The sequence below is a fragment of the Pontibaca methylaminivorans genome (genome assembly GCF_900156525.1).
GTDB classification, from domain to species: Bacteria; Pseudomonadota; Alphaproteobacteria; order Rhodobacterales; family Rhodobacteraceae; genus Pontibaca; species Pontibaca methylaminivorans.
The window spans coordinates 2,287,736-2,339,020 of record NZ_FTPS01000001.1; the positions used below are offsets into that span (position 1 = coordinate 2,287,736).

Below are 51,285 nucleotides of genomic sequence, written 5' to 3' on the forward strand. Positions count from 1 at the left end.
CAGCGCCCCTAGCGGCTGCGGCTTTCTACCGCCCCGCCGGCTTGGGATAGCCATGAAGGCGCAGGAAGTGGCTTTCCTCATCGTCGTGGCGGTAGAAAGGCACGTCGGCCGGCGGGCCGGGATCATGGAGGCGCGCGGCGATTTCCGCCAGCACCACCTCGGTGATGAAGGGCAGGTCGAAATCGCGCGCATCAGCGAGCGGCACCCATTGCAGATGCGACAGCTCGTCGCCCGCGCGGCTGAAATCGTCGGGGTCGCCGGTGATCCGCTCGGCCTCGGCCAGAAAGAAACGCGCGTCGAAGCGGCGGGGCCGCCCGGGCGGGGTGATCGCGCGGAACACGAATTGCAGCGCCTCGGCCGAGGGCACATGGCCGGTCGCGGCGAATCCGCGCCAGTCCTGCGGCGGGGTGCCCGGCCAGTCGCCGCGCCGCCCGAGCACGAAGCCGGTCTCTTCCCAGAGTTCGCGGATCGCCGCCGCGGCCAGCGCATGGTCGAGCATCGGCGGGCAGCCCTCGGCAAGCCGGGCGCGGCAGAGCGCCCCCATCGGCGCGGCCAGCGGCACCAGGGCATCGGTCCCGTCCACGGCCCCGCCCGGGAACACGAACTTGCGCGGCATGAAGGCCGCAGCCGCCCCGCGCTGGCCCATGAGGATCGAGGGGTTCCCGGCGCGGTTGCGCAGGATGATCACGGTCGCCGCATCGCGCAGCACTGTCTTGTCGATGGTCATGGTTTTTGTCGCCGGCCGGTTCCGGCATCGCCGGCTCAGCGCTTGCGGCCGAATCCGTGCATGTGACGGGCCCACTGGAACCCGACCATGGCCCCCTTCAGACGGGGCAGCAGGTAAAGCGACAATCCCGTGGCCGAGACCGCAAAGGCGGAAAACAGCGCCAGCGGATCGGGACGCCAGACGACATAGCTGACGAACATCGCCGGCATCAGCAGATGCCCGACGATCAGGATCGTGAGGTATGCCGGCCCGTCATCGGCGCGGTGGTGGTGCAGTTCCTCGCGGCAGACGGTGCAGTTGTCGTTGACGCGCAGGTAGCCGCACAGCAGCGGCCCGTTCCCGCAATGCGGACAACGGCGGCGCCAGCCGTTGCGGATCGCACCCCAGACCGCGCGCTCGGCCCCGTCGCGGGGCGGCATGTTCCGGATCGGCCTCGTATGGCCGGGCGGTGTCGCAGGATCAGGAGGGACGACCGCTGTCGCGGTGGCAGGATGCAGGGTGTCTTTCATATTCGCCTTTCCTCTCGGCGCAGGATGACGACAAATGTGGGGCGATTAAAGGGGTTTCTCAATCCTTGCGGCGTGATGTCGCGAAAGCGGCAGAAAAATGCGACAATGAGCGACGGAATCCCCGCGCTGCTGCGTTGATGTTCGTGGACGGCCCGGAAAACGGTGCGTCCGGCAGGTAGACAGCTCTTATACAGCAATTATCAGGAGTAGACGACATGACGCGCAAGACAATTCTCGGCAGCCTGCTCGTTGCGGCGACCGCGCTCGGCGCGGGGAGCCTTGCGGCACAGGACGCGGAGGCGGACAAACCCTCCGGCCAGTCGTGGATGAGCTTCGAATCGCTTGATGCGGATGGCGATGGAACGGTCACGCTCGAGGAGTTCCAGCAGCGCCGCAACGCCATGTTCGAGAGCATGGACAGCGACGGCGATGGCAAGCTTTCGGTCGAGGAGATCGAGGCCGAGGCCGTGAAACGTGCCCGCGAGCGCGCCGAAGCCATGGTCGAGCGGTTCGATAAGGACGGTGACGGTTTCCTCGGCGCCGAGGAAATGCCCGGTCCCCGCGATGGCGGCGAGCGCATGTTCAAATGGCTCGACCAGGACGGCGACGGCGTGATCACCGAAGAGGAGTTCAACCAGGCGCGTGAAAAGATGCGCGAGCGGATGGACAAGCGCGGCAGTGACCGCAAGGACGGTGGCAAGATGCACAAGCACTGGAAGTCGGACCGGCAGAAGGATGCCGGCGCCAAGGCGACTGACGGCGCGGCTGACAGCGGCGCGGAGGCAGACAACGGTTCGGATCAACCCACCGAAGACGGGCAGGCCGATCAGAACTGAATTGTGCCGGGCCCGTGTCCTTTTCCCGTGGCCGGCCGTTGATGGCCGAGGCCGTCGCACAAAGCGATGCCGCCCTTCTGGCGCGCTATGCGCAGGGCGACGGCCGCGCGGCGCAGGAGCTCGTGGCGCGTCTTGCGCCGCGGGCCCATGCGGTGGCGCGCCGGGTGCTGGGCGATGCGGCCGAGGCCGAGGACGTCACCCAGGAGGCGATGCTGCGTCTCTGGCGCATCGCCCCCGACTGGGAACATGGGCAGGCGCAGGTCTCGACCTGGGTCTATCACGTGACGATGAACCTGTGCCGCGACCTTCTGCGCCGGCGCCGCGGCGGAAATGCCGCGCTCGACGAGATTCCCGAACCGGCGGATCCGGCGCCGGACATGGCGCAGCGGTTGCAGCAGGCGGCGCGGGAGGATGCGCTTCAGGCGGCGCTCATGACCCTGCCCGAACGGCAGCGCCAGGCGGTGGTGCTGCGCCATCTGGAGGAACTGTCCAACCCCGAAATCGCCGAGATCATGGAGATCGGGGTGGCCGCGGTCGAAAGTCTGACCGCAAGAGGAAAACGCGCCCTTGCCCGGTCGCTGGCCGGGCGGCGCGCCGCATTGGGGTACAAGGATCATGGCTGACATGGATCGCGAGATGACCGAGCTCGACGCGCTGCTGCGGGCGGCGCGACAGGCCCCGGCGGACCTGCCCGAGGCGCTCGAATCGCGAATTCTGCGCGATGCGGCGCGGGTGCAGGCCGGCCGGCGGTCGCCGGTCGCTGTCATCGGGCGCCCGCGCCGGCAGCCGGAGCGCCGTGAGGGTCTGTGGTCGCGGCTGCACGGCGCGCTCGGTGGCTGGCCGGCGCTTGGCGGGCTTGCGGCGGCGTCGGTGGCCGGGCTCTGGATCGGGCTCGCGCCGCCATCCGGCCTGCCGGACCCGGTTTGGCTGCTTGGCGAGTCCGCACAGGAGGCCCTTGTTCTCTTTGCCGGTGACGACCTTGCGCTGGCGATGCTGGAGGATCAGCCATGACCCCGCCCGAATCCCCTTCGCAGCCCCGCCCGGAGCCCCGCCCCGAGCGTCGCCGCGCACCCCGCTGGATGCGGGTCATGCTCGGGGTTTCGCTGGCGCTCAACCTCGCAGTGGTCGGGCTTTTTGCCGGCATGATGCTGCGCCATGACCGGCCCGGGCGGATGGAGGCCATGCACCGCCCGCCGGTCGGGGTGGCGCTTTACCGCGCACTGTCCAAGGACGAGCGCCAGACCCTGCGCGAAAGCCTGCGCCGCAAGGCGGCGGGGCAGCGCTCCGCGGACGCGGCGAGCGGCGACACCGGCGCGGCATCGGTGGTCGCGGCGTTGCGGGCGCGCCCGTTCGATCGCGACCGGCTCGCGGCGGCGCTCGCGGATGAATCGTCGCGGCGCCAGCGCTGGCAGGACCTCATGCAGGCGGCCTGGCTCGAGCAGGTGACGGCGATGGACGACGCGGCGCGGGCGGAGTTCGCGGACCGGGTGGAGCGCCTCACCGGGCACGGCCATCGCCCGGACCGCAGCCGGACCGCGCCCCGCGACTGAATTCCGCGGCTGAAGGCGCGGTTCAGGCGGCAGGTTCGAGCAGGGAAATCCGGTTGCGCCCGCCGTTCTTGGCCAGATACAGCGCACGATCGGCCTGGTCGATCAGCGCCGCGGCCGAACCCTGGGCGGCGCGGTCCCGTTCCGGCCCGCAGAGCACCGCGCCGATGCTGATGGTGAGCGAGATCGGCCGCGCGATCCCCTCGACCAGAAACGGGCTGCCGTTGATCCGCTCGCAAAGCTGTGCCGCCATGGTCGAGGCCCGGGCCTGATCCGCATCGGGCAGGACGATCATGAATTCCTCTCCGCCCATGCGCGCGATCAGGTCGTCGGGCCCGAGGCATTGCTCCAGCCGGCGTGCGGTCTCGACCAGCACCGCATCGCCCGCCGGGTGGCCGTGACGGTCGTTGATCTGCTTGAAGTGATCGAGATCGGCCAGCATCAGCGCGAATCCGCTCTGGTCGCGCCGCGCGTTGCGCGCGATTTCATCAAGGCGGGGCAGGGCATAGCGGCGGTTATGCAGCCCGGTCATGGGGTCGCGAACCGCGGCGCGCAGCCCGTCGCGCAGCGAATCGAGCAGCCGGTCGGTGCTTGCCTTGTGCTGCAACTGCGTGCGCAGCCGCAGCGCCAGTTCCTCGGCGCAGAAACCCGCGGGCATCACGTCATGGGCGCCCCGGTCCAGCGCATCGGCGGCCAGCCCCGCATCGCCGTTGCCGACCACGGCGATGATCGCGATCTGGCGCGTTGCGGCGCGTGCCCGCAGATCCGCCAGCAGCCGCAGCCCGGCGTCCTGCGCCGCCCCGGTCAGTTCGACGATCACCGCATCGGGAATCGGATCGGCCATGACGCGATGGGCGTCGCGCAGCGGGTAGGTGCCGAGCCGGTGATGCGGCAGATGCGGTCGGAGCCGGGCCCGCCAGAGCGCGGCGGCGGTCGCGCTTTGCGTCAGGAGCGCGATTCGCGCCACCGGCAGGAACCGGCCCTGCGCCTCGGCGAATTCCGGGCCGGCTCCGAGCCCGGCCGGCGCCTCGGGCAGGCCGAGTTCGGCGGCGCTGCTCCGGGCCCGCATCAGGCTGCGGATGCGGGCCTGCAGCAGCAGGTCGTCAACCGGGTGGCTCAGCACATCGTCGATGCCGGCGCCAAGCGCCCGCAGCCGCGCCCCGTGGTCGTTCTGCGCCGCGAGCGCGATGACCGGAATGGCTGCGAGCGCCGGATCTCCGGCCAGCATGGCCTTCAGCATCGTGACATTGCCGTCGGGAAGCGACATGGCGCTGACGATGAGATCGGGCCGGGCGCGCCGGGCCAGCGCCTGCACCCCCTCGAGCCGGTCCGACTGCACGACATGATAATATGCCGACGAAAGCTGGACCTTGAGCATGATCCGGTTGGTCGCCGCACCATCGAGAATCAGGATCGTTCCCTGCATCTCCAGCCTTTCACCGCTTGAATTAACGTTACGTCAAAGTCTTTATTGACACAGGTTAACAAACCCTTTCCGTATTATGACGAGTTGTATCCATATGCAGTATTCCGCCGATGCCGCCGAAACCTTCGCGCTGCGGGTTCTTGCCTGGCTGCTGGAGGACGAGGACCTGCTCGGGGTCTTTCTGAATTCCTCGGGGATGGATGCCGCGGATCTGCGCCGGCGCGCCGGCGAGGGCGAAGTGCTTGCGTCCGTGCTCGATTTCGTCATGCTTGATGATCGCTGGGTGATTGCCTGCTGCGATGCGCAGGGGATCGCGCCCGAACATGTGATGCAGGCCCGGGCGGCGCTGCCCGGCGGGGCGGCGGTCAACTGGACCTGAGGGAGGCAAGAGCGCGATGCCGGTCGGGGCGATTCTGTTCGACAAGGATGGAACACTTTTCGATTTCCGCGCGACCTGGGCGGGATGGGCCGAAAAATTCCTTCTGGGCGTGACCCGGCAGGACCGCGCGCGCGCGACCGAGATCGGCCATCACATCGGTTTCGATCTGCCAACCGGCCGGTTCCGTCCCGACAGCATCGTGATCGCGGCCACGCCGGCGGAAATCGCCGAGGAACTCGCGCCGCATCTGCCGGAGATTCCCCTGCATGACCTGCTCGAACGCATCAATGACGAGGCCGGGCAGGCGCCGCAGAGACCGGTTCTGCGCCTTGACCGGCTGCTTGACCAACTGCGCGGACTGGGGCTGGTGCTGGGCGTCGCGACCAACGACGCCGAAGCCCCCGCGCGCGCGCATCTGGCCGGGGCCGGCGTGCTGGACAAATTCGACTTCATCGCCGGTTTCGACAGCGGCCACGGGGCCAAGCCGGCGCCGGGGCAGATGCTGGCCTTTGCCGCCGCGGCGGGGCTGCCGCCCGGGCGCATCGCCATGGTCGGCGACAGCCTTCACGATCTGGTCGCGGGCCGGGCCGCCGGAATGCGCACCATCGGCGTTCTGACCGGGATCGCCGGAGCGCCGGAGCTTGAAACCCACGCCGATGCCATCCTGCCCGACATCGGCCATCTGCCCGGCTGGCTTGCCGCACACAAGGACCGCCCCGCGCAGGAGCCGGCGCCGCTCTGATCCGCGCCGCTTCCGAATCCCGACATTTTTACGCAGATGCCGGTGCCCTCGTGCCCGGGCGTTGGGGCTTTCTTAACGCGGCGCCCGCAGTCTGACCCGGAACTGCAATTTCGGGGCCGCGATGCACGGGCTGATTTTCACGGCGATACAGTCCTTTTTCACCAGCACCTACGGGTGGGCGCGGTGGAAAACCGTCATGTCCCGGCTCGGAACCGGAACGAACGGGTTCGAGGCGATGCTGCCCTATCCGCCTGACCTGTTCGAGGCATTGCTTGCAACGGTCGGAGACGAACTCGGGCGGTCCCGTGCCGGGCTGCTGGAGGATGTCGGCACCTATCTCGTCTCCCACCCCGAGACCGAGGCACTGCGCCGCCTGTTGCGCTTCGGCGGCGAGAGCTATGTGGATTTCCTGCATTCGCTTGACGAACTTCCGGGGCGTGCGCGGCTGGCGGTGGATGACCTGGACCTGCCGCCGCTCGAACTGCGCGAGGAGGCCGGCAATCGCTTTACCCTTCTCTGCGGCGAGGGCCTGCCCGGATTCCCGGACGTTCTTGCCGGAGTGGTGCGGGCCATGGCGGACGACTACGGCGCGCTCGTGCTGCTTGAGCGCCGCGAGGCGACCGCGCGCGGGGGCGGGCTGATCGTCATCACCCTGGTGGAGCCGTCCTTTTCCCGCGGCCGCGAATTCCGCCTCGGGGCGGCGGGCCCATGACAGGGGAGATCTCGCTTCCCCGGGGGGCGCTGGACCTGCTCTGCCCCATGCACGCCCTGCTGGACGGGGAGGGACGCTTTCGCCATGCGGGCCCGGCGCTCCTGCGGCTCGGCGGCGGCGGCCTGGTCGGGCAGCGGTTCCTCGATGTCTTTGCCGTGACACGCCCGCGCGGGGTCGATCACCATGCCCTCCTGCGCGCGCCCATGCGGCTGCAGCTCGAGCTGCGCGACCACCCGGACACGACCCTTCGGGGCATCGCCATGCCGGTTGCGGATGGTGCGGTCGTCAATCTCGGCTTCGGCATTTCGGTGCGCGACGCGGTGCGGGTTCACGGGCTTGGCGGTTCCGATTTCGCCCCGACCGACCCGACGGTCGAGATGCTCTATCTGCTCGAGGCGAAATCCGCGGCAATGGGGGCGGCAAAGCGTCTTGCCCTGCGGCTGGAGGATGCCCGCGCCGAGGCCGAGGAACGTGCGCTGTCCGATCCGCTCACCGGACTTGCGAACCGCCGGGCGCTCGATCTGGCGCTTGCCCGGATGGGCGCGGCGGGTGAGGGGGTCTCGGTGATGCAGCTCGACCTTGATCGTTTCAAGACCGTGAACGACACCATGGGCCATGCGGCGGGGGATGAAGTGCTGCGGCAGACGGCGCAGATCATGGCCAATGCGATTCGCGGCGACGACATGGTCGCGCGCCTGGGCGGCGATGAATTCGTCCTTGTATTCAAGGAGATCACAGCACCTTCGCGGCTCGCCGCCATAGCGCGCCGCCTGATCAGTGCATTGGAGCGGCCGATTCCGCTGGCCGGCGGCGAGATTCGGATTTCGGCGAGCATCGGCATCGCCCGGGCCGCGGCAGCCGAACCATGGCTGCCCGCGCGGTTGCTCGGGATGGCCGATCATGCGCTTTACCGGGCAAAGCGCGCCGGGCGGGGGCGGTATTTCCTGCACGGGCCGATAACCGGGACCGGCGGCGGCACGGGCGGGACCGACACCCTGCAGGTGCGGGAATGAGCCGGCCAGCGGGCCGCGCGCGTCCGCGGGAACGGCCATGCCCGCGCCTGCGCGCGTTGCTGTTTGTGCCGCTTCTTGCGGCTCTCGCGCTCTGGTCCGGCGCCCCGGCCGGGCTCCGGGCCGAGGAGGAACCGGCGATCCGCCAGCCGGTGCCGCGCACGCCCGGGCGGACGCGGGCGGCATCCTCGGCGAATGTTGCCGAAACAATGCCGCGCGGCGATGCCATGCCGGCACCCGCGAGGGGCGGCGCGGCGGCGTGGCATGACCTGCCGCTTTCGCATGCGGCGCCGGCCGTGCTGTCGCACCAGGCAAGGTGCCGGCAAACGTTGCACAACGGCGCCGCGTCGCGCGGGGCGGAGGAGGTGGCCTCCGCTTCCGTTCAGCTTCTGGAAAAGCAGTACTGCCTGATGCAGGCGCAGGCGATCCGCGAGGCGCGCGAGGTCAGGATAGGGCTGCCCGCGCTGTCCGAACGGGACATCGCCCGGCGCTGCGATGACCTGACCCGGGCGCTTATGCCGCAGATCGAAACCCTTGCCGGGCAAGCGCCGGATAGCGTGATTGCAGATCTGGCCGCGTCGCTGCACGGCTCCGCCCGCCCGTTCGACCAGGTGCATGCGATCGGCCGGAGCTGCCTCGGCTTGGGCTATGAGCGGGGTGATTCGCGGATGGCGCTCGCGGCCGCGCTGATTATGGTCGGCGCCGGGCAGGCGGGCTATGGCGAGGTGCCGTCTCATCACCTGCGCATGGGCCTCGGCACCCCGGCGGGAGCGGCCGCCGCCGCGGCCTGGATGAACATGGCGCTTGCGGCTCTGGAGCGTGGCAACCCGCCGGTTCTCGGTCAGGAGACGCGGATCGCGGCGCTGCGCGCAGCGACGAACGAATGGCCGGGGGCAGCACCGGGCCGGCAGCGCGCCCCGCCGGATCCGGGACGGCGCTGACCACGCCGGCCGACCGCAAGGGCGCGGCTCGGGCAGGGTAATCGGGCAGGGCAGCGCCCTGCGCCGCCCGCGTCCGCCCCGGCCGGAGACGCGGACCTTTCCGGGCGGCTCCGGCCCTTGCTGGCGGGTCCGATGCCGCTTTGGCGGTTGGAAGGTTCTTTCCGGCGACGGCATCATAGGGCCCGTTGGGTTGGTCGATATCGTGCTGTCCGGCGTCGCGCTCCGGGCTTTCGGCGCCACCTTACCAGTGGCCGGTATTTTCCATGCTGGCCCAGGGCTCTTGCGGGGAGAGCGGCTTTCCCTTCTGCAGAAGCTCGACCGAGATGTTGTCCGGGCTGCGCACAAAGGCCATGTGTCCGTCGCGGGGCGGGCGGTTGATGGTCACGCCGTTGTCCATAAGATGCTGACAAAGCGCATATATATCATCCACCTCATAGGCCAGGTGCCCGAAATGGCGGCTGTCGCTCGGCAGGCCCTCGTCGCCGTCCCAGTTGTGGGTGAGTTCGACCGCGCAGTCCTCCTGCCCCGGTGCCGCCATGAAGATGAGCGAAAAGCGCCCCTGTTCGTTGTCCATCCGGTTGATTTCGCGCAGGCCGAGCAGTTCGAAGAAACGCATGGTCTTTTCCAGATCCTTGACCCGGACCATGGTGTGCAGATAGCGCAGGGACATCGACATTCTCCTGTTGGATTTCGTGTGCGGCTCGGTGCCTGAGACTAGCGTTCCGGCGGGCAATGGCCAGCGCCGGCTTGCAGCCGGGGCGCGCTTCGGCAATAGGATAGGGTCGGAATGATCTGGAGTCCCTGCCATGCCGCTTTCGCCCGACCAGCAGTCCGAGATCGACGAAGCGCGCGCAAAACCGCGCGAAACCCTGCGCTGCGTGGCGCCGGGGCTCGAGGCCGCGCTTTACACGGCCCACCCGGTGCTCGACCACGGTTTCGTGCGGGTGATCGACTATATGGGCGACGACAGCGCCATCTGTCAGGCCGCGCGCGTTTCCTACGGCAGGGGAACCAAGTCGGTCAGCAATGATGAGGGGCTGATCCGCTACCTGATGCGGCACTGGCACTCGACCCCTTTCGAGATGTGCGAGATCAAGCTCCATGTCAAACTGCCGATCTTCGTCGCGCGCCAGTGGATCCGCCACCGCACCGCCAATGTGAACGAATATTCCGCGCGCTATTCGATTCTGGACCGCGAATTCTACATTCCCGCCCCCGAACATCTGGCCGCGCAGTCGGACATCAACCGGCAGGGGCGCGGCACGACGCTCGAAGGCGAAACCGCCGCGCGGGTGCTCGAGATCCTCAAGGCCGACAGTGCGCGCGCCTATGACAATTACCTCACGATGATTTCGGACGAGGGCCAGCAGGGGCTTGCGCGCGAGCTGGCGCGGATGAACCTTCCGGCCAATATCTATACCCAGTGGTACTGGAAGACGGATCTGCACAATCTGTTTCATTTCCTGCGCCTGCGGGCCGATGCTCATGCGCAGTATGAAATCCGCGCCTACGCCGATGTGATCGGGCAGATCGTTGCGCAATGGGTGCCGATCGCCTGGCGGGCCTTTTCGGATTATCGCCTGGGCGGCGCCCAACTGAGCGCGCCGGAACTTGCGGTGCTGCGGCGCATGCTGAAGGGTGAATCCGTCAGCGAAGAGGGCTCCGGCCTTTCGGCGCGCGAATGGCGCGAATTCCACGCCCTGTTCGACTGACGCCGCTGGGGGGCATGGTCGCGCGATCCTTACCCCGCGTTCCACGAGGTTGCGAACCATCCCGGGCCGGACGGTTCCCTCTTTGGCTGCGGCCATGTCCTGGCTGGAAACGATGGCGCGGGCCCCGGCACCTGTGAGCCGGTCCGGGGCCCGCTGTGACGGGAGTCAGACAAGTCGCAGGTTCGTCGCCAGCTGCCGGCCATCACGGCCGCTGTCGAGTTCGAATTCGACCTTCTGATTGTCGGGCAACCCGGTCAGGCCCGATCGTTCGACGGCCGAGATGTGAACGAACACATCCTTGCCGCCGTCGTCAGGCGCGATGAAACCATAACCCTTGGTGGTATTGAACCATTTCACGGTGCCGGTCGGCATGTCCCGTGTCTCCTTCCAGTTTGGGCCCGGGCCGTGATATGTCCGGGCTGTAAGCCGCGCGGCAAGGCACCGGCGCCGCGGGCGGCGCTTTGACCTTTGCTGCGCCCGGTCAGGATTGCACGGGTTGATGAAAAAGCAAGAAGAAGCGGCGGAACGCCGGACAGTGGGGGATGAAATACGCGATGACCCGGCCGGAAATGACCCTTTACGGGCTGAAAAACTGTGACAGCTGCCGCCGCGCCCGCCGGGAGCTTCCGGATTCGGAGCTCATCGACCTGCGCGAGCACCCGCTGCCCGAGCCACTGCTGCAGGCGGCTTACGCGCAATTCGGCGAGGCGCTGCTCAACCGGCGCTCCACGACCTGGCGTTCCCTTGATTCGGATGAACGCGGGCGCCCGGTGCTCGACCTGCTGCGCGCCCATCCGACATTGATGAAGCGCCCGCTGATCCGCCGCGGGGAAGATCTCTGTCTCGGCTGGGATGCGGCGGCCCGGGCGGCGCTCGGCATCGACTGAGGGTCCGGGCGCGCGCCCGGTGGCCTGACCGTACCCGCGCGCGGCTCCCCGCGTTCGGACATATCCCGCGCGGACAGCGGTGCAGGGCGGCGGAATATGGGCCGGGCACCTGCCGGCATACCAATGCCGGGTCGGATCTTGCAGTCCTTTGGCCGGGCCAGTCGCCCGATCCCGATGCCGGAGTGATCAGGCATCCTGCCGGGCATGATCCGGGCCGTTGCGGGGCATCCGCCATTCGACTGCCCGGGTCACTTTCCTGAAAATAAAAGATTTTATGGAAGCTTATTGACTCCCGGGAATTAATGTTTCCTCTCCGCAAATTTTCTCTTGCCAGAGAGGTGGGAATAGGTGTCTCATGGAGCGCAATACCCGGTATACCTCCCGGGTGTGAAGATGGGGCTGCAGGACGTTAAGCGTCATGTGCAGCGCCAACAACCAAGACCCATTTGCCCATGGATGCCGGACGGCAGCGTCATGCGAGATTCACTCGTCGATCCCTTGCGGCAATCAAGATCAGTGAAAAAGTCGAGGTGCCAATAAAACAGGGAGAGAACAAATGTCTGATTTGGCCAGACGAATACAAACCATGCATCGCCGGGATGTTGCGGTGGCATGGGCTTTCGTAATCGGATTGTGGTTCGCGATCATTTTCGTTGCCATTTCGACGTGGTCGCTGGCTCCGAGCGCGGCTGCACGAATCGTGTTGCTGACCGGGGGCGCCGTGGTGCTGGTGTTCAACACCGCTGCCATTCTCGCCATGCTGCGGCATTATCGTGAAGACCGCGACTTCATGTATGGCCTGGACATCAAGTTTCTTGATGCCTCCAAGCACGGACAGAAGGCAGCAAAGCGGTGGGCGGAAAAATGAAGAAATACGTACCGCCCAAACAAAGCAAGTTCGGGCAGATCCTCGACGTTGCGGTATTGCTCGTGCTGACGATCGGTGCGCTTTACATTCCGCTGTTCCTGGGAATGGCCGGCAGTGCCCATATCGTTCAGACCATCGAGTCACCCACATGGGAAAGCCTCAACCAGAATGCGGCAATGGTCGAGCAATGGGGAAAGCTCGGTTATGACACCGCAGAGGCGGCCGCGCCCCTGATCACGGCCCGCTTCGATTATTCCTTCAGCATCTTCGCGCTGATCGCGGTGATTGTCACGATCATCGGCTATTATGCAATCATGCTGAAATTCTCCGAAAAGGAATATCGTGAAGTTATCGCCGAGAAGTTCGGTGAGGAATAGGGAAGAGGGATAATGGCTGTCTGGAATCTGATTGAATACGGCGCCTGGGGACTGGCGATCATCCTGGGCCTTTATATCGTTATCGACTGGCTTCGCACCGACGCGCGTTACAGCGAGGAAGACCTGACCTCGTCGCGCGAGGGGCAGATCGAGGCCATGACCGAAGAGCATAGCAAGCTTTAAGGATTACTCACATGTCAGATACAATAAGCAATTCGCCAGGTGTCTCGACTGGTGAAGACAAGAAGTTTGTGCAGGGTGCGGGGCTGCTGCGGATTCTGGGGCCGGCGCATATCTGGGCGCTCGGCGTCGGTATCGTGCTCGTCGGCGAATATATGGGCTGGAACTTTTCGGTGGGGAAGGGCGGCGCCTATGCGGCGCTGATCGCGTGCTGGTTCGCGGGTATCCTGTACAGTTGCGTCGCCATGATCGACAGCGAGGTGACATCGACCGTGGCCGCCGCCGGCGGGCAGTATACGCAGGCCAAGCACATCATCGGGCCGCTGATGGCCTTCAATGTCGGGCTTTACCTTGTCTTCGCCTATACGATGCTGGAGGCCGCCAATGCGATCACCGTCAGCTTCCTGTTCGAGACGATTGCCTCGATGACCGGCCATGACGGGCTCGATCCGAAGCCCTTCATCGTTCTCGCGATCGTGTTCCTGGCCTGGCTCAACTACCGCGGGGTGCTCGCGACGCTGACCTTCAATCTCGTCATCACCGCGATCGCCTTCACGGCCATCCTGATCCTGTTCCTGGGCACGACGCCGCTGTTCGGCGAAAGCCCCCTGAAACACGCGGAGCTGATGACCGACCTGCCTTATGGCTGGCTCGGGGTTCTGGCGGCGATGCATTTCGGGCTGTGGTATTATCTCGGGATCGAGGGCACCTGCCAGGCGGCGGAAGAGGTCCGCTCGCCCAGCCGGTCGCTGCCCTTCGGAACGCTTGCCGGGGTCATGACCCTTTCCATCGCGGCCACACTGACCTGGTATATCTGTTCGGGGCTGATGCCGTGGGAGTATCTGGGCCAGTCGGGCGTTCCGCTGTTCGATGCGGCACGGCTGTCGGGGTCGAACATGCTGATGGTTCTGCTGGGTGTCGGAACGCTGTTTGCCACGCTGGCCTCGGCAAATGGCTGCATCAACGACGCCTCGCGGGCATGGTTCGCGATGGGCCGCGACCACTACCTGCCGTCATGGTTCAGCGCCGTGCATCCGGTCTATCGGACGCCCTACCGCTCCATCATCTTCCTGGTTCCCATCGCGCTGATCTTTGCGCTTGGTGCGCCGCTGGATCAGGTGATCACCTTCTCGATCCTGTCGGGGCTGCTGGAATATACCTTCATGCCGCTGAACGTGATCCTGTTCCGTCGCAAGTGGCCGCTGGATTCGATCAAGCGCGGGTACGAGCACCCGTTCCATCCGATCCCGGCCATCACCCTGCTGTGCCTGTGCGGGGTCACGTTCTTCGCGGTGTTCCTTGGCTACGGCACCCAGCTTGTCGCGATGATTTCCTTCTACATCATCGTGTCGCTCTGGTTCCATTTCCGGCGCTACCGCTACGTGGAGCGGGCCGCGCAATTCACCATGCCCTGGCCGCGGCCGCAAGGGTACTGAGGGGCGCCCGTCCGCCCGGGCCACCGGGCGGACCCAATCAAAAGGCTGCCGCCCGGGCCACCGGGCGGACCCAATCGAAAGGCGGCCGCCCGCGCACCGGGCGGACCACATTCAACGGAGGCCGATCAAATGCAGGATTACGGACTGGCTTTGTTGCTGATCCTCACCGGGGCGGTACTTGCCCTGTTCGCCTACCGCAACCTGGGCGCGGCCAGGGCAAGACGCCTGTCGCGCCTGGCCTATTTCGACGCGTGCCGCCCGGTTTTTCAGGCCGTCCGGCTGGGCCGGGCCGCGACCGGCTTCCCTCGTCTGGCGGGGCGGTTTCGGGGCCATGAATTCGATCTGCAGGCGGTTCCCGAAACGCTGACCTTCCGAAAGCTGCCCGCCTTGTGGGTGCTGGTGTCGCTGCCCGCACCGATGCCGGTTGGCGCGAATTTCAACCTGATGATCCGCCCCACCGGGGTCGAGTCCTTCTCGGGTTTTCATCGCCTGCCGGAGCAGATCTCGATTCCTCCCGGTTTCCCCGAGGATTGCGCCATCCGCACCGATGACATCGCCCGGGTGCCGCCCGAACATGTCCTGCGCAAGCACCTGCCGCTGTTCGATGATCCAAGGGTCAAGGAACTGGTGATTTCGCCCGCCGGACTGCGGATCACGCTGCTGGCCGAAGAGGCGGACCGGTCGCGCTATCTGTTCTTCCGCGACGCCGAGATGGGCCGGTCGCCGCTGCCGCCCGCCCGGATCACGCCCCTTCTGGACAGGCTGCTGGAGATGAAATCCGACATCGAGCGCCACTCTCTGAACCAATCCGGTTATGCCGCATGAAACTTGCTCTCGACCGACCGCTCAATCCCTATCTCGTCCTTGCCACGGCGATCGTTCTGCCCGGCGTCGGACAGGTTCTGAACCGGCAGCCGTTCCGCGGACTGCTGTTCCTGTTCTTCATGTTCCTGCTGGGAGGATATACGTTGAAGACCGCCGCGCCTGACGTGTCGTTGCTGGGCAAGTTCGCCGGGGGCGCTTTCGTCTATGCGATGGCGATTTTCGACGCCTATCGTCACGCCCGCGTCCGTCACGAACTCTGGCGGCACAGGCCCGGCTGACGCCGGGAAACGCCGCGACATGCCCGCTCCGCCGGCCGTTGTGCCTGTGATGCGCTGCATTCAACGCAGGTTTTTCCTGATTCGCTTGCGGTGCCGCCCAACAGCTTGCAGCGGGCGACCGACCGGGCCGTTTGTTGTCCAGACATTCGGTTTTCGTGATTTTATGGTGAGCCGTGCAGGATTCGAACCTGCGACCTACTGATTAAAAGTCAGTTGCTCTACCAACTGAGCTAACGGCCCACACCGGGGAGAGAGCCCGCCGGGCCTCGCGTGGTTCTCTAGGACAAGTTCCGGGGGAGGATCAACTACATAATGCCCATGATCGCGCCGGGAAGCAAATTTTCCGCAAACTGCGGGGCCACCGGCGCAATTGGCCCGGCCTTGCGGCCTTTGCCGTCGGTCGCGGGGCTGATAAGGGAAACCGGACGAGCAGGCGGCACAAGGGTGCGAATCGCGGCCCGGTTCCGCAAGCGAATGAGGCCGCCTGATGCCGCATGATGGAGACAGCAAGAGCATGAGCGCGCCGAAATTCTCGACCCTGGGCTGTCGTCTCAACGCCTATGAAAGCGAGGCGATGAAGGAGCTCTCGGCGCGCGCGGGGCTTCGCGACGCGGTGGTGGTGAACACCTGCGCGGTGACCGGCGAGGCCATGCGCAAGGCGCGGCAGGAGATCCGCCGCCTGCGGCGCGAAAACCCCGGTGCGCGCCTGATCGTCACCGGCTGCGGGGCGCAGGTCGATCCTGAAGAGTTCTCGGCCATGGCCGAGGTGGACGCGGTGATCGGCAACGCCGAAAAGATGCGTCCCGAGACATGGGAGATGCTGGCCGGGGAAACGCCGGCCGGGAAGGCATCGACAGGCGACGCGCCGGCGGCGGTGCGGGTCGATGACATCATGGCCGAGCGGCAGGTTTCCGGCCATCTGATCGACGGGTTCGGCACCCGCTCGCGCGCCTATGTGCAGGTGCAGAACGGTTGCGACCACCGCTGCACCTTCTGCATCATCCCCTTTGGACGCGGCAATTCGCGCAGCGTGCCGGCCGGGGTCGTGGTCGAGCAGATCCGCGGCCTTGTCGGCAAGGGCTTCAACGAGGTGGTGCTGACGGGGGTGGACATGACCTCCTGGGGGGCCGATCTCGACGAAGGGCTGCGGCTGGGCGATCTGGTGCGGCGGATTCTGCGCCTGGTGCCCGATCTGCCCCGGCTGCGCATCAGCAGCATCGACAGCATCGAGGTGGACGATGCGCTCATGGAGATGATCGCGGGTGAGCGCCGCCTCATGCCGCATCTGCATCTCAGCCTGCAGCATGGCGACGATCTGATCCTCAAGCGGATGAAGCGGCGCCACCTGCGCGATGACGCGATCCGCTTCTGCACGCAGGCGCGGGCGCTGCGCCCCGAGATCACCTTCGGCGCCGACATCATCGCCGGTTTCCCGACCGAGACCGAGGCGATGTTCGAGAACTCGCTCGCCCTGGTCGAGGAATGCGGCCTGACCTGGCTGCATGTGTTTCCCTACTCGCGCCGCCCCGGCACGCCGGCCGCGCGCATGCCGCAGGTGGAGGGGGGCACGATCCGCGAACGGGCCGGGCGCCTGCGCGAGGCCGGAAAGCGGCAGTTGCATCGCCATCTCGCGGCGCAGCCGGGGCGCAGCCATCGCATCCTGATGGAAAGCCCGACCATGGGGCGCACCGAGCAGTTCGCCGAGGTGCGCTTTTCTGCCGCGCAGCCGGTCGGGCAGATCGTCACCGCCAGAATCAAGAGCATCCAGGCGGATCACCTGATCGCGTGAAACCGCTGCCGCCATGCGGCGCCGTGCGGAAATTTCACCCCCCGTTTGCCGGAAAACGCATGGCGAAGGTCGCAACTGGCATGCCGGTCGCGCCGGGATGTGCGAGGTTTTTCATGGATCTTGCGCGGTGCCTCATGTTAGGCTCGCGGATAAAGCAGACGAACCAAATGGTTAGACTACGATCCAGAAACTGGGGGAGGAAAAGATGAAACGATTCATGTATACCAGCGCGCTTGCCGTTGTCGCCGCTTCGGCGGGGGTCGGCATGGCACAGGCGCAGGAGGACTGCGGCTCGGTCGTGATCGCGAGCATGAACTGGCAGTCGGCCGAGGTGCTGTCCGAGGTGGACAAGTTCATCCTCGAGAACGGCTATGGCTGCAGCGCCGAGATCATCACCAGCGACACGGTCCCGGCGCTCACGTCGATGATCGAGAAAGGGCAGCCGGACGTCGCACCCGAAGGCTGGGTCGACCTGCTGCCCGACGTGGTGGATCGCGGTATTGCGGACGGCAAGATCGTCTCGGCCGGGCCGGCCCTGTCGGACGGCGCGGTGCAGGGCTGGTGGATCCCGAAATACCTGGCCGACGAGCATCCCGATATCAAGACGATCTCGGATGCGCTCGATCATCCCGAACTCTTCCCCGCGCCCGAGGATCCCTCGAAGGGGGCGGTCTATAACGGGCCGCAGGGCTGGGGTGGAACCGCGGTTTCGGAACAGCTTTTCAAGGCCTATGACGGGGCGGAAAAGGGCTTTGTCCTCGTGGACAGCGGTTCGGCCGCCGGGCTCGACGGTTCCATGGCCAAGGCTTACGAGCGTCAGGACGGCTGGCTTGGCTATTACTGGGCCCCGACCAGCATGCTCGGCAAATACGACATGGTGAAGCTCGACCATGGCGCGGAGCTCGACATGGACCAGTGGGAAAACTGCATCACCGTGCCCGAATGTCCCGATCCGCAGCCGACCGACTGGCCCGTGGACAGCGTCGAGACGCTGCTGACGACCGATTTCGCCGAACGTGCCGGCGACGGGGTGATGGAATATTACAAGGCCCGCTCCTGGTCCAACGACACCGTGAACGCGCTCATGGCCTGGATGACCGACAATCAGGCGAGCGGCGAGGACGCGGCAATCTATTTCCTCCAGAACAACGAAGACCTCTGGAAAGAATGGCTCCCCGAAGACGTGGCGGAAAAGATCCGCGACAGCATCAACTGATCCGCGGCGACGGCCACGCATAGACAGGGAGGGCGGCGCCGGAATCTGCCGCCGCCCCCCACCGAAGCCTCAATGACTGCAGGAGCGGCGGCATGGACTGGCTTACCACTTTTCCCCATATGGAAACCAGCAAACTGAGCGCGCTGAAACGTGCGATCGATGCCGGCTTCCGCGACTTCACCCGGACCTATGGCAGCGGAATCGAAAGCTTTTTCGATCCTCTCCAGTATTTCCTCGTGCAGTCCGAACGGTTTCTGACCCAGACGCCCTGGCCGATCATCCTGCTCGGCATCGCGGCCATCGCCTGGGTTGCCAGCCGCAACTGGAAGGTCGTTGCCGGCACCGTGATCACCCTGCTGATCATCGGTTATTTCGACATGTGGACCGACACCATGAAAACGGTGTCGATGATCCTGGTCTGCACGATCCTGGCGATCACGGTCGGTATCCCGCTCGGGATCCTCATGGCCAAGGCCAACTGGGCGCAGCGGATCATGAACCCGATCCTCGATGTGATGCAGACCATGCCGAGTTTCGTCTACCTGATCCCGGTGGTGATGCTGCTCGGGATCGGCAAGGTGCCGGGGCTCATGGCGGTGGTGGTCTATGCGATCCCGCCGATCATCCGCCTGACCAACCTCGGCATCCGCATGGTCGACCCGGACATGATCGAGGCGGCGGATGCCTTCGGTTCCTCCGGCTGGCAGCGGCTCAGGAACGTGCAGATGCCGCTGGCGCTGCCCACCATCATGGCCGGCATCAACCAGACCATCATGATGGCGCTGGCGATGGTGGTCATCGCCTCGATGATCGGCGTGCAGGGGCTCGGCCAGCCGGTGCTGAAGGCGATCAACAATCAGTATTTCACGCTCGGTGTGTTCAACGGTCTCGCCATCGTCGGCATCGCCATCATCTTCGACCGGGTGAGCCAGGCCTATGGCAAGCGCCTGCAGCGGCATCTGGAGGTCGTCCATGGCTGATCACACGGCAGCGGAACGCGCGGAACCGGGGACGGGGATCGAGGTCCGCAATCTCTACAAGATCTTCGGCGCCCGCCCGCATGATTATATCGACCTTGTTCGCGGCGGCATGAGCAAGACCGAACTGAACGAGAAGCATCACCATGTGGTCGGTCTGCGCGACATCAACATCCTGATGCCCGAGGGCCGGATCCAGGTGATCATGGGGCTGTCGGGTTCGGGCAAATCGACCCTGATCCGCCACATCAACCGTCTGATCGACCCGACCGTGGGCGAGGTGCTGGTGAACGGCGAGGACGTGGTCAAGATGGACAAGGCGGCCCTGCGCCGCTTTCGACGCCACCAGACCGCGATGGTGTTTCAGAAGTTCGCCCTGCTGCCGCATCGCAGCGTGCTGGAAAACTCGGTCTACGGGCTCGAGGTGCAGGGGGTGCCCCGCAAGGAACAGGTCGAGCGCGCCATGCGCTGGATCGAGCGGGTCGGGCTCAAGGGGTTCGAGGGCAGCTATCCCAATCAGCTTTCCGGCGGCATGCAGCAACGCGTCGGGCTCGCGCGGGCGCTGACCAACGATGCCCCGATCCTGCTCATGGACGAGGCGTTTTCCGCGCTCGACCCGCTGATCCGCACCGACATGCAGACGATCCTGCTCGACCTGCAGAAGGAAATCCGCAAGACGGTGGTCTTCATCACCCATGACCTCGACGAGGCGCTGCGCCTTGGCGACCGCATTGCCGTGCTGCGCGACGGCGAGATGGTGCAGCAGGGCACGGGGCAGGAGATCGTGCTGAAACCGGCCGACGACTATATCTCGCGCTTCGTGCGCGAGGTGAACCGCGGACGTGTCATCCAGGTCGAAACCGTCATGACGCCCGGCGCGGCTGCAGAGGGCGAAGCGGCGGTGCCGGTGCCTGCGGGGACGCTGCTCGAGGATGCCGCGCAGATCCTGAGCCGCGAAGGGGTGCGCATCGCGCAGATCACCGACGCGGATGGCCGACCCCTCGGCACGCTGCGGCTTCCCGATCTGATCCGGGCCATGGTGACGCGCGATCAGGACGAACATACCGCCCCCGCGCCAGCCGATCCGGCCTGAGCCGCGCGGATCGGAAGAAGCGGCGCCGGCTCCGCTACCGCGGCTTTGGTGCGCGGAAATGCTTCGAGAGCTTCAGTCCCTGGCCCTGATAATTCGAGGCAATGCCGCTGCCATAAAGACGTTCGGGGCGTTCGGCCATGCGCTCATAGACCAGCCGCCCGACCACCTGCCCGTGTTCGAGCACGAAGGGCGCCTCATGGCAGCGCACTTCGAGCACCCCGCGCGAACCGTGCCCGCCGGCGCTGCCGTCGCCGAAGCCGGGATCGAAAAAGCCCGCGTAATGCACCCGGAATTCCCCCACCATGGCCAGATAGGGCGCCATTTCGGCGGCGTATCCCGGCGGGATCCGCACCGCCTCGCGACTGACGAGGATGTAGAAGGCGCCGGGGTCCAGGATGATCTGCCCGTTGCGGCTGTGCAGTTCCTCCCAGTATTCGGCGGGATCATAGGCGCCGATCCGGTCGAGGTCGATCACCCCGCTGTGCGGCTTGGCGCGGTAGCCGACCAGATCCCCCGCACGCGGATGCAGGTCGACCGAAAAGCCGAGCCCGTTCTCGATCACGGGGGGCAGGTCGATCAGCGGCGATTCGGCATGGAGCGCGGCAAGTTCGGCGTCATTCAGCGCCGCCTGTCCGCGCCGGAAACGGATCTGGTTGAGCCGCATCCCGGGCCGCACCAGCACCGAAAACGACCGCGGGCAGATCTCGGCATAAAGCGGCCCGCGATAACCCGGCGCGACCCGGTCGAATTCGGTCCCGCCATCGGTGATGAGCCGCGTCAGCAGATCAAGCCGCCCGGTCGAGCTTTTGGCATTGGCGACCGCGCTCATGTCCGGGGGCAGGGCGAGCGATTCCGCAAGCGGCACCAGATAGACACAGCCCTTTTCCAGCACCGCGCCGCCTTCAAGGCTGATCCGGTGCATCTCGAATTCCTCGAGCCGGTCGGTGATGCGCCGGCCTTCGCCCGCCAGGAACGAGGCGCGGATGCGATAGGCGACATGGCCAAGGCGCAGGTCAAGGCTCGCCGGCTGGATCTGGTCGGGGTCGATTGCCGGATCGGCACGGATGATGCCGTCCTCGGCCATCGCTTCGATCTGCTGACTGGGACAAAGACCTGCCATCCGGCCCTCTGATCTGCTGGCCGGGACAATGACTTGCCATCCGGCCTGACAGGGGCCTGTTCCAGCCCCGGGCCCGGCGCCGACAGGGCCGGTGTGATGGTCGGGCTAGCAGGACTTGAACCTGCGACCTTCCGTCCCCCAGACGGACGCGCTACCAGACTGCGCCATAGCCCGACGATGCGCTGTTCATAGCTGTTTTGCATGCGGGGGCAAGAGCGAATCCGGCCCATCCCGCCGGTCCGGGCCGGTGCGTGCCCTCAGCCGTGGTGGCGCGCCGCGACACGTTCTGCCCAGGCGCGCAGATCGCGCTCCAGCGCGGCAAGCTCCTGCGCCTGATCCGCGCTCACCCGCTCAAGCCCCGCCAGATGCACGAGCGGGCCGGGGGCATAGGGGATCTCGGCCATGGGCGGCGGATCGGGGGCATCAACAACGACCGCGGCCGGCCCGGTCTGCCGGGGCGGTTCGGGTCCGTCCAGGTCAAAGCTCGCCTGCGACGCGGCGGGCGCGGCCCTTGCGTCATGGTCGCCGGGTTCCGCAAGGGCGTCGGGGCCGGCTTCGGCGCCCTCGGCGGCCGGGAGAGGACTCTCCGGCGCTGCCGCATCGTCCGCATCGGCGCTGCCCGCGGGGTTGTCCGGCGCGCGGGCTGCGGCAAAGGGCAGGACCGTCGCACCGTCATGGTTCGGCAGGGGGGCATCCATCCCGTCGCCGAGCGGCTGCGAGAACGATGCGATCGCCGCGACACCCTGTTCGCGCAGAAGCTTCTGCACGCCCTTGATGGTCATTCCCTCGTCGTAAAGCAGCGTGCGGATTCCCCCGAGAAGCTGCATGTCGCCGGGGCGGTAATAGCGCCGCCCGCCGGCGCGCTTGACCGGTTTGACCTGGGTGAACTTGCTTTCCCAGAAACGCAGCACATGGGCCTGCACGCCAAGCCAGTCGGCCACTTCGCTGATGGTGCGGAAGGCTTCGGGTGACTTGCTCATGATCCGGCCTTCAGCTGACATTGCCCGAAGCGACCCGTTCCTTCATCAGATGCGACGGGCGGAAGGTCAGCACCCGCCGCGGCTGGATCGGGACTTCTTCCCCGGTTTTCGGATTGCGCCCGATTCGTGCCGATTTGTCCCGCACACTGAAAGTGCCGAAGGAGGAAATCTTGACCTGTTCCCCACGCACGAGCGCGTCGGAAATATGGCTCAATACGCTTTCCACCAGTTGGGCGCTTTCATTGCGCGAAAGGCCGACTTCGCGGAAGACGGCCTCGCTCAGGTCCATGCGTGTCAGTGTCTTGCCGCTCATGGCAACCCCCCGTGCAACCTCCGTCAATTTGCGGGATGATAGAACGACCGCAATTTCCCGTCAATATCAATGATTTGAACGGGGAGCCTCACAGCCCGCATCGCGCTACCAGCGCAGGATCACCGATCCCCAGGCAAGCCCGCCGCCGATCGCCTCGGTGACGAGCAGCTGCCCCGGCCGGATCTGGCCGCGTTCATGGGCGACCGAAAGCGCCAGCGGAATCGATGCGGCCGATGTGTTGCCGTGGTCCTGGACCGTCACCACCACCTTGTCCATGGGCACTCCCATGCGGCGCGCGGTTCCCTGAATGATGCGGATGTTGGCCTGATGGGGCACGATCCAGTCCACATCCTGCGCCGTGAGCCCGGCATTTTCCAGCGCCGCCCCGGCGGTTTCGGCAAGCTTTTCGACCGCGTGGCGGAAAACCAGGTTCCCCTGCATGCGCACCTTGCCGCCCTTGCGGGTCGCGACGCCGCCATCGACATAAAGCAGATCGCGGTATTGCCCGTCGGAATTGAGGTCGGTGCCGAGAATGCCGCGGTCGGCAGATGTCCCCGCGCCCTCCTGCAGCTCCAGCACCAGCGCGCCGGCGCCGTCGCCGAACAGCACGCAGGTGGAGCGGTCGCTCCAGTCGAGGATGCTGCTGAAGGTCTCGGCGCCGATCACCAGCACGCGGCGGGCCTGGCCGGACAGCATCAGCGCGTTCGCATTGGCCATGGCAAAGACGAAACCGGCGCAGACCGCCTGCAGGTCGAAGGCAAAGCCCCGCTTCATGCCGATCGCGGCCTGCACCATGGTCGCAACCGAGGGAAACACGAGATCGGGGGTCGAGGTGGCGACGATCACCGTGTCGATGTCATCGGCATCCACCCCGGCATCCGCAAGTGCCGCCCGCGCGGCCTCCGTGGCCATGGTCGCGGTGGTCTCGCCCTCGGCGGCGAAGTGGCGGCGCTCGATCCCCGACCGGGTGCGGATCCATTCGTCAGATGTGTCGAGCGTCGCCTCGAACTCCGCATTCGGCACGACCCGTTCCGGCAGGTAATGCCCTGCTCCGATGACAACCGCGCGACCTGTCATGCCTCACCTTTTCTGCTCGTGTCGTTATCATGGGCCGCCGGCCCTTTTACTGGTCGCCGGTTCCGGGTCGGGGGGCGGTCTCGGCCGGGACTTCGGCGGCCGAGGCGACCCGTGCTGCCAATCTATCGGTGAAGCCCGATTTTGCCAACTGGAAGGCCAGCTTGATCGCGGCCGAAACTCCGGTCGCGTCGGCGCTGCCGTGGGATTTGACCACCGTGCCGTTCAGCCCGAGGAAAACGCCCCCGTTCACCCGCCGCGGGTCGATGCGTTTCTGCAGCCGGCGCAGCGAGGTGATCGCAAGGAACGACGCGAGGCGCGACAGCGTCGAATAGCGGAACGCCTCGCGCAGCAGGGTGGCGATGAGCCGGGCCGTGCCTTCCCCGGTCTTGATGGCGATATTGCCGGTGAATCCGTCCGTGACGATCACGTCGGCCACATCGCCGGTGAAATCGCTGCCCTCGACAAAGCCCACGTAGTCGAAACCCGCGGATTCGGTGAACTGGGGAATCAGCTCCTGCGCCTCGCGCAGCGCCGCGCGCCCCTTGTGCTGCTCGGTGCCCACATTCAGAAGCCCGACGCGGGGCCGTTCGATGCCGAGCCCGTTGCGGGCATAGGACGCGCCCATGAGCGCATATTGCAGCAGGTCATGGGCTTCGGCCCGCACATCGGCGCCGACATCAAGCAGGATGTTGAACTTGCGTGGCGCCAGCGCCGGATAAAGCACGGCGATGGCCGGGCGGTTCACGCCGGGCAGCTTGCGCAGCCGGATCATGCTCAGCGCCATGAGCGCGCCGGTGTTGCCGCAGGAGACCGCGCTCGCGGCCTCGCCGCTGCGCACCGATTCCAGTGCCGACCACATGGAGGTGGATTCGCCGTTGCGCAGCACGAGGCTCGGCTTGTCGTCCATGTGCACGACGCCCTCGGCGTTCCGGAACCGCACCCGTCCGCTCAGCCCGCGGCGACGTTCGACCAGCCGGCGCAACTGCGCTTCGGGGCCGTGCAGGATGAAATCCAGATCGGGGTTCTTGAGCGCCGATTTGGCCATGCCGGCCACAACCGCCGCCGGCCCGGCATCGCCTCCCATCGCGTCGACCGAGATGACGATACGTCCCGCGCTATCGGCGGGCTGGCTCCGGTCCTGATCGGGTTGGGCCATCATTCAATCGCCCACGGCCAAGAGATTTACGCCGCGTCTTCGTCCAGGTCGATCTCGTCATCGCTGACGATGATTTCCTCGCCGTCGTAATGGCCGCAGGACGGGCACACATGATGCGGGCGCTTCAGTTCGCCACATTCCGGGCACTCGTTGGGATTGACGGCAACCAGTGCATCATGGGCGCGGCGCTTGTTGCGGCGCGATTTCGAAACCTTGTTCTGCTGGACGGCCATGTCTCAACCCTTGTCTCAAAAAGCCGTGACGGAAGCTCCGACAGCGGCGTGTTCGCCTTGCGTCGTTCTCCGGCGCGGCATCATGCTGCACGGCCTTTAGGCCGCAACCCGCTCCGAGTTCAACCGCTAATTCCGGTGAAGCCGCGAAAATAGCCGTTGCGTCCGCGGTTGCAAGCTGATTCCCGCGCAGACCCGGACCCGGCCGGGACGGATCACTCGCCGTCCTTGGCCGGATCCCTGATCATATCCCGGAGTGCGGCAAGCCCCGCCAGCGGTTTCAGATCCTCGTCGCGCAGCGGCGTGATGCCGGGGCCGGCAAAGACCGCCTGTTCCATCTCGGCCCCCTGCGCGCGGGGATAGGCGGGCAGGGAAAGGCTCAGGGCCTCGACCATGACGGCGCCGGGGTCGATGTGACTGCCGAGCGGTTCAAGCGTATCGTCGGGCATTTCCACCTCGTCGCCCTCGGGTTCGGGCATTTCGGCGATATAGTGGCGCGTCACATCCACGTCGATGCGGGTCGTCACCGGCGCGAGCGTCACCACGCAGCGCTGCACTACGGTCGCGCCGAGTTGCCCCGACAGCAGCCAGTCGCGCCCGCCTTCGGCTGTGATGGTGCCGCTGAAGCGCAGCTTGCGCAGCCCGAGCAGGTCGAGCCGTTCGGCCAGATCGGCAAGCTCTGCCGCTCCGGGCCGCAGGTCAAACGGGGTGGGCGCGCTCCCGGAGAGGGCGGCGACGGAAAGAGCGGTGTTGGCGGGCATGGCGGCTTTCGTTTCTTGAACCCTTTGCGTGATTTATGTAATCGGGTTAGAAGGCCAATCAAGCCGGGGCAAGAGGGCAGTCCATGTTCGCCAATTCAAAACGCATTGCAGGTGCGGCACGGGCCGGGCTGATCATCTTCGCCTTTCTGTCGCTCACGGCATGCGGCGCTGTCTATCGCAACCATGGCTATGTGCCGACACCATCCGAACTGGCGCAGGTCGAGGTCGGCAAGGACACGCGCGAAAGCGTGGTCAGGCTGATCGGCGAACCGGGTACCAGCGGCGTGCTGGACGACAGCGGCTATTATTACATCTCCAGCCGCTTCCGCCAGTTCGGCCCCATGGCGCCCAAGGTGGTGGACCGGCAGCTTGTGGCGATCAGCTTCAACAATGCCGGCGTGGTGCAGAACATCGAACGCTTCGGGCTGGAACATGGCCGGGCGATTTCGCTCGACCGCCGCGTGACCGAGACCGGCGTCGAGGACCGCACCCTGCTGCGCCAGCTTCTGCGCAATCTTGGCCGCTTCAACCCGGCATCGGTCCTGCAGTAACGGCCGGACCGGCGGGGATGCGGGATCGGGCAGGGCTCTCCGGCAGCGGTGACGGGACTCCTGCCGGAACGGCGGCAGCCGGACGGCATGACGAGCGCCGGTCTCCGGGCGGGCTGTCGATCTTCAAGGCGTGACGGGATGTTGGAACGGATTCGCCACCGCGCCGTCCTCGCACAGGGGGAAGAGGCCATCGCCAGCGCCGAGGCGTTGCGGCTCCTGGCCTTTCACGGGCGCGGCGGACGTGACCGTCACGATCCGGCCAGCACCCATCTGCTGATCTTTGATCTGCGCGACGACCTGCTGGTCGGCTGCCTGCGGCTGCGCTGTCACGATGATGGCGCCGCGCTTCTGCAGGGCTATTCGGCCGGGCAATATGACCTGGCTGCGCTGGCGGGGCTGGACCTGCCGATGATCGAGGTCGGGCGTCTCTGCATCCACCCCGAGCGGCGCGACCCGGATATCCTGCGGCTCGCCTGGGGGATGCTCGCGCGGCTCGTGGACCGGCAGCGGGCGCGCTTTCTTGTCGGCTGTTCCTCGTTCGCGGGCACCGACCCCGGGCCCTATCGCGCGGCATTTGCCCGGCTCGCGGCGCATCACCAGGCCCCGCCTGATCTGCGCCCGGCCCGCAAGGCGCCGGCTGTCCTGCCGCTTGCCGAAGCAGGGGGCGGGGCGGAGCCCGCGCAGGCGCTGTCACAGATGCCGGCGGCGCTGCGCAGTTATCTCGCCATGGGTGGCTGGGTCAGCGATCATGCGGTGATCGACCATGAAATGAATACGCTTCATGTCTTTACCGCGGTCGAGGTCGCGGCGATCGCGCCCGCGCGGCAGCGGCAGATGCGGGCCCTTGCCGCGCGCCTTTCCGATGCAGCCATTGACGGCGCGCCGGCCACGGACTAGCCCGCAGTCATGGCCCGCGCACCGCTTCTGCAACTGAACGGCATTTCGCTGTCCCACGGGGGCGATCCGCTGTTTTCCGACCTCGACCTTGTCATCGGGCAGGGCGAACGGCTTGCGCTTGTCGGGCGCAACGGCTCCGGCAAATCGACGCTGATGAAGGTGATGGCCGGGCTTGTGGAACCCGACAGCGGCCGCATCAGCCTCGCGCCGGGCGCGGTGGTGTCCTACATGGAACAGGATCCCGCGATGGAGGGTTTCGCGACGCTCGGCGATTATGCCGCCGCGAACCTGGGCCCGGGCGAGCTTTACCGGGCCGAACGCGCGGCGGAGGGGCTGAAGTTCGATCCTGCCCGCAAGGTCGCGACCGCCTCGGGCGGCGAGCGGCGCCGGGCGGCGCTCGCGCGGCTCATGGCGGAAGAACCCGACCTCATGCTGCTGGACGAGCCGACCAACCACCTCGACATCGAGGCGATTTCGTGGCTCGAGGCCGAACTTGCCCAGACCCGCGCCGGCTATGTGATCATCAGCCACGACCGCGCCTTTCTGCGCCACCTCACGCGCGGGACGCTCTGGCTTGACCGCGGGGCCATGCGCCGCCAGGACAAGGGGTTCGATGCCTTCGAGGGCTGGCGTGACGAGATCTGGGAACAGGAGGACCGCGAGCGTCACAAGCTCGACCGGCTGATCCGCTCCGAATCCCGCTGGGCGGTCGAGGGCATCAGCGCCCGGCGCAAGCGCAACCAGGGCCGCCTGCGGGCGCTTCATGCGTTGCGGGCGGAACGCGCGGGGCAGATCCGGCGCGAGGGAACCGCGGCCATGGCGCTCGAATCGGGGCCGAAATCCGGGCGCAAGGTGATCGAAGCAAAAGGTATTTCAAAGACTTACGGTGACAGGCTGATCCTGCGGGATTTCTCGCTCACGCTGCGGCGGGGCGACCGGGTGGCGATCATCGGCCCGAACGGGGTCGGCAAGACGACGCTGTTGCGCCTGCTGCTCGGCACCGAGGAGCCCGACAGCGGCACGGTCACGGGCGGCACGAACCTCTCCGTTGCCTGGTTCGATCAGGCGCGGGCGCAGCTCGATCCCGAGGCGACTCTCTGGGACAGCCTGACCGAAGACCCCGAGGCGCGCGTGTCCGGGCAGGCCGATCAGGTCATGGTGCGCGGACAGCCGCGCCACGTCGTCGGTTATCTCAAGGATTTCCTGTTCGACGAGGCGCAGGCGCGGGCACCGGTGCGCTCGCTCTCGGGCGGGGAAAAGGCGCGGCTTCTGCTCGCGCGGCTCATGGCGCGGGAAAGCAACCTCCTGGTGCTGGACGAGCCAACCAACGACCTTGATATCGAGACGCTCGATCTGTTGCAGGAACTGCTCGACGATTATGCCGGAACGGTGCTGCTGGTCAGCCACGACCGCGATTTCATCGACCGTGTCGCGACCGCCACCATTGTCATGGAGGGGCAGGGCCGCGCGACCATCCATGCCGGCGGCTGGAGCGACTATATCGCCCGTCGCCCCGCGCCGGACTCCGCACCCGAACCCGCGCCGACCGGGCGAAAGGTGCCGCGCGCGGAGAAGGCGGCCAAGACGGACCGGGAGCCGGCGCCGGGGCAGGGGCTCAGCTTTACCGAGCGGCACCGGCTCGAGGCGCTGCCGGGTGAGATCGCGCGCCTTGAGGCCGAGATCGGCAAGCTCGAGGCGCTGCTTTCCGACCCGGAGCTTTACACCCGCGAGCCGGTCAAGTTCCGGAAGGCGACCGAGGCCCTGGTCACGCGGCAGACGGCGCTTTCGGCGGCCGAGGACGAATGGCTTTTGCTCGCCGAAAAGGCCGAGGGCTGAAACCCGCTATTCCGCGAGCCGCACCAGCGCGTGCCGCTTCTTTCCGGCGCTGAGCTTGAGCCCCGGCGCGATTTCCTCGCGCGACATGAGGCGCACTTCGGTCACGATTTCATCGTTGATGCGTGCGCCGCCCTCGCTCACGAGGCGCTTGGCCTCCTTGCCCGAGGCGGCAAGCCCCGCCGCGACGAACAGCGCCGTATTGGCAAGGCCCTCGCCGATCTGTTGCGCCGTGACGCTGATGGTCGGCAGATCCGCGCCAACACCGCCCTGTTCGAACACCTCGCGCGCGGTTTCGCGCGCGGTGGCCGCCGCCTCCGCCCCGTGGCAAAGCGCGGTCACCTCGTCGGCAAGCCGGATCTTCGCCTCGTTGATCTCCGAGCCGCCGAGCGCGCCGAGGCGGTCGCATTCATCGACCGGCAGTTCGGTGTAAAGCTTGAGGAACCGCCCGACATCCGCATCGGTGGTGTTGCGCCAGAACTGCCAGAATTCATACGGGCTCAGCATGTCGCCATTGAGCCAGATCGCGCCGCCCGCGCTCTTGCCCATCTTACGCCCGTCGCTCGTGGTGAGCAGCGGCGAGGTCAGGCCGAACAGGTCACGCTCCAGCACGCGGCGTGTGAGGTCGATCCCGTTCACGATATTGCCCCACTGGTCCGACCCGCCCATCTGCAACAGGCAGCCGTGGCGGCGGTAGAGTTCCAGGAAATCATAGGCCTGCAGGATCATGTAGTTGAATTCGAGGAACGACAGCGACTGTTCGCGATCGAGCCGCGATTTCACCGATTCGAACGACAGCATCCGGTTCACGCTGAAATGGCGGCCGATGTCGCGCAGGAAATCCAGGTAATTCAACTGGTCCAGCCACTCGGAATTGTCGAGCATGAGCGCGCCGGTCGCGTCCTCGCCATAGGCAAGGTAATGCGCAAAGACCTGCCGCATCCCGGCGATGTTCTCGGCGATCTGCCGGGGGCCGAGCAGGGGGCGCTCATCCGAGCGGAACGAGGGATCGCCCACCTTGGTCGTGCCGCCGCCCATCAGCGTGATCGGCTTGTGCCCGGTTTTCTGCAGCCAGCGCAGCATCATGATATTCAAAAGATGCCCCACATGGAGCGAGCGCGCCGTTGCATCATAGCCGATATAGGCCGGCACCACCTGGGCGCACAGCGCCTCGTCGAGCCCTTGCAGATCGGTGCAGTCGGCCAGATAGCCGCGCTCGATCATCACATGCAGAAAGTCCGATCTCGGCTGGTAGGTCATGGCTTGCCTCGGCTTGGAGTTGTGGCCAGTGTCTGGAACTGTGGCGTGTATAGGCGGCGTGCGGGCAAAGGAAAAGACCGTGAACAGGCATGGCGGGGATGACGGGCGGGCAGGGATGCTGCGGGTGCTCGGCACCATGAGCGGCACGTCGCTCGACGGGGTGGATGTGGCGGAAATCGAAAGCGACGGCATCCGCATCGGCGGGTTCGGCCGCAATGCCTATCGCCCCTACGACGACCGGGAACGGCGCGTGCTTGCCGCCGCGCTCGGGCGCTGGCACGGGCCCGAGGTCGAAGCCGCGGCAAGCGTGGTCGATGCCGCCCATGCCGAGGCGCTTGCGCCGCTCGGGCCCGCGGATCTGGTCGGTTTTCACGGGCAGACCCTCGCGCATGAGCCGCGCGGGCGCGGCACGCTTCAGGTCGGCGACGGGGCGCGGCTTGCGCGCGATATCGGCTGCCCGGTGGTCTGGGATTTCCGCAGCGACGATGTGGCGCTCGGGGGTGAGGGGGCGCCGCTGGCGCCGTTCTTTCACTTTGCCTGCGCGAAATGGATCGGTGCGCAGGCCCCGGTCGCCTTTCTGAACCTCGGCGGTGTCGGCAACCTCACCTGGGTCGATCCAGCGCGAACCGCCCCGGAAGACGAGGGTGCGCTGCTGGCATTCGACACCGGGCCTGCGAATGCGCCGCTGAACGACCTTGTGCAGGCGCGGCTGGGCCAACCGATGGATCGCGGCGGGGCGCTTGCCGCGCGCGGGCAGGTCGCGGACGGCATGCTCGAGACCTTCCTTGCCGATCCCTGGTTCGCGCGAATCCCGCCGAAGTCGCTCGACCGCAACGATTTCGCGGAGATGGCGGCGCTGGTCGAGGGGCTTTCCGATGCCGATGCGGCCGCCACGCTCACCGCCATGAGCGCCGCCGCCGTGGCACAGGGCATGGCTTTCTGCCCCGCCCCGCCCGCGCGGGTTCTGGTCGCCGGCGGCGGGCGGCACAATCCGGTGCTGATGCGGATGCTTGCGGCGAGCCTCGACTGCCCGGTCGATCCGGTCGAGGCGGCCGGGCTCGACGGCGACATGCTCGAGGCGCAGGCATTCGGCCATCTCGCGGTGCGGGTGCTGCGCGGGCTGCCGACCTCGGCCCCCGGCACCACGGGGGTGCGCGCGCCGGTCGGCGGCGGGCGGATCAGCCCGGCGCATGCCGCGGCGGCGCCGGGCGATTGACGCTCGCTGATACGTCCCGCGGCGCTGGCAATCCGCGCCGCTGAAACCTATGTCTTGCGCATGAGCCTCGATATTCCTTTCGACAACAGCTATGCGCGCCTGCCCGCGTCGTTCTACACGCGGCAGGCGCCGGTTCCCGTCAAGGCGCCGCGCCTTGTCGCCTTCAACGATGATCTCGCGCGGCTTGTCGGGCTTCATCCGAGCGGCAGGGATGACATGGCGCAGATCTTTGCCGGCAATGTGGTTCCCGACGGGGCCGCACCGCTAGCGCAGCTTTATGCCGGCCACCAGTTCGGCCAGTACAACCCGCAGCTTGGCGACGGGCGCGCGATCCTTCTGGGCGAGGTGATCGGCCGCGACGGTATCCGCCGCGACATCCAGCTCAAGGGTTCGGGCCGCACGCCCTATTCGCGCGGTGGCGACGGGCGCGCCTGGCTCGGGCCGGTGCTGCGCGAATATGTGGTGTCCGAGGCGATGCATGCGCTCGGCATCCCGACCACGCGGGCGCTCGCGGCGGTCGAAACCGGCGAGACCGTCTGGCGCGACCGCGCGCTTCCCGGCGCGGTGCTGACCCGTGTCGCCGCCTCGCACCTGAGGGTCGGAACGTTCCAGATCTTTGCCGCGCGCGGCGACCGGGAGGCGCTGCGGCAACTGACCGATTACGCGATCGCGCGCCATTACCCAAAGGCCGACGGGCCGATGGGGCTGCTTGCGGCGGTGCGCGACGCGCAGGCGCGGCTGGTCGTCCGGTGGATGGGGGTCGGCTTCATTCACGGGGTGATGAACACCGACAACATGGCGATTTCCGGCGAAACCATCGACTATGGCCCCTGCGCCTTTCTGGATGACTACGACCCGGAAAAGGTGTTCAGCTCCATCGACCGCATGGGACGCTATGCCTATGCGAACCAGCCCGATATCGCGGTCTGGAACCTTGCCCAGTTCGCGACCGCCCTGTTGCGCCAGCTTGACGATCCCGAAAGCGGGGTCGAGGAGGCAACGCGGATCGTTCACGAAATGCCCGACCTGCTGCGGGCGAACTGGCTGACCACATTCGCGGCCAAGATCGGCATCACGGATCCCCGCCCCGAGGACGGGGCGCTGATCGGCGATCTGCTGGCGCTCATGGCCGCCGGCGGGGCGGATTTCACCAATACGTTCCGCGCCCTGGCCAAGGGTGATGCGCGCGGGCAGTTCGCTGATGCGAAAGGTTTCGACGACTGGGCCGAACGCTGGAAGGCCCGCCTCGCGCAGGAGCCCGACCCGGGCGAGGTGATGGCGGCGGCCAATCCCGCCTTCATCCCGCGCAACCACCGGATCGAACAGATGATCGAGGCCGCGGTGCAGGGCGATTATGCGCCTTTCGAGCGGCTGGACCGTGTTCTTGCCGATCCTTTCACGGATCAGCCCGATGATGCCGACCTGATGCAGCCGCCCCGGGCCGATGAGGTCGTCACGGCCACATTCTGCGGCACCTGAAGGGCGGGGCGGCACGGACCGGCGCAGGCGGTGCGCTCGTGGCGAGGCCCGGCGCGCCGCCGGCATGCCCGCCGGTCGGGCGTCAGTCTTCGAACAGCGCGGTGGAAAGATAACGCTCGGCAAAGGAGGGGACGATCACCACCATGAGCTTGCCCGCGTTTTCCTCGCGCCGGCCGATTGCGGCCCCGGCGGCAAGTGCGGCGCCCGAGGATATGCCGACCGGCACCCCTTCGAGCCGCGCCACGAGGCGGGCGGTGTCCATGGCTTCGTCGTTGGTGACCGTGGCCACCTCGTCATAGATTTCCTTGTCGAGAATCTTCGGCACGAACCCGGCGCCGATTCCCTGGATCTTGTGCGGCCCCGCTGCGCCACCCGAAAGCACCGCCGAATCCGCGGGTTCCACCGCGACGATATGGACCGACGGCTTGCGCGACTTGAGCAGCGCACCGGCGCCGGTGATGGTCCCGCCGGTGCCGACGCCCGAAACGAGGATATCGACCGCGCCGGCGGTATCGTTCCAGATTTCCTCGCCGGTGGTCCGGCGGTGGATGTCGGGATTGGCCGGGTTTTCGAACTGCCGCGTGATCACCGTGGCAGGCATTGTTTCGGCCAGTTCCTCGGCCCTGGCGATCGCGCCGTTCATGCCCTTGGCGCCCTCGGTCAGCACAAGCTCCGCACCCAGGAACGCCAGCATCCTGCGCCGCTCGATAGACATGGTCTCGGGCATGGTCAGGATCAGGCGATACCCCTTGGCGGCGGCGGCAAAGGCAAGCGCGATGCCGGTATTGCCCGAGGTCGCCTCGACCAGGGTCGATTCGCCCGGGCGGATGCGGCCCTCCGCCTCGAGCGCCTCGATCATGGCAAGGCCGATGCGATCCTTGACCGAGGCGAGCGGGTTGAAGAATTCGAGCTTGGCGGCAAGCATCGCTTTCATGCCGGTCTCGGCGGCAAAGCGGTCGAGGCGCACCAAAGGCGTGTTGCCGATCGTTTCGATGATCGAGCTGTAGATGCGGCCATGGCCCGCAGGCGGCTGACGGTCGGCGGACGGGGATCGGCTCATTCTCGTGGTCTCCAGTTTCAGGCGCCCGGACAATCCGGCTCCCTATTATGTTTCACGCGAGCCGCCCCGGTTCCAGCAGATTTGCCGCGCCTGGGACAATAAGGATCACGCCGGAGTGTAGGGCGGTCATCTGGAATGGGGAGGGGGTTTCCCGCAGAACGGCTTGGGCAGTGCTCTTTAAGGGGCCTGTTCCCGGCGGCGGGCCGTCCCGGCACTCGCATGACCGCTGTCGACATTACGCTCCTTTCGGCGCGGATGAGTTCGGGCTGCCCGGCCACCACAAAGCCGCGCAGGAGTGGCGGCGATGTTGGATCGGCGTCGTTCCACGCGCGGCTGCTGCTCGCCCCGTGCTGTGGCGCAGCACCGGGTTTCGAATCGCCCCATGCTCTCGGTGGCGGGCAAGTTTCACGGCCTTGGCGATTGCGCGGTCCATGCGGGGCGGGGTTTGCGCGGGATTCCGTCGGCGTTTCAAGGTGATGATGTCTGGTCAGGTTCCTTTCGTCGTTGTGCCGGACATGAACGTGCCGATGATCACTGCACCACGAATTCGGCATGCAGGGCGCCGGCGGTTTTCAGGCTCTTGAGAATGTCGATCATGTCCCGGGGCGACACGCCGAGCGCATTCAGCCCGGCAACCACATCGGACAGCGAGGTGGTGTCCGGTAGTTCCGCAAGCGCGATGCCTTCCTCTTCGTCCATCGCCGCATTGGTCCGGGGAACGATTACGGTCTCTCCGCGGGCGAAGGGATTCGGCTGCACCACGGCTGGCGCCTCTTCGATGCGGAGCGTGAGGTTTCCTTGCGAGACGGCAACACGCGACAGGCGGACATCGCTCCCCATGACGATGGTGCCGGAACTCTGGTCGATGACCACCCGCGCCTTGCGCTGCGGTTCGATCAGGATGTTCTCGATGCGGCTCAGGGCATGGGCGGGGGAGCGCGCCCGGCTGGCGGCGATGCCGAATTCCACGGTGCCGGAATCGCGCATGGTGGCGACCGCGCTGCGGAATTCGTTGTTGATGGCCGTCTCGATCCGGCTCGCGGTGGTGAAATCCGGCTCGCGCAGCGCAAGCCGGATGGTGGACAGCGACGCCAGTTCGAACTCGATCTCGCGCTCGACCCGGGCACCTGCGGGAATGCGCCCGGAGGTCGGAACGCCCCGCGTCACGGAGGCTGCCTGACCTTCGGCAACCGCCCCGCCGGGGAGAATGGTGCCCTGGGCCACGGCGTAAATCTGGCCATCGGCCGCGTTGAGCGGCGTCATGATCAGCGTCCCGCCCAGCAGGCTGCTTGCATCGCCGATCGCCGAGGCGGTCACGTCGATCTGCGATCCGACCCGGGCAAAGGGCGGCAGGCTTGCGGTCACGATCACCGCCGCGACGTTCTTGGGGCGGAATTGCTCGCCGGTGACGTTGACGCCGAGCCGCTCCAGGATATTGGTCATGATCTCTTCGGTAAACGGTGCGTTCCGCAACCCGTCGCCGGTGCCGTTGAGGCCGACCACGAGCCCGTAACCGACAAGATCGTTCCCGCGGACCCCGTCGAATTCCACCAGATCCTTCACGCGGATGGCATTGGCCGTGGCGGCGAGGGGCACGATCAGAAGCGTCGCGAGGAGGACCAGAAACCGCGTCATCGCAGGAAGTTCAGCAGGGAAAGATGTGCCGTGCGGACCGTCACGGCATAGAGGCTTTCAAGCTGGAACTGCACCTCCTCCAGCCGTGTCGCGGTTTCGTAACGGTCGACGGAGACGAGCGCGTTGCGCGCCTGTTCAAGGCTGCTGCGGCTGGCGTTGTTGCGCGCCATCGCATCCTCGATCCGGCTTTCGGCGGCGCCGATTTCCGCGCTCGTCTCGATCAAGGCACGATGATTGTTCAGCAGCCCGTTGCCGGCGCCGGTAAGGAGCGCCACCCGTTCGGACTGGTTCACGGTGAGCGCCGGATCGTCGGCGAGCGCCGCCGTGGCCAGAAAACGCAGCGTATCCCGGAAAACCGGGTCGTCCGCGCGCCGCGTGAGCGCGACCTTCTGGCCCTCCGCGATCTCGACGGCGGGCAGGTCGTTGTCGGAGCCGGTATAGAGCGTGGCGCGGAACCCTTGCGGGTCGTCGAACCAGCTTTCCATGGCCTGCTCGATCTCGGCGGCGGAGGTCAGCCCGGCCAGTTCGCCGCGCAGTGCGCCCAGAAGCTCCTCCGCCGGCCGCAGGGGGGTGCTGTCCGAGGCCGCGCCGGCAAACAGGCTGCGTCCGCCGCTGCTGCCGTTCAGCGATGCGATGACGGTGGACAGTCCCTCGCGGGCCTGTTGCGCGGCATGGGACACTTCCGATTGCGATGTCGCCTGGGTGAGGATGATCAGCGACGAGCCGATCGTGTCCGCCGTGCCGTCGATAGCGGCGAGGCCAAGCTGCACGGCATCGGTGAAAGCGGCCGCTTCGCGTGCCGCGACCGAATAGGCGGAGAGGCGCGTGAGGTTCTGTTCGATATCCGCAAGATGCGAAAGATCCCCGCCGAAACGGTCGGGAAGGCTGGCTTTCCGGCCGGAGGTGAGTTCTTGCAGCAGGGTCGTGGCCTGCGCCTTGATCTGGGCGTTGCGCGTTCGCAGCATCATGCCGAGGGCGAGATCGCCAATGGATGTCGGGGTCATGTCAAAGCCTCAGCAATGTTGCCATCATGTCGTCAAGCGCCTGGATCACGCGGGCATTGGCGCCGAATGCCTGTTCGACCAGCATCAGGGTCTGCAGTTCCGCGTCGCTGTCGACGCCCTGTTCCCGTTCGATGCGGGTGAATTCGGACTGCATGGCCGCAGCGAAGCCGAGCGCCTGGTCGGCGCGGGATCCGCGCTGGGTGCTGAAGGACAGGAGCGCATTTCCAAGATCAGCGGCGGTGAACTGGCCGGTGCCGAAATTGCCCGTCGCTGCGGGCCGGCGCTCGGTGAGCGCGGCGGAAAAGGCCTGAAGGAGGGTGCTGTCGCCGGGCTCTCCCGGGGTCGCCGCTCCGAGGCCCGCGCGCAACCGCCAGGAATTTCCTCCGGTTTCGGGGGTCAGCGCCGGATTCAGCTGGAGCCGGGCCGCGATGCCGGGGGAATTGGCCGGGTCGAATGCGGCACCCCCGTCGGTAAACAGCCCCGCAGCGCCGGGCGCAAGCGTCGGGTCGAGGCCCGGTGACTGGAACCGCTCGATCAGGTCGCGCGCAAATGCGTCGAGGTCGGATTGCGCCTCCGGGCCGAGCCGGTCGCGGATGTCGAAAAGCGCGCCCAGGGTGCCGCCGGAAATCTGGCCGCCGGAGGAGGTGTCGAGGGGCTTTCCGTTCACCGTGAGCCCCGAGAGCGCGCCGTTTTCCAGCGTCATTTCCGCGGTGACATGGCGGGTCGGATCGAAACCGAAGGAGGCCGCCGCACCATCGAGGAGCACGGCGCCGCCCTCGGTATAAAGCGCGATCTGCCCGTTCGGGCGCTCGGCGATCCGGACCGGGATCAGCGTATTGATGTCGTCGACAGCGCGCTGACGTTCGTCCAGCAGGGCGTTGGCATCCTGACCGCTGGCGGTCGCAGAGGCGATTCGGCGGTTCAGCATCTGCACATGTTCAAGATCTGCATTCAGTCCTGTGACCTGCTCCGCGATCTTGCGGTCGGCGTCGCTGCGTATCCCGGCGATTCCCTCCGAGGCGCGGGCGAGCGATCCGGCGAGATCGGCCGCGGCGGTCACCGCGCCGTCGAGGCGGAGCGTGGAATCGGGCCGGCTTTCGGCCGCGATCAGGGCGCTTTCGAACCCGGCGATCCGCTGCGTGAGCGAATCGGGCGCGTCCGGCATGCCGAGCAGCGCCTGGAAGCGGTCATGGAACGTGGCGATGGTGCTGGCGTGACCGAAGCCCGCATCGGCCCGCCGGCGGTCGGCGACGACAGCCGGATCGACATGGCGTTCCACGCCCACGACCCGCACCCCGCCGGAGAGCCCGTTGGCGGCAAGCGAGACGGAGCGACGCCCATAGCCCGGCGTCAGCGCATTGGCGAGATTGTCCGACACGACCCGGGCCGTTCGCGATGCGGCGGCAAGCCCGCTGGCGGCGTTGTGAAAGGCAGAGGAAATCGTCATCGGCGCAGCTCCGGATCAGGGTCAACGTTTGAGATTCGCGGTTTCCTGCAACATCTCGTCAACGGTCTGGATGACCTTGGCGTTGGAGGAATAGGCGCGCTGGGTCTGGATCATCGCGGTCAGTTCACCGGCCACATCGGTGGCGGATTCCTCGCGCGCATAGCCCAGAACCTCGCCGGTCGGCCCGTCACCGGCGTTCCAGAGATAAAAGGCGCCACTCTGGTGGGAGGGCAGGTAGGTCTGGCGGTCGAGCGCGGTCATACCGTTCGGATTGGGCAGATCCACGAGCGGAATCTGATAGATCGTCCGCACGAGCCCGGTATCGAACAGGGCGTGGACAAAGCCGTTCGCGTCCACCTCGACCCGCTCCAGCTTGCTGACGGGGGCACCATCGCGCATGACGCTGAGCGGCGCGAAACTGCCGGCAAGCTGCGTCAGCCCGTCGGGCGCGCCGATCTGGCCGATCCCGATCTCGATCGGGCCGCTTGCCGTGTTGACGATGATCGAGCCGGCGGCGGCATCATAGGCGCCGCCCGAAACGGTGGTGACCTGTGCCAGCGTGCCGCCGGCGGTGCGGCTGTCGTCGAAGGTCAGGGTGTATTCGCCGATCACCGCCCCGCCGGAGGCCGAATCATGCAGCGTCATGGTCCATTCGTTCGAGGCGCCGCCGCCCGCCGGCACGGTGGGGGTGAACGATACATGGATCGACCGGGCATTGCCGAGGTTGTCGTAATATTCCACCGGCAGTTCCTGCACCGTTCCCGCAGCCCCGGCCTCGCTTTCGCGCGCGGGCAGATTGACGCCGAGCGCGATGCGCGTCGTCGGTTCGCCGGCAAGCTGGTTCATGTTGAGCCGCACCGGCTGCAGCCCGTCCTGGCTGTCGCGGGAATAGGGCGGGATGGTCCCGTCCGGGCTGGCGGGCCAGCCGAGCAGCACGAGCCCCGACGGGGTGGTCAGGTAGCCCTGTTCGTCGGGGCGGAAGCTGCCCGTGGTCGTCAGCATCATCTGCGGAGTCTCGCCCGGGCGCACCTCGTGGCGGGCCGCGACCGGCAGCATGCCGCGGCCGCGCACGGCCAGGTCGGTCGGGTTGGTGGTGGAGGCGAGCGGCCCGCGCTGGTCGACCATGCGCTGCGTGGTGGTGCGCACGCCGCCGGCGGTATAGGAGCCGCGCGAGGAGGCGACCACCAGCGAATGGAAATCCGTCTCCGCGCGCTTGTAGCCGTAGGTGGCCGAGTTGGCGATATTGTCCGATATGGCCGCCATCCGGGTGGCGTTGGCGTTCAGCCCGGCCACACCGGCGCTCAGCGATGAGGAAATCGTCATGGCACTCCCTTCCCATGGCCCTGTCCGCGGGCCTGCGGTGACATCTGTTCCGGTTGGACCCATCCTAGCGCACGGTGGCTTAACGCGCTGCTAACCGGTCAAATTGTTCCTATTTTCCGGCCCCTATCCGGCCGCGCCGCGCAACAGGATCACTTCGATGCGATCATTGCGCCGCTCCATCGGATTCGCGGTCGCCGGGGCGCGGTCGGCATGGCCGGTCACGCGCCGGATGCGCGCCGCGTCCATCCCCGACGAAAGGAGCAGTTCCCGGCTGCGTTCGGCCCGCGCGAGCGAAAGCCGCCAGACCGGATTGTCGCGGACCATGACCGGGCGGGCGCGCATGTGCCCCGCGATCGCGACGCCGTTCCTCACCTGTGCGGCGGCATCGGCGATCATGGTGACGAGGTCGCGCATCATCTCGGTCGGCGTGTCGGCGCCGGCCTCGAACAGCGGAGCGCCTTCGTTCGCATGGAGCTCGATCACGAGCCCCTCGTCGGTCACCCGGGTGACGATATGCTTGCGCATTTCCTCGGAGATCAGGCTCTCGCCGGTCCGGCCGAGAAGCCGTTCCTCGATCTCGCGCAGGGGGTCGGTGTCCTCGGCCCCCTCGGGCGCGGTTTCGAATCCGGTTTCGCCGCGCGCCTGCATGGCGCTGTCGGGATGGCGCATGGTGGCCCCGGTTCCGTCGTGGATCAGGCGATCCTCGGCAAAGATGCTGTCGCCGCCGAAGGCGCTTTCCCCGCCGCCGGAAACGCGGCTGACCGGCACCGAAGGGGAAAAGTAGTCGGCAATCCCCTTGCGCTGCTGCTCGGTGGTGGCGTTCATCAGCCACATGATCAGGAAGAAGGCCATCATCGCGGTGACGAAATCGGCATAGGCGATTTTCCAGGCACCGCCGTGATGGGCGCCCTCGACGACGAACTTCTTGCGCTTGATGATGATCGGCGCGACATTGCGGTCGGTCATGGCACCCCTCGTTCCCGGCGGATGGCGGCAACGATAGGGACGCGGCATTAACAAGCCTCTAACACCTCCCGGGACCGCGCTCGCACGCCGGAGGCGGGCCGGCGGAAACCGTCCCTGCCGCCGGGGAGCGGTTGAGTTCACCGGGCAAAGCGCATATCTCGGCAGCACATCTGCGAGGGAGCCGGTTCTTGACACATCACCTTTATCGGAACGACCTCCCGGACGGGCTCGTTCTCGGCCCGGTCGTGGCCATCGACTGCGAGACCATGGGGCTCGACCCGCATCGCGACCGGCTGTGCCTCGTGCAGCTTTCCGGCGGTGACGGCGTGGCGCATCTGGTGCAGATCGCGAAGGGGCAGGGCACGGCGCCCAACCTTGCCGCGCTGCTCGAGGATCCCGCCGTGCTCAAGCTGTTCCATTTCGGGCGCTTCGACATCGCCGCGCTGTTTCACGCCTTCGGCGTGCTGGCCGCGCCGGTCTATTGCACCAAGATCGCGAGCCGGCTCGTGCGCACCTATACCGACCGCCACGGGCTCAAGAACCTGACGCAGGAATTGCTGGGCATCGACATCTCCAAGATGCAGCAGTCGAGCGACTGGGGCGCGGCCGAACTGACCGGCGCGCAACTGGACTATGCGGCCTCCGACGTGCTTTATCTGCATCGGCTGCGCGAGGAACTGGATGCGCGGCTCGAACGCGAGGGGCGCAGCGAAATCGCGCGCGCCTGTTTCGGGTTCCTGCCCATGCGCGCCCGGCTCGACATCGAGGGCTGGCCCGAAACCGACATCTTCGCCCATTCATGAACGGGTTCGTCGATACCGCACGCCGTGTGATCGGCATCGAGGCGGAGGCGCTGCGGCAGCTCGAGGCGAGCCTGGACGCGAGCTTTGACTGCGCGGTCGATCTCCTGCTTGCGGCGCGGGGCCGCGTGATCGTCTCGGGGATGGGCAAATCCGGCCATATCGCGCGCAAGATCGCCGCGACCTTCGCCAGCACCGGCACGCCGGCGCATTTCGTGCACCCGGCCGAGGCCAGCCATGGCGATCTGGGCATGATGGCGCAGGGCGACGTGGTGCTGGTGCTGTCGAATTCGGGCGAAACCCCCGAACTTGCCGATCTTGTGGCCTATACGCGCCGCTTCGCGATTCCGCTGATCGGCGTGGCGAGCAATGCGGATTCGACCCTGCTCAAGCAGTCCGACGTGGCGCTCGTGCTGCCGCGCGCCGAGGAAGCCTGCGGCACGGGTATCGTGCCGACCTCCTCCACCACCATGACGCTTGCGCTGGGCGATGCGCTGGCGGTCGCGCTGATGCAGCACCGCGCCTTCACGCCCGAGCGGTTCCGCGAATTCCACCCGGGCGGAAAGCTCGGCGCGCGCCTGAGCCGGGTGCGCGACCTCATGCACACGGGCGAATCCCTGCCGCTGGTCACGGCCGCGACGCCGATGAGCGAGGCGCTGATCGAGATCAGCCGCAAGGGATTCGGCGTCGCCGGCGTGCTTGGCGCGGGGGGCGGACTTGCCGGAATCATCACCGACGGCGACCTGCGGCGCAAGATGGAGGGGCTTTTGTCGCATGAGGCGGGCGAGGTAATGACCGCCGATCCCCTGACCATCGCTCCCGATGCGCTGGCCGAGACTGCGGTTGCGGTGATGAACCAGCACAAGATCACCTGCCTTTTCGCGCTCGAGGAGGGCGGCGACGGGCGGCCGCTTGGCCTGATCCATATCCACGACTGCCTGCGCGCGGGGCTCGGCTAGGCCGGGGGAGCGCGGGTCATGGATCGCTATTCGCGCCTCATTGCCGTGTTCAAGGTTCTGCTGCCGCTGGCGGCGCTTGCGATCCTTGCGACCCTGTTCCTGCTGTCGCGCGGGGTGGACCTCGTCTCGCTTCCGTTTTCCGAACAGGAGATCGCCGAGCGGCTGGGCGGGCAGCAGGTGAACGAGCCGGTGTTTTCGGGCGTGACGCCGAAGGGCGACGAAGTCCTGCTGCGCGCCGCGCGCCTGCGGGGCGGGGGGCGGGACGAGCCGGCCACGGCGAGCGATCTGGCCGGGCGCTTCATCATGGCGGACGGTGGCGAGATCAGCTTTTCATCCCGCAGCGGGCGCTTCGACCTCGAGGCGGAGCGGGCCGAGTTCGACGGCGATGTGCGGATCACCACCTCGACCGGATACAGCCTCGTGACCGAGCGGCTCGAAACCGGGCTGAAGACGGTCGAGGCCGAGGCGCCGGGCGCGGTCTCGGGTAGTGGCCCGCCCGGGCGGCTGACCGCCGGCAGCATGACCATCGGCGCGCGCGAGCCGGGCGGGCCGGTGCATCTCCTTTTCAAGGACGGCGTGCGAATGATATACGATCCGAAACTCGCGGAGGACTGATCCCTTGTCCCTGTCCGGCCTTTCCATGCGCGGCGCCCTCGCGGCGCTTCTATTCATGCTGTCCGCGCTCGCGACAGCCGCGCAGGAGGCGACGGTCGCCTTTGGCGGCAGGGGCGATCCGCAGGCGTTGATCGAGGTCACCGCCGATACTCTCGACGTCAGCCAGCAGGACGGGCGCGCCGAATATGCCGGCAACGTCCTGGTCGGGCAGGGCGAGATGCGCATGGCGGCCGAGCGGCTTCTTGTGATCTATGACGAAGAGAAACGCGCCATTGCCCGGCTCGAGGCGCGGGGCGGTGTGACGCTCGTGAACGGGCCGGACGCGGCCGAGGCGGAAGCGGCCGATTACGACGTGGCCTCGGGGCAGGTGGAGCTTACAGGTGACGTGCTGCTCACCCAGGGGCCGAACGCCATCTCGGCCGAGCGGATGAGCCTCGACCTTGAAAAGGGCACCGCGCGGCTCACCGGACGGGTCAGGACCATCCTGGTCCCGGAGGAGCGCTGATGATGCAGCCCCGGCTTACCGTCACCGAAGGGTCGTCCGGGCTCCGGGTCGAGAATCTGCGCAAGTCGTTCCGCAAGCGGGTGGTGATCCGCGACGTGTCCCTGTCGCTCGATCGTGGCGAGGTGGTCGGGCTGCTCGGACCCAACGGATCGGGCAAGACCACGACCTTCTATGCGATCGCCGGGTTGATCCTGCCCGAGGCGGGGCGCGTCACCATCGACGGGCGCGACGCCACGGCGCTGCCGATGTATCGCCGCGCGCGCCTTGGCATCGGCTATCTGCCGCAGGAAATGTCGATCTTCCGCGGCCTGAGCGTCGAGAACAACATCGCCGCGATTCTCGACATCAGCTGCCGCGAGCCCCGCCGCCGCCGCGAGCGGCTCGAGGAGCTTCTGTCCGAGTTTTCGATCGAGCATCTGCGCCGCGCGCCCGCGCTTGCCCTGTCGGGGGGCGAGCGGCGGCGGGTCGAGATCGCCCGCTGCCTGGCTGCCGATCCGGGCTATCTGCTGCTCGACGAACCCTTCGCGGGGGTCGATCCGATCTCGGTCGCGGACATCCGCCACCTGGTTGCGGACCTGCGCAATCGCGGCATCGGCGTGCTGATCACCGATCACAACGTGCGCGAAACTCTGGAAATCGTGGACCGCGCCTATATCTTGCATGATGGCCAGGTGCTGATGTCCGGCGCCCCGGCCGAAGTGGTCGAGAACGAGAATGTCCGGCGGGTCTATCTTGGCGAGAGCTTTCGTTTTTCCTGATGCGAACCGGGCGGGCGCGGCTCCCGAAGATGCGGGCCTGCGTTCCTTTTCATTGACAGTGCCGCACAAGCTTGCCTCAATCAGATGACGCCACGGGTTTGGTTCAGGATGAAATTTCAATATCATGCCGGTGACGCGCACAGCCATGCCGGGCGCCTGACGCGACCCGGGGCACGCGGATCGGTTCCCGGGGCCATTCATTGAGAAGGAGAGCACATGCGTTACCAGATCAGCGGAAAACAGATCGAAATCGGCGAGGCGCTGCAGGTTCACGTGCGGACCGAGCTTGATGCCATAATCGAGAAATACGCCATGCGGCCGACCTTCGGTTCGGTGGTTTTCTCGCGCAATGCGCATGAATTCGTCTGCGAAGCCACGATTCACCTGTCCACCGGGCTGAATGCCACGGCCAAGGGCAGCGCGGTCGAGATCTATGCCGCTTTCGACAACTGTGCCGCGCGGATGGAAAAGCAGATCCGCCGCTACAAGCGCCGGCTCAAGGATCACCACCGCCTGCGCAGCGAGCCGGTTGAACTTCTGGACGCATCCTCCTATATCCTCGCCTCCGACGCGGACGGGGAAACCGGTTCCGCCGAGCCGGAGACGCTGCAGCCGATCATCGTGGCCGAGATGGAAACAAAAATCCCTTCGCTCTCGGTCGGCGAGGCGGTCATGCAGATGGAGCTTGCCGGTGCACCCGTTCTGGTGTTCCGCAACGAGAGCAAGAACGGAGTGAATGTCGTCTATCGTCGCGATGACGGCAACATCGGCTGGATCGACCCCTGACAGAACGGGAACCTGCGGCGCCCCCGAAAGCGGGGCGCCTTCGCGGAGCGGACGACATGCAACTGACAGGCATACTCGACACTCGGGCCGTCAAGGTGCTGGGCGCGGTCAGCAGCAAGAAACGGCTGTTTCACGAACTCGGAGAGCTCGCGCGCGAGGCTTACGGGCTCGACGCGACGCCGGTGATGGATGCGCTGATCGCGCGCGAGGCGCTCGGCCCGACCGGGGTCGGTCACGGCGTGGCGCTGCCCCATGCCCATATTCCGGGGCTGGAGCGCGTCTCGGGCGCCTTTGTCCTGCTGGAAAAGCCGGTCGATTTCGGCGCGGTGGACCGTCAACCGGTCGATATTGTCTTTGCGCTTTTCGCGCCGGAACAGGCCGGGGTCGATCACCTGAAGGCGCTGGCACTGGTGGCGAGAACCCTGCGCGCCCCGGCGCTCTGTGCCAAGCTGCGGGCCAACCCCGACAGCAGCACGCTTTACACCATCCTGACCGAATCGCAGCCGGTCGCGGCCTGATCCGCGACCGGGCCGCCCCGATCGCGGGCACCGGAAGGTGTCAGCCGCCGGCCCAGGGACCAAAGCCGAACTGCAGGTAATCCTGCCGGTAGATGTCGCTGATCCGGCGTTCGATCTCGTCATCATGGATGTCGGCAAGGGCAAAGGGGCGGTCGCCCTGCGCGCGTTGTGGAACGGGCGCAGCGTCATGCCCGAGGCTCCGCGCGAGGGCGGGCAGGGCGGTTGCGAGTTCATCCTCGCGCAGCAGGTGATCGGGCGCTGCATATTCCGTGAAACCGGCCAGCGCCTGCGCCTGGGTGCACCAGGCCGCATCGACCCGCAGCGCCGTCTGCCCGGCCAGATTGGCGCGCAGAAAATCGAGAAATGCGACAAAGGCGCGGCGATGTGACTCGAGGTCGTAACCGGCGCCCGGCATGTCGCGCGGGATCGGCAGGCGGAAATGCTTGCGCAGGGTCTCGCGGATCCGCGCATAGCTTCCCGGTCCGGTCGACAGAACGCGTTCGCAGAAGACCGAATGAACCCGCGCCGCCGGGTGGCGCAGCACGGTAAAGCTGCGGTGGCCCGGGCGCTCGCGCTTCCACTGGTTGAGATCGCGGCGGTTCATTCCGGTCAGAAGCGCGGCGTCCTCCACATCGTCGAGCGCCGCGAGCCACCGGCTGACCTCTGTGAGCGGCCCGCCGCGAATCGGCAGATAGAGCAACGGTGTCCGCACCGCCGCCAGATGGCCGGGAATCGCCGGGCCGCGGCGGGGCTCGAAATTCGGGGTGCGCGCCAGATCGAACCAGTCGATTGCCCCAAGCGCGGCCTGCATGTCGTCGGGATTGGCCACCTTTTCATGGGTCGGCGCCGGGTTCTGCGGCTTCAGGCTGCGGTCGAGCGCCTCGATCCGCTGATCGGACCCCAGCCATTTCGCGAGGCCGTTCATCACCTCGACCTCCTGCAGATCCTCGTAGGCCAGATGAAAAGCAGTCTGGCCGCTGGTCTGGAGCCGGTTCAGGATCCGGATCTGGAACTGCTGCAGCCGGCTCACATAGCTGGCGAACTCGACCCCGTCGAACATGGCCAGGGCATCGCGGCGGCGCTTCACATTGGTCAGCTTCCACTGGCCCGTTTCCTGCGCGATCTTCCACGATACATAGCTGTCGAGCGGATTGCGCGTGAGCACGATCTTGGCGCAGCAGGGATCGGACAGCGCGATCTCCAGCACCCGCGGGTCGTGGTCGTGAAAGAAGCGGAACCCGCCGAGCCCGGGCTGCGAGCGGATCGCCTCGACCAGCTTCGCCGGATCGGCGTCGCGGGCCTCGCGAGTGAGGCCGAGAATATCCTCGCCCCCGGGGTGGCCGATGAAATGCGGGTTGAAGGCCTCGCCATGGCAGGTCAGCCCCGGGATCGCATTCAGATTGGTCTCAAGGAAATTCGACCCGGTGCGCATTTCGGCAATAACAATGAAATAATCAAAAGGGTTACGCATTACTGTTCATGCACCAGATAAGGTTTGCGGGAAGGTTCGGATTCTGCGTCCTGCTTTTGCTCGAGCGGAAAATCCCCCATCAGATAGGGGTGCATGCCCTGGTTGCGCAGGTCCTGCAGGAACTGCCCGAATCCGTCGAGATCGACCAGCCGGGGCAGCGGCGTCAGGTGCTGTTTCGGGCCGGGAACGATGTTGTCGATCACCACCTGCAGCGATTCGAGCGGGGCTTCGATGAAATCGGCCATGCTCCAGACGCGGATCCGGGCGCCGGCCCGCGGCTGGCGCAGAAGCTCAAGGTGCGCGCTTTCGATCCGCTGCAGGGCGGCCGCCTCGCGGCGCAGGTCGGCAAAGGGGCGGGCCGAGCGGAACAGCGGCACCGCCCAGGCGCCGAGAATGACCGTGATCCGCGCATTCGGATCCGCCGCCAGGAACGGCGCGATCTGTTGATTGTCACGGGGGCCGAAAAGAAACGCCTGATGTTCGCCCCGGGTGTTCCAGACCAGGCTGGTCAGAAAGGCGCGGGGGTCGTAATCGCGCTTGGCCGCGCTGTCGCTCAGCGCGCCCTGAACGGTGGATTCGCCCCCGCAGAATTCGGCGCGGCCGGGTGCGAACAGATGCCCGTGCACCCGGGCCGCGGTGGCGCGCGCAAGCCAGCCCGGAAAATCGTCGAAAAGCTCGGCAAAACCGCCGAGTACCGAATAGGGCGCGGCGGTCAGGCCGTTTTCCCATCCGGGGTTCGGGTGGCGGCTTTGCATGTAAAGCCCGGGCTGACCGCGCGTCCGGCGTTCGGTCGCCCTGAGAAACAGCCGGTCGATCCGTGCCGGGGCCGGATCGGCGCGGGCGGGGGATTTCTGCCCGTCGCCCAGAAAGGCGCGGTAAAGTCCCTCGGCATGGGGCCAGATCTTGCGCGCGAGAAAACAGGACGACCGGCGCAGCAGTTGCAGGTGATCGTCGTAAAAGACATGCGGCTTGCCCTGGAAGTCGAACCGCGACAGGGTGAGCGAGCGGCTTTCGATCCGCCCGGAGTGGCGCCGGGCGAGACTCTGATAATAGCTCTCGTCCGGGATCCAGACCTGCCGGAAGTAGCGCTCGAATTCGGCCCGGCGCGGGTCGGTCAGGATCGCCCGGAGGGTGGCGCCGGTCAGACACCACCACTGGCTGCCCATGTGCGGCCGGATGCCTGCGGGAATGCGGCGGTGCCACCCGATCCGGCGCTGGATGTTCACCGCGCAATCGAACAGCCGGCGGTGTTTCTTCCAGGCAAAGGGAAAGCGCAGGGTGAACCGCTCCTCGTCCAGCCCGCCAACCGTCCATGGGACTTCGGCGGTGGTCGCGCTTTCGATGAAATCGGTGTCGGGATGGCGGGCGAGATAGGCAATCAGTTCACTAACGGGGCGCAGCGGCAGGCAGGAGCCCGAGGTCAGCAGCACATGACCAAGATCACCGTGTCGGGCCAGCAGGAGCCCGGCCGCCGACTGGGTTGCGGCCACGATCCCCCATGTGCCCCATTCGCAACGGTGGCGTTCGCAGAACTGCACCAGAGGGTCATCCCCGAGCGCGCTGCGGAGCGCGTCGAAATCCGTCTGGCCGGTGTTCGCATCGACATGGATCACCACCGGGCAGCCGGCGGCGCGCCAGTGGCGGGCGACCTGTGCTGCGCGCCCGAGCGCATCATGCACCAGCATGATCACGCCAAGGCTCATGCCCAGTTGCCTTTCGACATGAGGCCAAGGATTTCGAGCTGGCGCCAGTTGATATATTGCTCGGACCAGCGGCACCAGAGTTCGGGCTCGTCGGCGAGTGCCTCGGCATAGGCCCGGTATTCGACCGATCCGGCGTAATGCTGGTTGCGATGCAGTTCTTCCCTGGCCTTTGCGCCGAACGTGTCCAGAAACTTGGTATGGAGCAGAAGCCCCGAGGTCTTGTTCCCGCCCCATTCGTCATAGACGAGGTTCAGCCCGCGGGGCAGCAGCATGTGGGTCGAACTGACATAGGCAAAGCGGCGGTCCCATTTCACCAGCGGGATCTTGTTCAGCGCCGGCGCGCGCGCGGGCTGGTCGGCGAAGAACACGCGACCGCGCGGCCCACCCTGGATCCAGAGGTTGCGGAACATGGGATTGCGCTTGAGCGTATAGTTTCCGCTGTCGAACCAGCAGGCGATGTCCAGCGGATTCTGCCCCGCCCGGTAGGGCTGCGCATCCAGCTTTCCCTTCGGATACATGTCAAGCAGCATGGCCCCGAAGGATTTGATCGAGGACGCGTCGAGCCAGTCGGTCAGCGCGCGGAGCGGCCGGCTGTCGCAGAAGGGATAGATCAGGAATTCGTCGGGATCGACCACGAGGCACCAGTGTCCATGACCGAACCGCGCCTGCAGCCCGTTCAGCCAGTCCACCCCGAACCGCGCCTGCCGATAGCTTGCCCGCGTGTGCCAGAGCGAGACATCGGGCTGCGCTGCAAGGAAATCGCGCGATCCGTCGCTGCTGTCGTTGTCTATGATCAGGAAATGCCCGATCCCCAGGTCGCGATAGTATTTCAGGAAATAGGGCAGGCGGACCTGTTCGTTGCGCAGGGTCGAGAACAGCAGCAGGTCATCGCGGCGGATGGCCCCGGTCCGGTCCGCGACCGGGGCGAGGTCGCGCCGCCGCAATCTTGCGCGCAGACGTGCGGCTTCGCGCTCGATCCGCAGGCGGTATGACACGGGCATCTGCAAAGCCGGCTATCGCACTTGTTACCATGCGGACACTTCCGTGCCGCCACAAAAACAACTCAGAACCAGTCCGAAGTGATCGTCCCAGGCGGGTGCCGGAAAACATTCGGGAGCAGCACCGCGGTCTTCGGTCAGGCGGATCACCGCATCGCGCCACTGATAACAGTCCTCTGCCGGCAGGTAAACCGGAAGCGCCCCGAGCACTTCGCGGCGGGCGGGAAGGTCGGTGCAGACGATTCGCGTGCCCATGGCCGCCGCCTCGACCGCGGGCAGGCCGAAGCCCTCGGCCCGGCTCGGGCAGAGCAGGGCGCGCGCGCCGCCGAGCAGCGCCGCGACGGCCCCGTCGGAAAGACCTGCAAGCTCCCGCACCGGGGCATCCGCGCCAAGCCGGTCGAGGCGGGCGAACACGTCGTGGTTGTTCCAGCCACGGTTGCCGCAGATCAGCAGCATCGGCGGCGCCGGAAGATCGGCGGCGAGCCGGTCCCAGACATCAAGCAGAAGCCCGTGGCCCTTGCGCGGCTCGATGGTGCCGAGGGCGACGAAATAGGGCCGTGAGGGCGGCAGCCCCGCGGGCAGGGCGCGGGGGTCGGGCACCGCCGGGTCGATGCCAAGCGGCGCGACCAGCCCCGGCGGCGGTGTGCCCTGGTGCGACATGTGGAACTCCGCCCGCTCGCGGCTGTGGCGGGAGTTGTAGATCACGCAGCCGGCGTGCCGCCGCACCCGGTCCAGCATGGCGGCAAAGCGCGCGGGCGTCCCTTCGCGCTGATACTGCGGGAAATCGAGCGGGATCGCGTCGTGGATCATCACCGCGGCGGGCATCCCGGCCTGCGACAGCGCGCCGAACACGTCATGGGTCAGGTTGACGTGGCCGACGTTGAAATAATGGCTGCCCGCGGGCAGGTGCCGGCGCAGCATCGCGGCAAGCCCGCCCCGCCCGCAGCGCGCATGGGCAAGCCGCCGCAGGTCGCTTTCCGCGCGGCGCATCAGGCGCGGCCGCCTCGGGCGCAGCAGGGCGGCAAGGTCCGGCGCGCCCCAGGGAATCGCGCCCGAAAGCCGCGCGGCCAGTGCGTCACATTCGGGCGGCGCGATCAGCACATGCCCGCCCGGCAGGCGCGACAGCAGGAAAAGCGGCGCTTCGCGGCGGGCAAGATGCGCAAGATAGGCGCACTCGACCCGGTCCACCCCGGTTGCCGTCCGCCCCGCGCGGCTGATCAGACGCGAGATGTCGAGCAGACGCGCCGGCGGCTCCTGCGCCATCAGGTCTCGTAATGGCCGCTCTGATGCCAGCGCCATGCGTCGGCGATCATCTGCCCGGGGTCCGAACGTCGCGGCACCCAGCCGAGCTCGCGCCCGGCGCGCTGCGATCCCGACACGAGCCGTGTGCAGTCGCC

The 51,285-nt window shown here is 66.9% G+C and carries 57 protein-coding genes, 2 tRNA genes and 1 pseudogene (1 of these 60 running past the window's edge); 34 read left to right on the top strand and 26 right to left on the bottom strand.

The genetic code is table 11. The features are described 5' to 3' along the window. Positions 1 to 12, top strand: partial view of a carnitine 3-dehydrogenase gene (locus tag B0B01_RS11080; RefSeq protein WP_076649909.1) — the 3' end only. It extends 1,461 nt beyond the left edge of the window; the window shows 12 of its 1,473 coding nt (coding positions 1,462-1,473); its start codon lies beyond the left edge, outside the window; the stop codon is at positions 10 to 12. 13 nt (positions 13 to 25) lie between these two features. Here B0B01_RS11080 and B0B01_RS11085 read toward each other — a convergent pair whose 3' ends face one another. Together B0B01_RS11085 and B0B01_RS11090 are read right to left on the bottom strand one after the other, a co-directional pair. Then, positions 26 to 727, bottom strand: coding sequence for an NUDIX hydrolase (locus B0B01_RS11085; RefSeq protein WP_076649910.1), 702 nt, complete (start codon positions 725 to 727; stop codon positions 26 to 28). Between the two features lie 35 nt (positions 728 to 762). Then, positions 763 to 1,146: a DUF983 domain-containing protein gene (locus tag B0B01_RS11090; protein ID WP_076649911.1), complete on the bottom strand. Its 384-nt coding sequence runs from the start codon at positions 1,144 to 1,146 to the stop codon at positions 763 to 765. A gap of 305 nt (positions 1,147 to 1,451) precedes the next feature. Here B0B01_RS11090 and B0B01_RS11095 point away from each other — a divergent pair, with 305 nt between their 5' ends. Genes B0B01_RS11095 through B0B01_RS11110 form a run of 4 tightly spaced genes read left to right on the top strand, consistent with a single transcriptional unit; the run spans position 1,452 to position 3,622 of the window. Then, positions 1,452 to 2,072 (top strand): EF-hand domain-containing protein, encoded by a 621-nt coding sequence (locus B0B01_RS11095; protein WP_076649912.1) that lies wholly within the window; start codon positions 1,452 to 1,454, stop codon positions 2,070 to 2,072. Positions 2,073 to 2,113: 41 nt separating this feature from the next. Beyond that, positions 2,114 to 2,695, top strand: coding sequence for an RNA polymerase sigma factor (locus B0B01_RS11100; protein ID WP_076649913.1), 582 nt, complete (start codon positions 2,114 to 2,116; stop codon positions 2,693 to 2,695). Continuing rightward, complete coding sequence (locus B0B01_RS11105) at positions 2,688 to 3,083, top strand: hypothetical protein (protein WP_234967762.1); 396 nt, start codon at positions 2,688 to 2,690, stop codon at positions 3,081 to 3,083. The genes B0B01_RS11100 and B0B01_RS11105 overlap by 8 nt, the downstream gene beginning before the upstream one ends. Then, on the top strand, positions 3,080 to 3,622 hold the full coding sequence (locus tag B0B01_RS11110) for a periplasmic heavy metal sensor (protein ID WP_083946191.1): 543 nt from the start codon (positions 3,080 to 3,082) through the stop codon (positions 3,620 to 3,622). Before B0B01_RS11105 ends, B0B01_RS11110 begins: the two co-directional genes overlap by 4 nt. A gap of 22 nt (positions 3,623 to 3,644) precedes the next feature. Here B0B01_RS11110 and B0B01_RS11115 read toward each other — a convergent pair whose 3' ends face one another. Beyond that, positions 3,645 to 5,045 (bottom strand): diguanylate cyclase domain-containing protein, encoded by a 1,401-nt coding sequence (locus tag B0B01_RS11115; protein ID WP_076649916.1) that lies wholly within the window; start codon positions 5,043 to 5,045, stop codon positions 3,645 to 3,647. A 94-nt stretch (positions 5,046 to 5,139) separates the two neighbouring features. Here B0B01_RS11115 and B0B01_RS11120 point away from each other — a divergent pair, with 94 nt between their 5' ends. From B0B01_RS11120 to B0B01_RS11140, 5 genes are all read left to right on the top strand, one after another. After that, positions 5,140 to 5,424 (top strand): DUF3572 domain-containing protein, encoded by a 285-nt coding sequence (locus B0B01_RS11120; protein WP_076649917.1) that lies wholly within the window; start codon positions 5,140 to 5,142, stop codon positions 5,422 to 5,424. 16 nt (positions 5,425 to 5,440) lie between these two features. Further along, complete coding sequence (locus B0B01_RS11125) at positions 5,441 to 6,166, top strand: HAD family hydrolase (protein ID WP_076649918.1); 726 nt, start codon at positions 5,441 to 5,443, stop codon at positions 6,164 to 6,166. 121 nt (positions 6,167 to 6,287) lie between these two features. After that, positions 6,288 to 6,878: a heme NO-binding domain-containing protein gene (locus B0B01_RS11130; RefSeq protein WP_076649919.1), complete on the top strand. Its 591-nt coding sequence runs from the start codon at positions 6,288 to 6,290 to the stop codon at positions 6,876 to 6,878. Then, positions 6,875 to 7,891, top strand: a complete 1,017-nt coding sequence (locus B0B01_RS11135; RefSeq protein WP_076649920.1) for a GGDEF domain-containing protein — start codon at positions 6,875 to 6,877, stop codon at positions 7,889 to 7,891. Before B0B01_RS11130 ends, B0B01_RS11135 begins: the two co-directional genes overlap by 4 nt. After that, on the top strand, positions 7,888 to 8,829 hold the full coding sequence (locus B0B01_RS11140) for a hypothetical protein (RefSeq protein ID WP_143733048.1): 942 nt from the start codon (positions 7,888 to 7,890) through the stop codon (positions 8,827 to 8,829). The genes B0B01_RS11135 and B0B01_RS11140 overlap by 4 nt, the downstream gene beginning before the upstream one ends. A gap of 241 nt (positions 8,830 to 9,070) precedes the next feature. On the opposite strand, the gene B0B01_RS11145 is transcribed toward B0B01_RS11140, so the two are convergent. After that, positions 9,071 to 9,499: a VOC family protein gene (locus B0B01_RS11145; protein ID WP_076649922.1), complete on the bottom strand. Its 429-nt coding sequence runs from the start codon at positions 9,497 to 9,499 to the stop codon at positions 9,071 to 9,073. A 136-nt stretch (positions 9,500 to 9,635) separates the two neighbouring features. Here B0B01_RS11145 and thyX point away from each other — a divergent pair, with 136 nt between their 5' ends. Then, complete coding sequence (gene thyX, locus B0B01_RS11150) at positions 9,636 to 10,541, top strand: FAD-dependent thymidylate synthase (protein ID WP_076649923.1); 906 nt, start codon at positions 9,636 to 9,638, stop codon at positions 10,539 to 10,541. A gap of 165 nt (positions 10,542 to 10,706) precedes the next feature. Here the strand turns inward: thyX and B0B01_RS11155 are convergent, their stop codons facing one another. Then, a complete protein-coding gene (locus B0B01_RS11155; protein ID WP_076649924.1) occupies positions 10,707 to 10,913 on the bottom strand; it encodes a cold-shock protein in 207 nt (68 codons plus the stop codon). A gap of 197 nt (positions 10,914 to 11,110) precedes the next feature. Here B0B01_RS11155 and B0B01_RS11160 point away from each other — a divergent pair, with 197 nt between their 5' ends. The 7 genes from B0B01_RS11160 to B0B01_RS11185 all read left to right on the top strand — a co-directional run bounded on the left by B0B01_RS11160 (position 11,111) and on the right by B0B01_RS11185 (position 15,392). Beyond that, a complete protein-coding gene (locus tag B0B01_RS11160) occupies positions 11,111 to 11,428 on the top strand; it encodes an arsenate reductase family protein (RefSeq protein WP_076650196.1) in 318 nt (105 codons plus the stop codon). Positions 11,429 to 11,984: 556 nt separating this feature from the next. Beyond that, a complete protein-coding gene (locus B0B01_RS11165; RefSeq protein ID WP_076649925.1) occupies positions 11,985 to 12,296 on the top strand; it encodes a hypothetical protein in 312 nt (103 codons plus the stop codon). After that, positions 12,293 to 12,673 carry a hypothetical protein gene (locus tag B0B01_RS11170; protein WP_076649926.1) on the top strand — a complete coding sequence of 127 codons (381 nt, stop codon included), beginning with the start codon at positions 12,293 to 12,295 and terminating at the stop codon, positions 12,671 to 12,673. The genes B0B01_RS11165 and B0B01_RS11170 overlap by 4 nt, the downstream gene beginning before the upstream one ends. A gap of 12 nt (positions 12,674 to 12,685) precedes the next feature. Beyond that, positions 12,686 to 12,856 carry a hypothetical protein gene (locus tag B0B01_RS13295; protein ID WP_200805424.1) on the top strand — a complete coding sequence of 57 codons (171 nt, stop codon included), beginning with the start codon at positions 12,686 to 12,688 and terminating at the stop codon, positions 12,854 to 12,856. A gap of 11 nt (positions 12,857 to 12,867) precedes the next feature. Next, complete coding sequence (locus B0B01_RS11175) at positions 12,868 to 14,289, top strand: APC family permease (protein WP_076649927.1); 1,422 nt, start codon at positions 12,868 to 12,870, stop codon at positions 14,287 to 14,289. Positions 14,290 to 14,418: 129 nt separating this feature from the next. Beyond that, on the top strand, positions 14,419 to 15,114 hold the full coding sequence (locus B0B01_RS11180) for a hypothetical protein (RefSeq protein ID WP_076649928.1): 696 nt from the start codon (positions 14,419 to 14,421) through the stop codon (positions 15,112 to 15,114). Next, positions 15,111 to 15,392, top strand: coding sequence for a hypothetical protein (locus tag B0B01_RS11185; RefSeq protein WP_076649929.1), 282 nt, complete (start codon positions 15,111 to 15,113; stop codon positions 15,390 to 15,392). Before B0B01_RS11180 ends, B0B01_RS11185 begins: the two co-directional genes overlap by 4 nt. A 164-nt stretch (positions 15,393 to 15,556) precedes the next feature. Here B0B01_RS11185 and B0B01_RS11190 read toward each other — a convergent pair. Further along, a tRNA-Lys gene (locus tag B0B01_RS11190) sits at positions 15,557 to 15,632 on the bottom strand. Between the two features lie 274 nt (positions 15,633 to 15,906). Between B0B01_RS11190 and mtaB the strand changes: the two genes are divergently transcribed. From mtaB to B0B01_RS11210, 4 genes are all read left to right on the top strand, one after another. Next, positions 15,907 to 17,181 carry a tRNA (N(6)-L-threonylcarbamoyladenosine(37)-C(2))-methylthiotransferase MtaB gene (gene mtaB, locus B0B01_RS11195; protein WP_076650197.1) on the top strand — a complete coding sequence of 425 codons (1,275 nt, stop codon included), beginning with the start codon at positions 15,907 to 15,909 and terminating at the stop codon, positions 17,179 to 17,181. Between the two features lie 205 nt (positions 17,182 to 17,386). Next, on the top strand, positions 17,387 to 18,397 hold the full coding sequence (locus B0B01_RS11200; RefSeq protein ID WP_076649930.1) for an ABC transporter substrate-binding protein: 1,011 nt from the start codon (positions 17,387 to 17,389) through the stop codon (positions 18,395 to 18,397). A 92-nt stretch (positions 18,398 to 18,489) separates the two neighbouring features. Further along, a complete protein-coding gene (locus B0B01_RS11205) occupies positions 18,490 to 19,377 on the top strand; it encodes an ABC transporter permease (RefSeq protein ID WP_076649931.1) in 888 nt (295 codons plus the stop codon). Next, positions 19,370 to 20,467 carry a quaternary amine ABC transporter ATP-binding protein gene (locus B0B01_RS11210; RefSeq protein ID WP_076649932.1) on the top strand — a complete coding sequence of 366 codons (1,098 nt, stop codon included), beginning with the start codon at positions 19,370 to 19,372 and terminating at the stop codon, positions 20,465 to 20,467. The genes B0B01_RS11205 and B0B01_RS11210 overlap by 8 nt, the downstream gene beginning before the upstream one ends. A gap of 34 nt (positions 20,468 to 20,501) precedes the next feature. Here the strand turns inward: B0B01_RS11210 and B0B01_RS11215 are convergent, their stop codons facing one another. The 8 genes from B0B01_RS11215 to B0B01_RS11250 form a co-directional block, all read right to left on the bottom strand. Further along, entirely contained in the window at positions 20,502 to 21,587 is a 1,086-nt protein-coding gene (locus B0B01_RS11215) for a 2'-deoxycytidine 5'-triphosphate deaminase (protein WP_076649933.1), read from the bottom strand. A gap of 97 nt (positions 21,588 to 21,684) precedes the next feature. Further along, positions 21,685 to 21,761, bottom strand: a tRNA-Pro gene (locus B0B01_RS11220). An 83-nt stretch (positions 21,762 to 21,844) separates the two neighbouring features. Beyond that, positions 21,845 to 22,567 (bottom strand): MerR family transcriptional regulator, encoded by a 723-nt coding sequence (locus tag B0B01_RS13450; protein WP_076649934.1) that lies wholly within the window; start codon positions 22,565 to 22,567, stop codon positions 21,845 to 21,847. A 10-nt stretch (positions 22,568 to 22,577) separates the two neighbouring features. After that, the gene (gene ihfA / locus B0B01_RS11230; protein WP_076649935.1) at positions 22,578 to 22,880 is read right to left on the bottom strand and encodes an integration host factor subunit alpha; all 303 of its coding nucleotides are present in this window, start codon (positions 22,878 to 22,880) and stop codon (positions 22,578 to 22,580) included. A gap of 105 nt (positions 22,881 to 22,985) precedes the next feature. Next, on the bottom strand, positions 22,986 to 23,957 hold the full coding sequence (locus B0B01_RS11235; protein WP_076649936.1) for a beta-ketoacyl-ACP synthase III: 972 nt from the start codon (positions 23,955 to 23,957) through the stop codon (positions 22,986 to 22,988). Positions 23,958 to 24,003: 46 nt separating this feature from the next. Beyond that, the gene (plsX, locus tag B0B01_RS11240) at positions 24,004 to 25,116 is read right to left on the bottom strand and encodes a phosphate acyltransferase PlsX (protein WP_076649937.1); all 1,113 of its coding nucleotides are present in this window, start codon (positions 25,114 to 25,116) and stop codon (positions 24,004 to 24,006) included. Between the two features lie 23 nt (positions 25,117 to 25,139). Then, on the bottom strand, positions 25,140 to 25,346 hold the full coding sequence (rpmF, locus tag B0B01_RS11245) for a 50S ribosomal protein L32 (protein WP_076649938.1): 207 nt from the start codon (positions 25,344 to 25,346) through the stop codon (positions 25,140 to 25,142). Positions 25,347 to 25,558: 212 nt separating this feature from the next. Further along, a complete protein-coding gene (locus tag B0B01_RS11250) occupies positions 25,559 to 26,104 on the bottom strand; it encodes a YceD family protein (protein WP_076649939.1) in 546 nt (181 codons plus the stop codon). An 83-nt stretch (positions 26,105 to 26,187) separates the two neighbouring features. On the opposite strand from B0B01_RS11250, the gene B0B01_RS11255 reads away from it, so the two are divergent. The 3 genes from B0B01_RS11255 to B0B01_RS11265 all read left to right on the top strand — a co-directional run bounded on the left by B0B01_RS11255 (position 26,188) and on the right by B0B01_RS11265 (position 29,388). Then, a complete protein-coding gene (locus B0B01_RS11255) occupies positions 26,188 to 26,655 on the top strand; it encodes an outer membrane protein assembly factor BamE (protein ID WP_076649940.1) in 468 nt (155 codons plus the stop codon). 138 nt (positions 26,656 to 26,793) lie between these two features. Beyond that, complete coding sequence (locus tag B0B01_RS11260; protein WP_076649941.1) at positions 26,794 to 27,552, top strand: GNAT family N-acetyltransferase; 759 nt, start codon at positions 26,794 to 26,796, stop codon at positions 27,550 to 27,552. Positions 27,553 to 27,561: 9 nt separating this feature from the next. Then, entirely contained in the window at positions 27,562 to 29,388 is a 1,827-nt protein-coding gene (locus tag B0B01_RS11265; RefSeq protein ID WP_076649942.1) for an ABC-F family ATP-binding cassette domain-containing protein, read from the top strand. A 6-nt stretch (positions 29,389 to 29,394) separates the two neighbouring features. Here B0B01_RS11265 and tyrS read toward each other — a convergent pair whose 3' ends face one another. Next, positions 29,395 to 30,645 carry a tyrosine--tRNA ligase gene (gene tyrS, locus B0B01_RS11270; protein WP_076649943.1) on the bottom strand — a complete coding sequence of 417 codons (1,251 nt, stop codon included), beginning with the start codon at positions 30,643 to 30,645 and terminating at the stop codon, positions 29,395 to 29,397. 115 nt (positions 30,646 to 30,760) lie between these two features. Between tyrS and B0B01_RS11275 the strand changes: the two genes are divergently transcribed. Together B0B01_RS11275 and B0B01_RS11280 are read left to right on the top strand one after the other, a co-directional pair. Then, complete coding sequence (locus tag B0B01_RS11275) at positions 30,761 to 31,861, top strand: anhydro-N-acetylmuramic acid kinase (protein WP_076649944.1); 1,101 nt, start codon at positions 30,761 to 30,763, stop codon at positions 31,859 to 31,861. Between the two features lie 60 nt (positions 31,862 to 31,921). Continuing rightward, positions 31,922 to 33,340: a protein adenylyltransferase SelO gene (locus tag B0B01_RS11280; RefSeq protein WP_076649945.1), complete on the top strand. Its 1,419-nt coding sequence runs from the start codon at positions 31,922 to 31,924 to the stop codon at positions 33,338 to 33,340. An 82-nt stretch (positions 33,341 to 33,422) separates the two neighbouring features. Here B0B01_RS11280 and cysK read toward each other — a convergent pair whose 3' ends face one another. From cysK to B0B01_RS11310, 6 genes are all read right to left on the bottom strand, one after another. After that, the gene (gene cysK, locus B0B01_RS11285; RefSeq protein WP_076649946.1) at positions 33,423 to 34,400 is read right to left on the bottom strand and encodes a cysteine synthase A; all 978 of its coding nucleotides are present in this window, start codon (positions 34,398 to 34,400) and stop codon (positions 33,423 to 33,425) included. Positions 34,401 to 34,931: 531 nt separating this feature from the next. After that, complete coding sequence (locus B0B01_RS11290; protein ID WP_076649947.1) at positions 34,932 to 36,035, bottom strand: flagellar basal body P-ring protein FlgI; 1,104 nt, start codon at positions 36,033 to 36,035, stop codon at positions 34,932 to 34,934. Then, positions 36,032 to 37,039 carry a flagellin gene (locus B0B01_RS11295; protein ID WP_076649948.1) on the bottom strand — a complete coding sequence of 336 codons (1,008 nt, stop codon included), beginning with the start codon at positions 37,037 to 37,039 and terminating at the stop codon, positions 36,032 to 36,034. Before B0B01_RS11295 ends, B0B01_RS11290 begins: the two co-directional genes overlap by 4 nt. Before the next feature lies 1 nt (position 37,040). After that, complete coding sequence (flgK, locus tag B0B01_RS11300) at positions 37,041 to 38,486, bottom strand: flagellar hook-associated protein FlgK (protein WP_076649949.1); 1,446 nt, start codon at positions 38,484 to 38,486, stop codon at positions 37,041 to 37,043. A gap of 21 nt (positions 38,487 to 38,507) precedes the next feature. Next, positions 38,508 to 39,809, bottom strand: coding sequence for a flagellar hook protein FlgE (locus tag B0B01_RS11305; RefSeq protein WP_076649950.1), 1,302 nt, complete (start codon positions 39,807 to 39,809; stop codon positions 38,508 to 38,510). A gap of 123 nt (positions 39,810 to 39,932) precedes the next feature. Then, on the bottom strand, positions 39,933 to 40,775 hold the full coding sequence (locus B0B01_RS11310; RefSeq protein WP_076649951.1) for a flagellar motor protein MotB: 843 nt from the start codon (positions 40,773 to 40,775) through the stop codon (positions 39,933 to 39,935). 188 nt (positions 40,776 to 40,963) lie between these two features. Between B0B01_RS11310 and B0B01_RS11315 the strand changes: the two genes are divergently transcribed. The 7 genes from B0B01_RS11315 (at position 40,964) to B0B01_RS11345 (ending at position 45,716) form a co-directional block, all read left to right on the top strand. After that, positions 40,964 to 41,578 (top strand): ribonuclease D, encoded by a 615-nt coding sequence (locus tag B0B01_RS11315; RefSeq protein ID WP_076649952.1) that lies wholly within the window; start codon positions 40,964 to 40,966, stop codon positions 41,576 to 41,578. Continuing rightward, a complete protein-coding gene (locus tag B0B01_RS11320; protein WP_076649953.1) occupies positions 41,575 to 42,534 on the top strand; it encodes a KpsF/GutQ family sugar-phosphate isomerase in 960 nt (319 codons plus the stop codon). Before B0B01_RS11315 ends, B0B01_RS11320 begins: the two co-directional genes overlap by 4 nt. An 18-nt stretch (positions 42,535 to 42,552) precedes the next feature. After that, the gene (locus B0B01_RS11325; RefSeq protein ID WP_076649954.1) at positions 42,553 to 43,149 is read left to right on the top strand and encodes a hypothetical protein; all 597 of its coding nucleotides are present in this window, start codon (positions 42,553 to 42,555) and stop codon (positions 43,147 to 43,149) included. 4 nt (positions 43,150 to 43,153) lie between these two features. Then, positions 43,154 to 43,654 (top strand): LptA/OstA family protein, encoded by a 501-nt coding sequence (locus B0B01_RS11330; protein WP_327082990.1) that lies wholly within the window; start codon positions 43,154 to 43,156, stop codon positions 43,652 to 43,654. Next, positions 43,654 to 44,412, top strand: a complete 759-nt coding sequence (lptB, locus tag B0B01_RS11335; protein ID WP_076649955.1) for an LPS export ABC transporter ATP-binding protein — start codon at positions 43,654 to 43,656, stop codon at positions 44,410 to 44,412. The genes B0B01_RS11330 and lptB overlap by 1 nt, the downstream gene beginning before the upstream one ends. A gap of 216 nt (positions 44,413 to 44,628) precedes the next feature. Then, positions 44,629 to 45,198 carry a ribosome hibernation-promoting factor, HPF/YfiA family gene (hpf, locus tag B0B01_RS11340; protein WP_076649956.1) on the top strand — a complete coding sequence of 190 codons (570 nt, stop codon included), beginning with the start codon at positions 44,629 to 44,631 and terminating at the stop codon, positions 45,196 to 45,198. A gap of 56 nt (positions 45,199 to 45,254) precedes the next feature. Beyond that, positions 45,255 to 45,716: a PTS sugar transporter subunit IIA gene (locus B0B01_RS11345; protein ID WP_076649957.1), complete on the top strand. Its 462-nt coding sequence runs from the start codon at positions 45,255 to 45,257 to the stop codon at positions 45,714 to 45,716. 40 nt (positions 45,717 to 45,756) lie between these two features. Here B0B01_RS11345 and B0B01_RS11350 read toward each other — a convergent pair whose 3' ends face one another. The 5 genes and pseudogenes from B0B01_RS11350 to B0B01_RS13050 form a co-directional block, all read right to left on the bottom strand. Beyond that, positions 45,757 to 47,187 carry a sulfotransferase family 2 domain-containing protein gene (locus B0B01_RS11350; RefSeq protein ID WP_076649958.1) on the bottom strand — a complete coding sequence of 477 codons (1,431 nt, stop codon included), beginning with the start codon at positions 47,185 to 47,187 and terminating at the stop codon, positions 45,757 to 45,759. Further along, positions 47,187 to 48,890 (bottom strand): DUF5927 domain-containing protein, encoded by a 1,704-nt coding sequence (locus B0B01_RS11355; protein ID WP_076649959.1) that lies wholly within the window; start codon positions 48,888 to 48,890, stop codon positions 47,187 to 47,189. The genes B0B01_RS11350 and B0B01_RS11355 overlap by 1 nt, the downstream gene beginning before the upstream one ends. Further along, on the bottom strand, positions 48,887 to 49,891 hold the full coding sequence (locus B0B01_RS11360; protein WP_076650199.1) for a glycosyltransferase family 2 protein: 1,005 nt from the start codon (positions 49,889 to 49,891) through the stop codon (positions 48,887 to 48,889). Before B0B01_RS11360 ends, B0B01_RS11355 begins: the two co-directional genes overlap by 4 nt. A 24-nt stretch (positions 49,892 to 49,915) precedes the next feature. After that, on the bottom strand, positions 49,916 to 51,151 hold the full coding sequence (locus B0B01_RS11365) for a glycosyltransferase family 4 protein (RefSeq protein WP_143733049.1): 1,236 nt from the start codon (positions 51,149 to 51,151) through the stop codon (positions 49,916 to 49,918). Beyond that, positions 51,151 to 51,285, bottom strand: a pseudogene (locus B0B01_RS13050) (UDP-glucose 4-epimerase GalE); the annotation flags it as partial. The pseudogene B0B01_RS13050 and the gene B0B01_RS11365, both read right to left, overlap by 1 nt.

Bases quoted from the DNA above. Each gene is read 5' to 3' on its own strand.
- B0B01_RS11365 (WP_143733049.1), bottom strand. From the start codon at position 51,151: ATGGCGCAGGAGCCGCCGGCGCGTCTGCTCGACATCTCGCGTCTGATC.
- B0B01_RS11145 (WP_076649922.1), bottom strand. From the start codon at position 9,499: ATGTCCCTGCGCTATCTGCACACCATGGTCCGGGTCAAGGATCTGGAA.
- B0B01_RS11110 (WP_083946191.1), top strand. From the start codon at position 3,080: ATGACCCCGCCCGAATCCCCTTCGCAGCCCCGCCCGGAGCCCCGCCCC.
- mtaB (WP_076650197.1), top strand. From the start codon at position 15,907: ATGAGCGCGCCGAAATTCTCGACCCTGGGCTGTCGTCTCAACGCCTAT.
- B0B01_RS11165 (WP_076649925.1), top strand. From the start codon at position 11,985: ATGTCTGATTTGGCCAGACGAATACAAACCATGCATCGCCGGGATGTT.
- B0B01_RS11295 (WP_076649948.1), bottom strand. From the start codon at position 37,039: ATGACCCCGACATCCATTGGCGATCTCGCCCTCGGCATGATGCTGCGA.
- B0B01_RS11205 (WP_076649931.1), top strand. From the start codon at position 18,490: ATGGACTGGCTTACCACTTTTCCCCATATGGAAACCAGCAAACTGAGC.
- B0B01_RS11200 (WP_076649930.1), top strand. From the start codon at position 17,387: ATGAAACGATTCATGTATACCAGCGCGCTTGCCGTTGTCGCCGCTTCG.
- lptB (WP_076649955.1), top strand. From the start codon at position 43,654: ATGATGCAGCCCCGGCTTACCGTCACCGAAGGGTCGTCCGGGCTCCGG.
- B0B01_RS13450 (WP_076649934.1), bottom strand. From the start codon at position 22,567: ATGAGCAAGTCACCCGAAGCCTTCCGCACCATCAGCGAAGTGGCCGAC.
- B0B01_RS11260 (WP_076649941.1), top strand. From the start codon at position 26,794: ATGTTGGAACGGATTCGCCACCGCGCCGTCCTCGCACAGGGGGAAGAG.
- plsX (WP_076649937.1), bottom strand. From the start codon at position 25,116: ATGATGGCCCAACCCGATCAGGACCGGAGCCAGCCCGCCGATAGCGCG.
- B0B01_RS11125 (WP_076649918.1), top strand. From the start codon at position 5,441: ATGCCGGTCGGGGCGATTCTGTTCGACAAGGATGGAACACTTTTCGAT.
- tyrS (WP_076649943.1), bottom strand. From the start codon at position 30,645: ATGACCTACCAGCCGAGATCGGACTTTCTGCATGTGATGATCGAGCGC.
- B0B01_RS11345 (WP_076649957.1), top strand. From the start codon at position 45,255: ATGCAACTGACAGGCATACTCGACACTCGGGCCGTCAAGGTGCTGGGC.
- B0B01_RS11100 (WP_076649913.1), top strand. From the start codon at position 2,114: ATGGCCGAGGCCGTCGCACAAAGCGATGCCGCCCTTCTGGCGCGCTAT.
- B0B01_RS11355 (WP_076649959.1), bottom strand. From the start codon at position 48,890: ATGAGCCTTGGCGTGATCATGCTGGTGCATGATGCGCTCGGGCGCGCA.
- B0B01_RS11085 (WP_076649910.1), bottom strand. From the start codon at position 727: ATGACCATCGACAAGACAGTGCTGCGCGATGCGGCGACCGTGATCATC.
- hpf (WP_076649956.1), top strand. From the start codon at position 44,629: ATGCGTTACCAGATCAGCGGAAAACAGATCGAAATCGGCGAGGCGCTG.
- B0B01_RS11185 (WP_076649929.1), top strand. From the start codon at position 15,111: ATGAAACTTGCTCTCGACCGACCGCTCAATCCCTATCTCGTCCTTGCC.
- B0B01_RS11360 (WP_076650199.1), bottom strand. From the start codon at position 49,891: ATGCCCGTGTCATACCGCCTGCGGATCGAGCGCGAAGCCGCACGTCTG.
- flgK (WP_076649949.1), bottom strand. From the start codon at position 38,486: ATGACGATTTCCTCTGCCTTTCACAACGCCGCCAGCGGGCTTGCCGCC.
- B0B01_RS11130 (WP_076649919.1), top strand. From the start codon at position 6,288: ATGCACGGGCTGATTTTCACGGCGATACAGTCCTTTTTCACCAGCACC.
- B0B01_RS11210 (WP_076649932.1), top strand. From the start codon at position 19,370: ATGGCTGATCACACGGCAGCGGAACGCGCGGAACCGGGGACGGGGATC.
- B0B01_RS11320 (WP_076649953.1), top strand. From the start codon at position 41,575: ATGAACGGGTTCGTCGATACCGCACGCCGTGTGATCGGCATCGAGGCG.
- B0B01_RS11115 (WP_076649916.1), bottom strand. From the start codon at position 5,045: ATGCAGGGAACGATCCTGATTCTCGATGGTGCGGCGACCAACCGGATC.
- cysK (WP_076649946.1), bottom strand. From the start codon at position 34,400: ATGAGCCGATCCCCGTCCGCCGACCGTCAGCCGCCTGCGGGCCATGGC.
- B0B01_RS11180 (WP_076649928.1), top strand. From the start codon at position 14,419: ATGCAGGATTACGGACTGGCTTTGTTGCTGATCCTCACCGGGGCGGTA.
- rpmF (WP_076649938.1), bottom strand. From the start codon at position 25,346: ATGGCCGTCCAGCAGAACAAGGTTTCGAAATCGCGCCGCAACAAGCGC.
- B0B01_RS11310 (WP_076649951.1), bottom strand. From the start codon at position 40,775: ATGACCGACCGCAATGTCGCGCCGATCATCATCAAGCGCAAGAAGTTC.
- B0B01_RS11155 (WP_076649924.1), bottom strand. From the start codon at position 10,913: ATGCCGACCGGCACCGTGAAATGGTTCAATACCACCAAGGGTTATGGT.
- B0B01_RS11350 (WP_076649958.1), bottom strand. From the start codon at position 47,187: ATGCGTAACCCTTTTGATTATTTCATTGTTATTGCCGAAATGCGCACC.
- B0B01_RS11250 (WP_076649939.1), bottom strand. From the start codon at position 26,104: ATGCCCGCCAACACCGCTCTTTCCGTCGCCGCCCTCTCCGGGAGCGCG.
- ihfA (WP_076649935.1), bottom strand. From the start codon at position 22,880: ATGAGCGGCAAGACACTGACACGCATGGACCTGAGCGAGGCCGTCTTC.
- B0B01_RS11255 (WP_076649940.1), top strand. From the start codon at position 26,188: ATGTTCGCCAATTCAAAACGCATTGCAGGTGCGGCACGGGCCGGGCTG.
- B0B01_RS11305 (WP_076649950.1), bottom strand. From the start codon at position 39,809: ATGACGATTTCCTCATCGCTGAGCGCCGGTGTGGCCGGGCTGAACGCC.
- B0B01_RS11135 (WP_076649920.1), top strand. From the start codon at position 6,875: ATGACAGGGGAGATCTCGCTTCCCCGGGGGGCGCTGGACCTGCTCTGC.
- B0B01_RS11265 (WP_076649942.1), top strand. From the start codon at position 27,562: ATGGCCCGCGCACCGCTTCTGCAACTGAACGGCATTTCGCTGTCCCAC.
- B0B01_RS11105 (WP_234967762.1), top strand. From the start codon at position 2,688: ATGGCTGACATGGATCGCGAGATGACCGAGCTCGACGCGCTGCTGCGG.
- B0B01_RS11175 (WP_076649927.1), top strand. From the start codon at position 12,868: ATGTCAGATACAATAAGCAATTCGCCAGGTGTCTCGACTGGTGAAGAC.
- B0B01_RS11090 (WP_076649911.1), bottom strand. From the start codon at position 1,146: ATGCCGCCCCGCGACGGGGCCGAGCGCGCGGTCTGGGGTGCGATCCGC.
- B0B01_RS11280 (WP_076649945.1), top strand. From the start codon at position 31,922: ATGAGCCTCGATATTCCTTTCGACAACAGCTATGCGCGCCTGCCCGCG.
- B0B01_RS11170 (WP_076649926.1), top strand. From the start codon at position 12,293: ATGAAGAAATACGTACCGCCCAAACAAAGCAAGTTCGGGCAGATCCTC.
- B0B01_RS11215 (WP_076649933.1), bottom strand. From the start codon at position 21,587: ATGGCAGGTCTTTGTCCCAGTCAGCAGATCGAAGCGATGGCCGAGGAC.
- B0B01_RS13295 (WP_200805424.1), top strand. From the start codon at position 12,686: ATGGCTGTCTGGAATCTGATTGAATACGGCGCCTGGGGACTGGCGATC.
- B0B01_RS11120 (WP_076649917.1), top strand. From the start codon at position 5,140: ATGCAGTATTCCGCCGATGCCGCCGAAACCTTCGCGCTGCGGGTTCTT.
- B0B01_RS11140 (WP_143733048.1), top strand. From the start codon at position 7,888: ATGAGCCGGCCAGCGGGCCGCGCGCGTCCGCGGGAACGGCCATGCCCG.
- B0B01_RS11160 (WP_076650196.1), top strand. From the start codon at position 11,111: ATGACCCTTTACGGGCTGAAAAACTGTGACAGCTGCCGCCGCGCCCGC.
- thyX (WP_076649923.1), top strand. From the start codon at position 9,636: ATGCCGCTTTCGCCCGACCAGCAGTCCGAGATCGACGAAGCGCGCGCA.
- B0B01_RS11095 (WP_076649912.1), top strand. From the start codon at position 1,452: ATGACGCGCAAGACAATTCTCGGCAGCCTGCTCGTTGCGGCGACCGCG.
- B0B01_RS11290 (WP_076649947.1), bottom strand. From the start codon at position 36,035: ATGACGCGGTTTCTGGTCCTCCTCGCGACGCTTCTGATCGTGCCCCTC.
- B0B01_RS11325 (WP_076649954.1), top strand. From the start codon at position 42,553: ATGGATCGCTATTCGCGCCTCATTGCCGTGTTCAAGGTTCTGCTGCCG.
- B0B01_RS11275 (WP_076649944.1), top strand. From the start codon at position 30,761: ATGCTGCGGGTGCTCGGCACCATGAGCGGCACGTCGCTCGACGGGGTG.
- B0B01_RS11235 (WP_076649936.1), bottom strand. From the start codon at position 23,957: ATGACAGGTCGCGCGGTTGTCATCGGAGCAGGGCATTACCTGCCGGAA.